At 62.9% G+C, this 55,781-nt stretch carries 53 protein-coding genes and 3 pseudogenes (2 of these 56 cut by a window edge); 28 read left to right on the forward strand and 28 right to left on the reverse strand.

Annotation, left to right across the window (positions count from 1 at the left end; translation table 11 throughout):
* The 7 genes and pseudogenes from FVF58_RS17950 to FVF58_RS17990 all read left to right on the forward strand — a co-directional run.
* Positions 1 to 82 carry the 3' end of an MFS transporter gene (locus FVF58_RS17950; protein WP_149671223.1) on the forward strand. The gene continues 1,565 nt to the left of window position 1, outside the view, so the window shows 82 of its 1,647 coding nt (coding positions 1,566–1,647); its start codon lies off the left edge, out of view; it ends in the stop codon at positions 80 to 82.
* A gap of 126 nt (positions 83 to 208) precedes the next feature.
* The gene (locus tag FVF58_RS17955) at positions 209 to 850 is read left to right on the forward strand and encodes a TetR/AcrR family transcriptional regulator (protein ID WP_149671224.1); all 642 of its coding nucleotides are present in this window, start codon (positions 209 to 211) and stop codon (positions 848 to 850) included.
* 88 nt (positions 851 to 938) lie between these two features.
* Complete coding sequence (locus tag FVF58_RS17960; RefSeq protein WP_149671225.1) at positions 939 to 2,171, forward strand: YbfB/YjiJ family MFS transporter; 1,233 nt, start codon at positions 939 to 941, stop codon at positions 2,169 to 2,171.
* 165 nt (positions 2,172 to 2,336) lie between these two features.
* On the forward strand, positions 2,337 to 2,492 hold the full coding sequence (locus tag FVF58_RS17965) for a DUF3309 family protein (RefSeq protein WP_149671226.1): 156 nt from the start codon (positions 2,337 to 2,339) through the stop codon (positions 2,490 to 2,492).
* A 129-nt stretch (positions 2,493 to 2,621) separates the two neighbouring features.
* Positions 2,622 to 3,306 (forward strand): annotated as a pseudogene (locus FVF58_RS17970) (SDR family NAD(P)-dependent oxidoreductase).
* A gap of 776 nt (positions 3,307 to 4,082) precedes the next feature.
* Positions 4,083 to 4,454: a hypothetical protein gene (locus tag FVF58_RS17980; protein ID WP_149671228.1), complete on the forward strand. Its 372-nt coding sequence runs from the start codon at positions 4,083 to 4,085 to the stop codon at positions 4,452 to 4,454.
* 601 nt (positions 4,455 to 5,055) lie between these two features.
* A pseudogene (locus tag FVF58_RS17990) lies at positions 5,056 to 5,527 on the forward strand (Lrp/AsnC family transcriptional regulator).
* A gap of 37 nt (positions 5,528 to 5,564) precedes the next feature.
* Here FVF58_RS17990 and FVF58_RS17995 read toward each other — a convergent pair.
* The 5 genes from FVF58_RS17995 to FVF58_RS18015 form a co-directional block, all read right to left on the reverse strand.
* Positions 5,565 to 6,344, reverse strand: a complete 780-nt coding sequence (locus tag FVF58_RS17995; protein WP_149671229.1) for an alpha/beta fold hydrolase — start codon at positions 6,342 to 6,344, stop codon at positions 5,565 to 5,567.
* 101 nt (positions 6,345 to 6,445) lie between these two features.
* Positions 6,446 to 6,781, reverse strand: a complete 336-nt coding sequence (locus FVF58_RS18000) for a DUF4148 domain-containing protein (RefSeq protein ID WP_149671230.1) — start codon at positions 6,779 to 6,781, stop codon at positions 6,446 to 6,448.
* Positions 6,782 to 7,057: 276 nt separating this feature from the next.
* Positions 7,058 to 8,101 carry an alpha/beta fold hydrolase gene (locus tag FVF58_RS18005; protein WP_149671231.1) on the reverse strand — a complete coding sequence of 348 codons (1,044 nt, stop codon included), beginning with the start codon at positions 8,099 to 8,101 and terminating at the stop codon, positions 7,058 to 7,060.
* 20 nt (positions 8,102 to 8,121) lie between these two features.
* Complete coding sequence (locus FVF58_RS18010) at positions 8,122 to 9,630, reverse strand: M81 family metallopeptidase (protein WP_149671232.1); 1,509 nt, start codon at positions 9,628 to 9,630, stop codon at positions 8,122 to 8,124.
* Between the two features lie 90 nt (positions 9,631 to 9,720).
* Positions 9,721 to 11,016 carry an MFS transporter gene (locus FVF58_RS18015; RefSeq protein ID WP_149671233.1) on the reverse strand — a complete coding sequence of 432 codons (1,296 nt, stop codon included), beginning with the start codon at positions 11,014 to 11,016 and terminating at the stop codon, positions 9,721 to 9,723.
* Positions 11,017 to 11,158: 142 nt separating this feature from the next.
* Here FVF58_RS18015 and FVF58_RS18020 point away from each other — a divergent pair, with 142 nt between their 5' ends.
* On the forward strand, positions 11,159 to 12,121 hold the full coding sequence (locus FVF58_RS18020; protein ID WP_149671234.1) for a LysR family transcriptional regulator: 963 nt from the start codon (positions 11,159 to 11,161) through the stop codon (positions 12,119 to 12,121).
* Between the two features lie 72 nt (positions 12,122 to 12,193).
* Here FVF58_RS18020 and FVF58_RS18025 read toward each other — a convergent pair whose 3' ends face one another.
* A complete protein-coding gene (locus FVF58_RS18025; RefSeq protein WP_149671235.1) occupies positions 12,194 to 13,516 on the reverse strand; it encodes an ATP-binding protein in 1,323 nt (440 codons plus the stop codon).
* On the reverse strand, positions 13,513 to 14,253 hold the full coding sequence (locus tag FVF58_RS18030; protein WP_149671236.1) for a response regulator: 741 nt from the start codon (positions 14,251 to 14,253) through the stop codon (positions 13,513 to 13,515). Before FVF58_RS18030 ends, FVF58_RS18025 begins: the two co-directional genes overlap by 4 nt.
* Before the next feature lie 242 nt (positions 14,254 to 14,495).
* Between FVF58_RS18030 and FVF58_RS18035 the strand changes: the two genes are divergently transcribed.
* The 5 genes from FVF58_RS18035 (at position 14,496) to FVF58_RS18055 (ending at position 17,193) form a co-directional block, all read left to right on the forward strand.
* Positions 14,496 to 15,212 (forward strand): cytochrome c biogenesis CcdA family protein, encoded by a 717-nt coding sequence (locus tag FVF58_RS18035; protein WP_149671237.1) that lies wholly within the window; start codon positions 14,496 to 14,498, stop codon positions 15,210 to 15,212.
* Between the two features lies 1 nt (position 15,213).
* On the forward strand, positions 15,214 to 15,747 hold the full coding sequence (locus FVF58_RS18040) for a thioredoxin family protein (protein WP_149671238.1): 534 nt from the start codon (positions 15,214 to 15,216) through the stop codon (positions 15,745 to 15,747).
* A gap of 363 nt (positions 15,748 to 16,110) precedes the next feature.
* Complete coding sequence (locus FVF58_RS18045; protein WP_149671239.1) at positions 16,111 to 16,347, forward strand: DUF4148 domain-containing protein; 237 nt, start codon at positions 16,111 to 16,113, stop codon at positions 16,345 to 16,347.
* Between the two features lie 111 nt (positions 16,348 to 16,458).
* The gene (locus tag FVF58_RS18050; RefSeq protein WP_149671240.1) at positions 16,459 to 16,752 is read left to right on the forward strand and encodes a hypothetical protein; all 294 of its coding nucleotides are present in this window, start codon (positions 16,459 to 16,461) and stop codon (positions 16,750 to 16,752) included.
* A 24-nt stretch (positions 16,753 to 16,776) separates the two neighbouring features.
* The gene (locus tag FVF58_RS18055; RefSeq protein ID WP_149671241.1) at positions 16,777 to 17,193 is read left to right on the forward strand and encodes an organic hydroperoxide resistance protein; all 417 of its coding nucleotides are present in this window, start codon (positions 16,777 to 16,779) and stop codon (positions 17,191 to 17,193) included.
* Between the two features lie 732 nt (positions 17,194 to 17,925).
* Here the strand turns inward: FVF58_RS18055 and FVF58_RS18060 are convergent.
* The 3 genes and pseudogenes from FVF58_RS18060 to FVF58_RS18070 form a co-directional block, all read right to left on the reverse strand.
* A pseudogene (locus FVF58_RS18060) lies at positions 17,926 to 18,362 on the reverse strand (cytochrome P460 family protein).
* A gap of 119 nt (positions 18,363 to 18,481) precedes the next feature.
* Positions 18,482 to 19,522 carry an alpha/beta fold hydrolase gene (locus FVF58_RS18065; protein ID WP_149671242.1) on the reverse strand — a complete coding sequence of 347 codons (1,041 nt, stop codon included), beginning with the start codon at positions 19,520 to 19,522 and terminating at the stop codon, positions 18,482 to 18,484.
* Positions 19,523 to 19,671: 149 nt separating this feature from the next.
* Complete coding sequence (locus FVF58_RS18070) at positions 19,672 to 19,986, reverse strand: DUF4148 domain-containing protein (RefSeq protein ID WP_149671243.1); 315 nt, start codon at positions 19,984 to 19,986, stop codon at positions 19,672 to 19,674.
* A 749-nt stretch (positions 19,987 to 20,735) separates the two neighbouring features.
* Here FVF58_RS18070 and FVF58_RS18075 point away from each other — a divergent pair.
* On the forward strand, positions 20,736 to 21,428 hold the full coding sequence (locus FVF58_RS18075) for a glutathione S-transferase C-terminal domain-containing protein (RefSeq protein ID WP_149671244.1): 693 nt from the start codon (positions 20,736 to 20,738) through the stop codon (positions 21,426 to 21,428).
* A 78-nt stretch (positions 21,429 to 21,506) separates the two neighbouring features.
* Here FVF58_RS18075 and FVF58_RS18080 read toward each other — a convergent pair whose 3' ends face one another.
* Positions 21,507 to 22,736: a YbfB/YjiJ family MFS transporter gene (locus tag FVF58_RS18080; protein WP_149671245.1), complete on the reverse strand. Its 1,230-nt coding sequence runs from the start codon at positions 22,734 to 22,736 to the stop codon at positions 21,507 to 21,509.
* Between the two features lie 325 nt (positions 22,737 to 23,061).
* On the opposite strand from FVF58_RS18080, the gene FVF58_RS18085 reads away from it, so the two are divergent.
* From FVF58_RS18085 to FVF58_RS18095, 3 genes are all read left to right on the forward strand, one after another.
* On the forward strand, positions 23,062 to 23,739 hold the full coding sequence (locus FVF58_RS18085) for a nitroreductase family protein (RefSeq protein ID WP_246217102.1): 678 nt from the start codon (positions 23,062 to 23,064) through the stop codon (positions 23,737 to 23,739).
* 244 nt (positions 23,740 to 23,983) lie between these two features.
* Positions 23,984 to 24,463, forward strand: coding sequence for a hypothetical protein (locus FVF58_RS18090; protein WP_149671246.1), 480 nt, complete (start codon positions 23,984 to 23,986; stop codon positions 24,461 to 24,463).
* Between the two features lie 12 nt (positions 24,464 to 24,475).
* A complete protein-coding gene (locus FVF58_RS18095; RefSeq protein WP_149671247.1) occupies positions 24,476 to 25,321 on the forward strand; it encodes a 4'-phosphopantetheinyl transferase family protein in 846 nt (281 codons plus the stop codon).
* Positions 25,322 to 25,461: 140 nt separating this feature from the next.
* Here the strand turns inward: FVF58_RS18095 and FVF58_RS18100 are convergent, their stop codons facing one another.
* The 4 genes from FVF58_RS18100 to FVF58_RS18115 form a co-directional block, all read right to left on the reverse strand.
* Entirely contained in the window at positions 25,462 to 26,796 is a 1,335-nt protein-coding gene (locus FVF58_RS18100) for an MFS transporter (RefSeq protein WP_149671248.1), read from the reverse strand.
* A gap of 186 nt (positions 26,797 to 26,982) precedes the next feature.
* Positions 26,983 to 27,219, reverse strand: a complete 237-nt coding sequence (locus FVF58_RS18105; protein WP_149671249.1) for a DUF2783 domain-containing protein — start codon at positions 27,217 to 27,219, stop codon at positions 26,983 to 26,985.
* Positions 27,220 to 27,292: 73 nt separating this feature from the next.
* Positions 27,293 to 29,002 (reverse strand): FAD-dependent oxidoreductase, encoded by a 1,710-nt coding sequence (locus FVF58_RS18110; RefSeq protein ID WP_149671250.1) that lies wholly within the window; start codon positions 29,000 to 29,002, stop codon positions 27,293 to 27,295.
* 51 nt (positions 29,003 to 29,053) lie between these two features.
* Positions 29,054 to 30,013, reverse strand: coding sequence for an MBL fold metallo-hydrolase (locus tag FVF58_RS18115; protein WP_149671251.1), 960 nt, complete (start codon positions 30,011 to 30,013; stop codon positions 29,054 to 29,056).
* Positions 30,014 to 30,291: 278 nt separating this feature from the next.
* Here FVF58_RS18115 and FVF58_RS18120 point away from each other — a divergent pair, with 278 nt between their 5' ends.
* Positions 30,292 to 31,149, forward strand: a complete 858-nt coding sequence (locus FVF58_RS18120) for an IclR family transcriptional regulator (RefSeq protein WP_149671252.1) — start codon at positions 30,292 to 30,294, stop codon at positions 31,147 to 31,149.
* Positions 31,146 to 32,054: an IclR family transcriptional regulator gene (locus FVF58_RS18125; RefSeq protein ID WP_149671253.1), complete on the forward strand. Its 909-nt coding sequence runs from the start codon at positions 31,146 to 31,148 to the stop codon at positions 32,052 to 32,054. The genes FVF58_RS18120 and FVF58_RS18125 overlap by 4 nt, the downstream gene beginning before the upstream one ends.
* A gap of 33 nt (positions 32,055 to 32,087) precedes the next feature.
* Here FVF58_RS18125 and FVF58_RS18130 read toward each other — a convergent pair whose 3' ends face one another.
* From FVF58_RS18130 to FVF58_RS18140, 3 genes are all read right to left on the reverse strand, one after another.
* Positions 32,088 to 32,951, reverse strand: a complete 864-nt coding sequence (locus tag FVF58_RS18130; RefSeq protein ID WP_149671254.1) for a MurR/RpiR family transcriptional regulator — start codon at positions 32,949 to 32,951, stop codon at positions 32,088 to 32,090.
* Between the two features lie 93 nt (positions 32,952 to 33,044).
* A complete protein-coding gene (locus FVF58_RS18135; RefSeq protein ID WP_149671255.1) occupies positions 33,045 to 34,127 on the reverse strand; it encodes an ABC transporter ATP-binding protein in 1,083 nt (360 codons plus the stop codon).
* 75 nt (positions 34,128 to 34,202) lie between these two features.
* A complete protein-coding gene (locus FVF58_RS18140) occupies positions 34,203 to 34,976 on the reverse strand; it encodes an SDR family oxidoreductase (protein ID WP_149671256.1) in 774 nt (257 codons plus the stop codon).
* A gap of 344 nt (positions 34,977 to 35,320) precedes the next feature.
* Here FVF58_RS18140 and FVF58_RS18145 point away from each other — a divergent pair, with 344 nt between their 5' ends.
* The 3 genes from FVF58_RS18145 (at position 35,321) to FVF58_RS18155 (ending at position 38,458) form a co-directional block, all read left to right on the forward strand.
* On the forward strand, positions 35,321 to 36,553 hold the full coding sequence (locus tag FVF58_RS18145) for an ABC transporter substrate-binding protein (RefSeq protein WP_149671257.1): 1,233 nt from the start codon (positions 35,321 to 35,323) through the stop codon (positions 36,551 to 36,553).
* A 166-nt stretch (positions 36,554 to 36,719) separates the two neighbouring features.
* Positions 36,720 to 37,610: a carbohydrate ABC transporter permease gene (locus FVF58_RS18150; protein WP_149671258.1), complete on the forward strand. Its 891-nt coding sequence runs from the start codon at positions 36,720 to 36,722 to the stop codon at positions 37,608 to 37,610.
* Positions 37,607 to 38,458 (forward strand): carbohydrate ABC transporter permease, encoded by an 852-nt coding sequence (locus FVF58_RS18155; protein ID WP_149671259.1) that lies wholly within the window; start codon positions 37,607 to 37,609, stop codon positions 38,456 to 38,458. The genes FVF58_RS18150 and FVF58_RS18155 overlap by 4 nt, the downstream gene beginning before the upstream one ends.
* Positions 38,459 to 38,587: 129 nt before the next feature.
* Here the strand turns inward: FVF58_RS18155 and FVF58_RS18160 are convergent, their stop codons facing one another.
* Positions 38,588 to 38,881, reverse strand: coding sequence for a DUF1330 domain-containing protein (locus FVF58_RS18160; protein WP_149671260.1), 294 nt, complete (start codon positions 38,879 to 38,881; stop codon positions 38,588 to 38,590).
* Positions 38,882 to 39,295: 414 nt separating this feature from the next.
* Between FVF58_RS18160 and FVF58_RS18165 the strand changes: the two genes are divergently transcribed.
* From FVF58_RS18165 to FVF58_RS18185, 5 genes are all read left to right on the forward strand, one after another.
* Positions 39,296 to 40,444, forward strand: coding sequence for a peptidyl-alpha-hydroxyglycine alpha-amidating lyase family protein (locus FVF58_RS18165; protein WP_149671261.1), 1,149 nt, complete (start codon positions 39,296 to 39,298; stop codon positions 40,442 to 40,444).
* A gap of 91 nt (positions 40,445 to 40,535) precedes the next feature.
* Positions 40,536 to 41,426 carry a LysR family transcriptional regulator gene (locus tag FVF58_RS18170; protein WP_149671262.1) on the forward strand — a complete coding sequence of 297 codons (891 nt, stop codon included), beginning with the start codon at positions 40,536 to 40,538 and terminating at the stop codon, positions 41,424 to 41,426.
* Positions 41,427 to 41,790: 364 nt separating this feature from the next.
* Positions 41,791 to 42,957: a CaiB/BaiF CoA transferase family protein gene (locus FVF58_RS18175; protein WP_149671263.1), complete on the forward strand. Its 1,167-nt coding sequence runs from the start codon at positions 41,791 to 41,793 to the stop codon at positions 42,955 to 42,957.
* Positions 42,954 to 43,715 (forward strand): enoyl-CoA hydratase, encoded by a 762-nt coding sequence (locus FVF58_RS18180; protein ID WP_149671264.1) that lies wholly within the window; start codon positions 42,954 to 42,956, stop codon positions 43,713 to 43,715. The genes FVF58_RS18175 and FVF58_RS18180 overlap by 4 nt, the downstream gene beginning before the upstream one ends.
* A gap of 27 nt (positions 43,716 to 43,742) precedes the next feature.
* Positions 43,743 to 45,065: an MFS transporter gene (locus FVF58_RS18185; RefSeq protein ID WP_149671265.1), complete on the forward strand. Its 1,323-nt coding sequence runs from the start codon at positions 43,743 to 43,745 to the stop codon at positions 45,063 to 45,065.
* Positions 45,066 to 45,121: 56 nt separating this feature from the next.
* Here FVF58_RS18185 and FVF58_RS18190 read toward each other — a convergent pair whose 3' ends face one another.
* From FVF58_RS18190 to FVF58_RS18230, 9 genes are all read right to left on the reverse strand, one after another.
* A complete protein-coding gene (locus FVF58_RS18190; protein WP_149671266.1) occupies positions 45,122 to 46,624 on the reverse strand; it encodes an argininosuccinate lyase in 1,503 nt (500 codons plus the stop codon).
* Positions 46,625 to 46,795: 171 nt separating this feature from the next.
* Positions 46,796 to 47,233 carry a hypothetical protein gene (locus FVF58_RS18195; protein WP_149671267.1) on the reverse strand — a complete coding sequence of 146 codons (438 nt, stop codon included), beginning with the start codon at positions 47,231 to 47,233 and terminating at the stop codon, positions 46,796 to 46,798.
* Positions 47,234 to 47,516: 283 nt separating this feature from the next.
* Complete coding sequence (locus FVF58_RS18200) at positions 47,517 to 49,214, reverse strand: purple acid phosphatase family protein (protein WP_149671268.1); 1,698 nt, start codon at positions 49,212 to 49,214, stop codon at positions 47,517 to 47,519.
* A gap of 220 nt (positions 49,215 to 49,434) precedes the next feature.
* Positions 49,435 to 49,854, reverse strand: a complete 420-nt coding sequence (locus FVF58_RS18205) for a penta-EF hand family protein (RefSeq protein WP_149671269.1) — start codon at positions 49,852 to 49,854, stop codon at positions 49,435 to 49,437.
* Between the two features lie 33 nt (positions 49,855 to 49,887).
* A complete protein-coding gene (locus FVF58_RS18210; protein WP_149671270.1) occupies positions 49,888 to 51,837 on the reverse strand; it encodes a putative bifunctional diguanylate cyclase/phosphodiesterase in 1,950 nt (649 codons plus the stop codon).
* Positions 51,838 to 52,374: 537 nt separating this feature from the next.
* Entirely contained in the window at positions 52,375 to 52,686 is a 312-nt protein-coding gene (locus FVF58_RS18215) for a hypothetical protein (RefSeq protein WP_149671271.1), read from the reverse strand.
* 136 nt (positions 52,687 to 52,822) lie between these two features.
* Complete coding sequence (locus tag FVF58_RS18220; protein ID WP_149671272.1) at positions 52,823 to 53,593, reverse strand: SDR family oxidoreductase; 771 nt, start codon at positions 53,591 to 53,593, stop codon at positions 52,823 to 52,825.
* A gap of 163 nt (positions 53,594 to 53,756) precedes the next feature.
* Positions 53,757 to 54,611 carry an alpha/beta fold hydrolase gene (locus FVF58_RS18225; protein ID WP_149671273.1) on the reverse strand — a complete coding sequence of 285 codons (855 nt, stop codon included), beginning with the start codon at positions 54,609 to 54,611 and terminating at the stop codon, positions 53,757 to 53,759.
* An 84-nt stretch (positions 54,612 to 54,695) separates the two neighbouring features.
* Positions 54,696 to 55,391, reverse strand: a complete 696-nt coding sequence (locus FVF58_RS18230; protein ID WP_149671274.1) for an alpha/beta hydrolase — start codon at positions 55,389 to 55,391, stop codon at positions 54,696 to 54,698.
* 175 nt (positions 55,392 to 55,566) lie between these two features.
* Between FVF58_RS18230 and FVF58_RS18235 the strand changes: the two genes are divergently transcribed.
* On the forward strand, positions 55,567 to 55,781 hold the 5' end (the start) of the coding sequence (locus FVF58_RS18235; RefSeq protein ID WP_149671275.1) for a CGNR zinc finger domain-containing protein. It continues 418 nt past the right edge of the window; the window shows 215 of its 633 coding nt (coding positions 1–215); it begins with the start codon at positions 55,567 to 55,569; the stop codon falls past the right edge of the window.

Genomic DNA, 55,781 nt, shown 5'->3' on the forward strand with positions numbered 1-55,781 from the left:
GGTCGGCTATCTGGAAGCCGACGCCGACGCGAACGCCCAGCCGCCGCCCAAGCCGCTCCCGCCGCACCGCAACGCGCTCTGAGCGGCCCGCCGCCACGGGCGCGAAGGTACTTCTTGCTTTCTGTATCGGTCGATATATAATGCGTTTCTATATCGATCGATATAGAATTTCGGTGAGCACGCACGAAGCGCATGAAGGACACTGAACATGGCACGACCCCGCGGATTCGATGAGCACGAAGTGCTGGAAGCGGCCAGCGCGGCCTTCTGGAGCAAGGGCTACGAGGCGACTTCCACGCGCGACCTGGTCAAGTCGACCGGTCTCACGCAGCCCAGCCTCTACAACGCGTTCGGCGACAAGCGCGGGCTGTATCTGCGCGCGCTCGAACATTATCTGGAGCACAGTCTGCGCGAGCGGATCCATCGGCTCGAAAAAGCCGCGTCGCCCGCGCAACGCATCACGCTGTTTTTCCACGAGGTCATCGAACGCGCCATTGCCGATCCCGACAGGCGCGGCTGCATGCTGGTCAACTCGGCGCTGGAAACTTCATCGGATGACGAAGCATTCCGCGAAACCGTCGCCGCCGAGATGGCGGAAATCCGCGCGTTTTTCCATCGGGGCCTCGTCGCCGCAGAGCAGAGCGGCGAAATCGCTCCAGTCGTTCCAACCAATGACGCCGCGTCTCATCTGCTTGCCACGCTGATCGGCATTCGCGTACTCGCGCGTGTCACGCCGCAGTACGAACTGCTTTACGGCGCGGTATCGCCGGCGTTGAAGCTGCTCGGCTTGCCTGCGCTACCGCCGCCCACGACGCCATCCGCTCTGGCCGCGCAAGACGGCCACGTCTGAGCCACGCGCCTGAACCGGCGCTTCCCTTTATGTTTCACCGGCATCCGGCAGCGCCGCCATTGGCGTGCGCACCGGTAAAGGAATCGTCATGTCCGCAACACCGTCTTCGTTAAGCACTGCCCAGCCCGCTTCACTCGACGCCCGCGCGATCTTCGCGACGTTCGCCGGCTTGTGCGGCAGTCTCGTCGCGATCGGCCTCGCGCGCTTCGCGTACACGCCGCTGATTCCGTCGCTGATCCAGGCGCACTGGTTCACGTCGTCGCAAGCGGTGACGCTCGGCGCGGCGAATTTCGCGGGCTATCTGATCGGCGCGTTGATCGGCCGGCCAATTGCGTCGGTGTTGTCGAACCGCAGCGCGTTGCGCCTGCTGATGGCGGTGGTGACCGCCGCCTTCTTCGCCTGTGCGTATCCTCTGTCGATTAGCTGGTTCTTCGCATGGCGCCTGCTGTCGGGTATTTCCGGCGGCGCGATCATGGTGCTGGTGGCGACCTCGATTCTTCCGCACATTCCCGCGCCGCGCCGCGGCTTTGTCAGCGGCATGATCTTTCTCGGGCTCGGTTTGGGCATCGCGGCATCCGGCACGCTGATTCCGAAGCTGCTGCACTTCGGTTTGCAAACCACGTGGATCGGCCTCGGCGTGGTGGCGCTGGTATTGACCGCGGCGAGCTGGTTCGGCTGGCCGTCGACCAATCCCCCAGCCCCGCTGGTCCCGGCCGGCAGTCATCATGCCGCGCGTCCTCACGGCCTCAAGCTGCATGTGCTGTACGCACAATACGCGGCCAACGCGCTCGGCCTCGTTCCGGCGATGGTGTTGCTGGTCGACTACGTGGCGCGCGGCCTCGGACGCGGCGCTGCGATCGGCGCCGACTTCTGGGTGCTGTACGGTCTCGCCGCGATTGCCGGTCCGGTGATTTGCGGCAACGTGGCCGATCGCATCGGCTTCGGCAACGCGTACCGGATCGCACTCTTTCTGCAAGCCGCGGCCGTGGCGATGCTCGCGCTGTCGGGCAGCACGCTCGCGCTGGCGACGGCGACCGTGATCCTCGGCATCTTCACGCCGGGCATCGTGCCGCTCGTGCTCGGCCGCATTCACGAACTCGTGCCGCACGATCACATCGAACAGCGGGCCTCATGGAGCCGCGCGACGACGGCCTTTGCGTTGTTCCAGGCGCTCGGCGGCTATGGGTACTCGTTTCTGTTCTCGCATACGCATAACGACTACGCGCTGATTTTCATCTGCGGCGCGGTGGCGCTTGCAGTGGCTTTCATCGCGGACCTCGTCGTATCGCGTTTCGGCGGCGCGCGCCGCGTATCGGCGTGATCGGTTGACGACGGGTTGAAGCGCTTGCGCCTTCGATGCTTCGTGTTGGGCACGCGGTTTGCTCGATAGGGTCAGCGGTACTGTTTTCAGCGCGCCGCCGCCAAAAGCGGCATCAAGCGATCCAACTGAAGACAGGTCCTTGTCAACCAGGCGGAGGTCATTGATATGTTGGGAACTATTCTTCTGATCGTGCTGATTCTTCTGCTCATCGGCGCATTTCCGTCGTGGCCGCATAGCCGTTCGTGGGGCTACGGTCCGACCGGTGGGCTCGGCGTTGTCCTGATCGTGGTGATCGTGCTGCTGATTGCCGGCGTGATATAGCCAACGCGAGCTGATCCCTAACGAGGCTCAATTCAGTCCAGCCGCCGGCCCCCATGCGATATGCGTCGCATGGGGGCCGGCGGCGTCACGTTCAGAGTCCAGACGCACCCTGCCACGCCGGAGCGTGCGATGGAAAAGTTACCCGCCAATCAGGTCGCGCTGATCACGGGCGCCAGTTCGGGCATCGGCTATGGCGTCGCAAAAGGCGCTGTCGGACGCAGGCGCGGCCGTGGTGCTGAACGATCATTCGCATCCCGAAGGAGCGGAGCAACTCGCCAGCGAGATCGAGAAAGCCGGCGGCGCAGCGTTCGCGCATCGAGCCGACGTGGCCGATCCCGCACAGGTCGGCGCCATGTTCGATGCATGCCGCGCGCGTTTCGACAGTGTCGATATCGTGGTGGCGAATGCCGGCTTGCAGAAAGACAGCGCGTTCGCCGAGATGACGCTGGGCCATTGGCAAACCGTGCTATCGACCAATCTGACCGGCCAATTCCTGACGAGCCAGGCAGCAGTCAAGGAATTCCGCCGACGCGGGCCCAAGCCCGTATCCAACGCTTTGGGCAAGATCATTTGTATGAGTTCGGTTCACGAAGTGATTGCGTGGGCCGGACACGTCAATTACGCGGCGTCAAAAGGCGGCATTCAGATGTTCATGAAATCGCTCGCGCAGGAAGTCGCGCCGGAGCGCATTCGCGTCAATTCCGGCAAGGCCGCCGTGTGGCTCGCTTCGGATGAAAGCGACTACGTGGTCGGCACGACCTTGTTCGTCGACGGCGGGATGACGTTGTATCCGTGCTTTGTCGATAACGATTAGCGGTTGCTGGCCTGATCGGCCCGCACGGCGAAGCCGCAGAGCGTGAGAAGCGTGACGCAATGAGCGATGTGAAGCCGGTGCAGTTCAGCATCGCGTTGCGTGAGAATCTGCCCTGAAATCCGCGCTGAATTCCGTCCTCTGCTGAAACTACTACGTGGACGCGCTGCGCGATTTACGCGCCATGCCGACTGCTAGTTACTTGATCAGACTCGCAACGATGCAGCACGGACCGCAGTCGCCCGCACGCTCGGGCGCCGTAATGCGCAAGGCCGCGAATCGCGCCGCGACGGCGATTCACGCTTGTATGACGTGTGCTTCGTGCGCGCGCTGCGCGCCTTACGCGCACTCGCAGGGCCACTCGAATCGGGTCGGGCACGGCGGATGCTGAATCACCATCGTATTCAAACCTCGATACGAAAGGAGATCACATCATGCCTTACCTACTCGGCTGGCTGCTTGGCGTTCCGTTGATCGTACTGGTCATCCTGTACCTGATCTTTCATTAACCCGTGCGCCATACGCAGGCGCATGCCGTCGATCCGACGGTCATCTACTGCGGCGCAGCTCGATCGACGGCTGCATGAGAGGCGACGCCCGAGTTTGCGGCGTCGCCTTTCGCATGTCTGCACCTCCTCCACATAGGCTTCGCGCTGCTCGTTCGGCGCTTGCGCCTTTTCCCTTGCACTGCGGAAAATAGCGCGTAAAACTAATCTGAGCAGTCCGCAAAATGCCATTTCTGCACACGTGCGCGAGCGCGCACGAGGAAGGAGGGACCGATGGCAAACAACGAGTACACACTATCGCATCAGGATGTGGTGAAGGCCATCATCATTGATCAGAATATTCACGAGGGTTTCTGGACGCTCAACGTCAATTTCAACGTCGCCGCGAGCCACGCTCCGCGTGTGCCCGATCCCAGCCTCACCGTGACGATCAAGGGCATCGGCATCATGCGCGCGCCGCCAACCGATCCGTTTGCGGTCGACGCCGCGCTCATCAATCCAACTCCGCCTCAACCTGTCGAAGGAACCGTGCACGTCACGTCGGCCGTCAACGGCACGCATGGCAACGGCATGCAATTTTGCCGCGACGTGTATCGCAATGTCGCAATACAGAGCCCGATTAAAGCGCCCTTTAAACGAGGCTGATCGGGCCGAAGCCGCCGCGTTCAGCGATTGGCGGCGTAACGGAACGCGGCGCGCCCGGCGGTATGCGATTGCACGAATCAGCGTACCGCCGCCATCAGCGCACGCCAACCGGCGCTGAGCGCTCGGCTCATCGTCAGTACGTTGACCGGACCGGGGGAGTAGACGAGAACGAGAGACGCAACAAGAAATGAAACGTACAGCTGGATCGACATTGGTGGGCAGGTGGTTGCTGCATGCCCATGCGCGCTGCCGAAACCCACGCGCTTCGAGCAGCGGGGAGCGCGGACGATCAGGACAAGCATCGGTCAGGAACATGCGTCCATGCCCGGCGAGCGCGCCTTCCGGCACTGATGGCGCCGGAATTCGCCCGCGTGCCGCCTTCCTGTGAAGGCGGCGAGACACCGGATGGCAGCTTGTGGCCGCGCAAGGCCGCGTAACCTGGAGCTCGCGGCCCGGACGGTTGTCCCGGGCATGAATGCACGCTGAAAATATACCCGAACGCAAGCTGGATAAGCTTCTTAAAGGCGTGGATGAACCGATCCACGGCGGAACGACATTCCTTTAAAATTGAATTTTCCAGAACAAACTTCCGACCTCATCCATGACCGCCCGAAACCGCCCGCTCGACAACCAGGATCGCAAGATCATGCGCGAGCTACAGAAGAACGCCCGGCTGAGTAACGCCGAGCTTGCCGAACTGGTCGGCATGTCGACCACCGCGTGCTGGAACCGCACGCGTCAGCTGGAGACCGAAGGGTATATCCGCGGCTATGTCGCGTTGCTCGATCAGCAGAAGCTCGGCTTCGCAGACGTAGCTGCTCGAAGTCACGCTCGACCGTCACGACGACGACGCGCTCGCCCGCTTCGGCGCCGAACTGGCGACGCTGTCCGAAGTGCTCGAAGCGTATCTGGTCTCGGGTGACTACGACTATCTGGTCAAAGTGGCGGTCGACGGCACGGCCGGCTACGAACGGTTCCTGCGCGAAAAGCTGTACAAGATCGCCGGCATTCGTCACAGCCGCTCGATGTTCGCGCTGCGCTGCATGAAGAGCATTCCGTCGATTGCGATCTGACGTGCCAATGCGCCGAAGCCCGCCACTCGTGCCGAGCTTATTGCGCGGCACGCGACGCCGCGATGATCGCATCGGCGACGGCCTTCGGCTGGCTCACCATCGCGACATGGCTCGCATTGACGCGCGTCACTTTCGCGTCGATGTTCGCGGCCATCTTCTGCTGCAGGTTCGGATCGATCATGCGGTCCTGACCGGAGATCACGAAGTACGACGGCTTGTCGTGCCACGCCGCTTTGGTCACCTTCTCGTCGAGGCAGCCAGCAGCCCACGGCGCCTGAGTCGCCGCGATCAAACGCTTTTCCGGCAACGGCAGATCCTGCGCGAAATCGTCGAGTACCGCTTTCGTCGAAAGCGTCAGGTAACCGGCTTCGTCCTTGCGCAGCTCGCTCGCCCAGGCCGGCGCCGGTGCGCCTTTCGTCATGTCGGCGATGGACTGCCCGCTGTCGGGCGCGAACGCCGCCACGTAGACGAGACTCTTGACCTTGTCGTCGTTGCCCGCCTCGCTGACCACGACACCGCCCCACGAATGGCCGACCAGGATGACCGGGCCCGTCTGCTGATCGATCACGCGTTTGGTCGCCGATACATCGTCGGCCAACGAACTCAGCGGATTCTGTACCGCCACCACGTGCAGCCCGCGCGCTTCGAGCAGCGGAATCACCTTGTCCCAACTGGAGCCGTCGGCGAATGCGCCGTGCACGAGCACGACGTTCTTGCCCTTCAGATCCTGAGGTGGGGCGGCGTGCGAAGCCTGCAACATGAACAGTCCACCAAGCAGCAATGCGGACCCGAGGCACTTCTTGAGAAACGTGGTCATTGTCTATGTCTCGACAGGATGGAAACGCTATTGAATCGGCCGTCCGGAGTGAGCACGCGGACGGCCGGCATAAGACAGAGCGTGACAGCGCGTGGTAGCGATCACGAATGCGCGTAGATGTCGCCGAGGCCGATCACTTCCGGCGCGCTCGCCTTTGCATGGCTCATCGGCGCACGCGACCCCGAGGCCGAATTGCCCTTCGCGACACCGCCATACGCCGCGGCGGCCGAACCGTCATCGGCATTGATGCGCGCCTGCGCGGCCTGGAGGTCGCTCGGGTAGTGCGCTTCGTCGCCCGCCGCGTTGTAGCCGGCCTTCTGCAACTGGACCAGTTCGGCGCGCACTTCGGAGCGGGTCAGCGGCTGTTGTGCCTGCGCGAACGAAACGACGGGGATGGAAACCAGCGCGGCGACGATAAGCGATTGAACGCGTTTCATGAGTTTTCTCCGGATATCAGGGTATGCAAAGTTCAAAGGTTGAGCAGAACGCGACACGGTTAAACCAGGCCTGCCGTTATGTCCCGCCTGATGCAAACGCACTGTTGCGAATCAACCTTGCGTGTACATATTTGAACCCGCCGACGTATCGGGAATGTTTTCGTGAGTGCCGTTAATGCAAGCTTGTTTGTCTGAGTGCGGGGCGGATACATTGCGATACAAAAAAGCCGCTCTGGAATTCGGAGCGGCTAGTCGGTAGTCCATGGCGCGCACACGTCATGCAAGGCGCGCGACATCGATGATCGCGTCGGCAAACGCCTTCGGCGCTTCCTGCGGCAGGTTGTGTCCAATGCCGCCACTGAGGTTGCGGTGCTGATACCTGCCCGTGAATTTCTTCGCGTACGCAGCCGGCTCGGGATGTGCCGCGCCGTTCGCATCGCCTTCCATCGTGATGGTCGGCACCCCGATCGTCGGCGCCATCGCCAGACGCTTTTCCAGTTCGTCGTATTGCGCCTCGCCCTGCACCAGCCCCAGGCGCCACCGGTAGTTGTGAATCACCACCGCCACATGATCCGGATTGTTGAACGACTGCGCCGAGCGCTCGAACGTCGCATCGTCGAAATCCCATTTCGGCGACGCCGTGTGCCAGATCAGCTTGTTGAAGTCGTGCCGGTTCGCTTCATAGCCCGCATAGCCGCGCTCCGTGGCGAAATAGAACTGGTACCACCACGTCAGTTCCGCCTTCGGCGGCAGCGGCGCACGGTTCGCCTCCTGACTGCCGATCAGGTAGCCGCTCACCGACACCATCGCCTTGCAGCGTTCCGGCCACAGCGCCGCGATGATGTTCACCGTGCGCGCGCCCCAGTCGAAGCCGCCCAGCACCGCCTTGTCGATTTTCAGTGCGTCCATCAGCGCGATGATGTCCACCGCAACCACCGCCTGCTGACCGTTGCGCGGCGTATCGGCGGACAGGAAGCGCGTCGACCCATAGCCGCGCAGATACGGCACGATCACCCGGTAGCCCGCGGCCACCAGCAGCGGCGTGACTTCCGCGAAGCTGTGGATGTCGTAGGGCCAGCCGTGCAGCAGAATGACGACCGGTCCGTTCTGCGGACCCGCTTCCGCATAGCCGATGCTCAGCGTGCCGGCATTGATCTGCCGAATGGGCCCGAATGACGCGGCGCCTGCCGCCTTCGTACTGCCCGCCGTTGCATTGGACTGCGCGTGAGCGAGTCCGCTCAGGCCCAACTCCAGCAGACTGATGCCGGCCAGGGTGGTCCCTAGCAGACGGCGACGCCGCATGTTGATCTGATCCGACATGGCTATTCTCCTTGTTGAAGTCAGAGAGTGACAGTGTGCAACGACTCGAACGACGGTCCCATCGGTCGCACGCGAATGTCGGGATGCAAACGCTGCCAGGGCAGGTCGGCCGGATCGGCGGCCATCGGGCCGGGCGCTTTCGCCACGAGAATCGCGTCGGCAATCGCTTCGAAGTCCGCACGAAAATGAACCGAGCTTTTGAGCACGAGAATTTTCATCTGTTCGGGCTCGATCCCCGCGACCCGAAACAGGTTGCGATCGAACACCTGCATCTTGATCGAGCTGACCGCGATCCTGACGCCTTCGACCCGCAAGCACGCAACTTGGCCGAGTTCGCCCTGCATACCGTTGAGCATCGGACCATCGAAACGGAAGCGGCCGTCCGACAGATGCTCGACCTCGAAGACAGCTTCGAGCGGCGCGTCGCCTGGCACCCTGGAACGGCCACCCAAAGGCAGCGAAATCCGCGCGCCGACCCCGGCCCGATGTGCGGCCGCGGCGGCGTCCGCATCCCAGATCACGCCCACCGCCGCATTCGTCGCGCCATTGCGCAACAGCGCGCGCACCATGCCCATCGTGTTCGAATCGCCGCCCACGCCGGGGTTGTCCTGCGTATCCGCGACGATGACCGGCTTCGCAGCGGTACGGCTCACTTCGATCGCCTCGCGCGCCGCCTGATCCGGCGTCAGGAACGGCACGTCCCAGCGCGCCTCCTCGCCGGCGAGTTTTGAAAACAAGGCGTCGGCCGCGCGATCGGCGTCGGCCTTGCTGAACGAATACGCCCACACCGTCGGGCCGCACTCGGGAAAATCGGCGGCCGGAAAACCCGGCGCGAACGACAGCGACACCACCGCATCATCTTCGAGCGCCGCCAGCAAGCCGTACATGTCGCGCGCCGGCTGCACCAACGTACACATCCCGTTCACGGGAATCAGGAACGGCGCGCGACGCAACGCGCAATGCAACGGCCGGCCTTCGGCCACGAGTCGCTCGAGAATGCGCGCAGCCCGTTCGCCGGTCTCGGCCATATCGACGTGAGGATAGGTGCGGTACGCCACCAGCGCGCTCGCATGTTTGACCATGCGCTCGGTGACGTTCGCATGAAGGTCCAGTGAAACGACCACCGGCATGTCGCCGCCGACGATCCGGCGCACCCGCTCCAGAATCTCGCCTTCGCCATCGTCGAACTGCTCGGTGACCATCGCGCCATGCAAGTCGAGATAGATCGCATCGAAGCCGCCCTGCGCCACCGCTTCGAGAATCTCGCCGCCGATCCGTTCGAACGCATCGGTCGTGACATGCGCGGACGCGCTGGCGCCCGCCCAGATCACCGGAAGCAGGTCGTGCCCGCATGCTTGCGCTGCCTTGATGAAGCCGCCGATCGGCACGTTGACGTCGCGCAGCGCCATCACATCGGCGCCGCGCGCGAGAGGCGGGAAGCCCTCGCCTTGAACGAAACTTGTATAAGAGGCTTTGGTCGGGGCGAACGTGTTGGTTTCATGCTGGAAACCGGCAATCAGGATCTTCATGTTCTTCACTCTCCATAAAAATTGTCAGGACAGTGCGCGGCTCTGGTCTGGACTCGGCGCGCACTGATGTGCATCCGGCGGCGGGATCTTTCAGACCGGCTTTTTCGCAAGCGTCAGCTTGCCGGTCAAAATCAGAATGGCCGACACCATCGCGGCGCAAGCCATGACGATGAGACCCATATGCATGTTCCCGGTCCACGTCTTGGTCCAGCCGAACACGGCGGGGCCCCAGAAACCACCGGACAAGCCGACCGTGTTGATCAACGCGATGCCGCCCGCAGCCGCCGTTCCTTCCACGAGTTGCGACGGAATCGCCCAAAAGACCGTGTAGGCCATCCAGAGACATGCGGTCGCGGCCGTCATCGCGACGAGCGTCAGAGTCAGGCTTCCATCGGAGAAGATCGCCGCGATCAGGCACGCCGCGGCGGCGAGCGCCGGAACCGCGCAGTGATAGCGGCGCTCGCCCACCCGGTCCGAGCTGCGCCCCGCGAGGTACATGCCGATCGCGGCCGCCAGATAAGGAATCGCGGCATACCAGCCAAGGCGGATCGTGTCATTGACACCTTGATCTTTCAGCAGCGTCGGCAGCCAGAAGCTGATCGCGTAGATCGGAAAGATCAGGCAGAAGTAAGCGATGGCGAGCACATAGACTCGCGGGCTGCGCAGCACGTCCTTGAATGAATGGGCGCGGTGATGGGCCGGCGCGGATTCGCGATCCAGCAGCAGCTTTTCGTCGTCGCTCAACCAGCTGGCGTCCGCGGGCCGATCCGACAGCACGCGCAGCGTGAGCAGGCCGAGTGCAACGCAGGGGATTCCCTCGACGAGGAACATCCATTGCCAGCCGGCCAGTCCCCATACGCCGGAGAGCGCCGTCATCAGCCATGCCGAGGTCGGACCGCCGATGATCCCGCCCAGCGGCCCGGCCACGAACACCAGCGCGATGGCCCGCGCCATGCGCGACGGTCCGTACCAGCACGACAGGTAGTAGATCATGCCCGGCGCAAAGCCCGCTTCGAAAACGCCGAGCAGGAAGCGCATCGCGTAGAACGTCGACACGTTCTGCACGAACAGCATGCAGGCCGACGTGATGCCCCACAGCACGAGGATCCGGCTGAAGGTCCGACGTGCGCCGATTCGCGGCAGCATGAGATTGCTGGGTATTTCAAAGAGGACGTAGCCGAGAAAGAAGATGCCCGCGCCGACGCCATAAGCCGCGTCGGAGAAGCCCAGGTCGCTCTGCATCTGGATCTTGGCAAAGCCGACGTTGACGCGGTCCAGATACGCAAACATGTAGCAGGCGACCAGAAACGGCAGCAGCCGCCAGTTGAGCTTGCTATAGAGCGCTGAGGCGGCGTCGCCGGCTGTCGATGGATGGATTGCTGACATTGCTTGTCTCCTGTTCCTGTCACTGGACCTGTTCGTCAGGTTTGAATTGATGGTGGCAGGGCAAAACACTGATAGCAAGAGCAACTAAGTTCACATATCGTTGCTTTGCGAGCAACGCATCAAGCGTGCGGGAGCGATGAAAATGCGAGAAATCAATCAGCAACGCCTTCGGTATTTCAACGAGGTACTGACTCACGGCACCATTCGTGGCGCCGCGGACAACATCAATACGTCGCCGTCCGTGATCACTCGGCAAATCAAGCTGCTCGAAGACGAATTGGGGACGACGCTATTCGAGCGTCAGGCGCGAGGCGTCAAGCCGACGGAAGCGGCAGCGCATTTGCTGGAGTTCTGGCAAGGCTACCGCTCGCAGCAGGAAAAGCTCGAAGACCAATTGCAGGCGCTAAAAGGCCTTCAGCAAGGGCATATTCAACTGGCCGTCAGCGAGGGCTATGTCGATACGCTGATCGACGATGTGCTGGCGCCGTTCTGTGCCAGGTATCCGAAACTGACCATCGGCATGGACATGCTGGCGGTCGACGCGATCCTGGACGAAGTCGCGCAAAGCCGCGCGCATATCGGGCTCGCGTACAACCCGCCGCCGCATGCGCGCATCGAGTATCGCGCGAGTTCGCTTCAACCCGTGGTGCTACTGCTGAGAAGCGATCATCCTCTCGCGCAAAGAAAAGGACCGGCTAGCATCGACGATCTGCGCGCGTACCCGCTCGCGCTGATGCCGCCGACCTTCGGCATCGGCCATGTCGTGAAGATGGCGGAGCTGGCCGAGAACATCGCGATCCGCCCGACCCTGACGACCAACTCGCTAGGCGCGTTGAAGCGGTTCGTGACTGCGGATAACTTCATGACGCTGATCGGCGAGTTCGCCGCGTACCGTGAACTCGCGAGCGGCGAACTGACCACGGTGCCGATCGCGCATCCGCTCTTTGAAAGCGCGCAGGCGCGAGTATTGGTCAAAGCGGATCGGCCGCTCGCGCCGGGTCCGCTGGAATTGCTCAAATGGATTCAGCAGCGCATGCCGATGTTCGCGACGCCGCAGGCGAATGAACCGCGCACGCGCAAGACGCGTCAACGAAGTCGGGGCTGAGGCCGGAGATCGCGGATTAGCCGCCATACGGTGGCAATGCTCGGCACCACCGCCAGCGAGCCAAGGTGCTCTTCAACTCAGATTCCTTAGCGTCAACCTCGCTTCAAGTCCGCCGCTCACACGGTTATGCAACGACAGCGTCGCGTCCATTGCAAGCGCGAGTTGCCGCGCGATAGCGAGACCGAGCCCCGTTCCGCCGGTCTGGCGATTACGCGATGTTTCCAGCCGCGCGAACGGCTCGAACACCGCTTCCAGCGACTCGTCCGGGATGCCGGGGCCGCGATCGAACACGCTGACCGTGGTCTGGCCGTCGTGCACCTCGGCGATGTTGATCTCCGCTGAGCCGCCGAACTTCAGCGCGTTGTCGACGAGATTGCCCACGATGCGGCGCAACGCCTGTGGACGCGTCGTCAGCGACTTGCCGAAGCGGCCTTGCAGAGACACTTGCTGGCCGGCGTCGACGTAGTCGCAAACGAGGCTGTCGAATAGCGCGTCGGGGTCGATCCGGCATGGCATCTCGGTGGTGCCGTGCATCGTCCGCGCGTAGGTGACGCCCTCTTTGACGAGCGCCTGCATCTCGTGCAGGTCTTGTCTGAGCTTCGCGGCCTGCGGGTCGTCGTCGTCCATCACGTCGACGCGCAAGCGCATGCGCGTAATCGGCGTTTGCAGGTCGTGCGAAATCGCCGCCAGGATCTGCATGCGCTCGGCCATATAGGTGGAGATGCGGTCCTGCATCGCATTGAAGGCACGCGCCGCCCGCGCGACTTCCGACGGTCCGCCTTCAGGCAGCCGGCTCGCTTTCAGGTCCGGACCCAACGCATCGGCCGCCACTGCGAGCTGATGCAGCGGACGCGTCGCGAGCCGCACCGCCAGCCAGCAGCAGCCGGCGAGCACGATCAATTGCAGCAGCAGCACCAGCGGCAGCCAGCGCGACAGCGGCGCGCCCGGCATCGGCCGCAGATCGATCGTGAGCGGCGTGCCGTCGCTCAATTTCAGATGAACCTGCAGGCGCTCGCGCTCGCCGGGGACCGCGTTGACCGTCAACGGATAGTGTGTGCCGATGCCGTCGCCAATGGATTGCGCAACGCGCGCCGACAGACTCGCATCGACCGGCGCGCCGGAAACGCCCGGCCCGAGCACGAACTCATAGCTGCGCCGCGCGAGACGCGGCAGCCACTGCGCGCGCTGGTCAGGCGGCAAATGATCGAGCAGCGCCACCGAACTCGCCACCTCGCGTTCGATGTAGCCCATCATTATGTTGGTCATGGTCTGGTCGCGTTCGGTCAGCGTGAACCAGAACGACAGCGTCTGCGCCAGCGCGAGGCCGACGAACAGAATCACCGCGAGCCGCGCGAACAAAGTGCGCGGCCAATGCAGCCACGAACGCATGTTCATTCCGGCTCCCCGATCGCGGTCACGGCGGCGGAGAACACATAGCCCTCGCTGCGCAGCGTCTTGATGTAGCGCGGTTCGCGCGCGACGTCGCGCAGGCGCTGGCGCAAGCGGCTCACCATCAGGTCGATCGAGCGGTCGAACTGATCGGCCTGGCGGCCCTGGGTCAGGTTGAGCAGCTGATCGCGCGTCAGCACCCGCTGCGGGTGATCGAGAAACACGCGCAGCAGACGGTACTCGGCGCCGCTCAACGCGACCATCGTGCCTTCGGCATCGAGCAGATGGCGCGCGGTGGTGTCGAGCCGCCAATCGCCGAATTCCAGCATTTGCGCCGACTCTGTCACCTGCATGCCGGGCGGCAGCATACGTGCGCGGCGCAGCACCGAGCGAATCCGCGCGAGCAGTTCGCGCGCGGCAAACGGTTTGGTCAGATAGTCGTCGGCGCCCATTTCCAGACCGAGAATCCGGTCCGCTTCCTCGTCGCGGGCCGTCAGCATCAGGATGGGCACCGTGCGGAATTTGCCGGCGCGCAATTCGCGGCACAGCACCAGTCCGTCTTCGTCCGGTAGCATCAGATCCAGCACGATCAGATCGGGCGCGCCCTGGTCCAGCGCGGCGCGCATCTGGCGGCCGTTGGCGGCGAGCGAAACCCGGATGCCGTTCTTCTCGAGGTAGCCGGCGAGCAATTCGCGAATGCCGCGGTCGTCGTCGACGATCAGTACGTGGTCGGTAGAGTCCATCTATGCGTCATCTCTCGTGGTGTTTCGTCCGCACCCGGCTCGTATGAAGCGGCGAATCACGCCCCGGATGCACCATTGTTATGGCATGCCTGCTTTATAGCCTGGCTTGCGCGGCGAATTGTGTCGCAGTGTATCCCGACCTCACGCAGACACAAAACATTGCAAGCGCACGGCATTGCCGACATAAGCCAGATACGCGCGGACGTTCCAATACGGCCATACCAGCCAACGGAACGTCCATCATGCACAGCACCTTTGAAACGCCGCTCGCCCTGCTGGCCGGGCTGCTCACCATTGCCTCTCCGTGCATTCTGCCAGTCATGCCGATCCTGCTCGGCACCTCGGTCGAGCAACCGAGCCGCGCGCGGCCGCTGTTCATCATCGCCGGATTCATCATCACTTTCGCTTCGTTTGCGATGCTGCTGGGCGCCGTGTCCAGCACGGTGCACGTCGCGCAGCAAGCGCTGCGCAATACCGGCATCGCGTTGCTCGCGCTGTCCGGACTGTTGCGCCTGTGGCCGCGCCCCTATGACTGGCTCGTTGCGCAATTGCAGGGACCGCTGGAGCGTATCGGCGCCGCGATCGCGCCTGGCGTGCAGCCCGGCAGCGGCAACGCGGGCGGCTTCGTGCTGGGCATGTCGCTGGGCGCGGTGTGGACACCGTGCGCCGGGCCCGTGCTCGCTTCGATCCTGGTGCTGGTGGTCAAGGCGCAGGACCTCGGATGGTCGGCGCTGCTGCTTACGTTGTATGCGATCGGCGCGGCCATTCCAATGCTCGCGATCATCTACGGCGGACATTACGTGACGCAACGGGTACGCGTGGTCTCGCGCCATGCGCAGCGCCTGCAACAGGTGTTCGGCGTGCTCGTGATGCTGACCGCCCTCGCGATCTATCTGCAATACGACGTTCTGATTTACGCGCGGATCGCCGCGCTCTTTCCCGCCCTCAAAGGACTTTGACATGCTCTCCCAACTCAAGACACTCGCTATCGCCGCCACCTTTGCCGCCACGGCGGCTACCAGCACCGCCGTTCTCGCCGCGCCGTTGAAGGACGGCCCGCCCGCACCGGAATTCACCGGCATTTCGAAATGGCTGAACAGCGATCCGATCACGCTTCAGCAATTGCGAGGCAAGGTGGTGCTGGTCGACTTCTGGACGTACACCTGTATTAATTGCATCAATACGCTGCCGTACGTGAAGACCTGGAACCAGAAATACAAGGATCAAGGCCTGGCGGTGATCGGCGTGCACACGCCCGAATATCCGTTCGAGCGCGATACCGACAACGTGAAGACCGCGATCAAGCGCTTCGGTATCAGTTATCCGGTGGCGCAGGACAACCAGTACGCAACGTGGAGCGCTTACAACAACCAGTACTGGCCGGCCTTTTATCTGCTCGACAAGAAAGGCAGGGTTGCCTATACGCACTTCGGTGAAGGCGACTACGCGCAAACGGAAGCCGCGATTCAGGCTCTGCTCGCGCAAAAGGATTGATGCCGGGTTTCTGCTGTGACGTCTGGACGGGCCGAGGCGATGTGTGACATTGCTTCGGCCCGTTTTTTGTATGGCAGCGTCTGCAAGCACGCTGCGCACGCGGAGCGCCATGAATCGACGTGCTCGGCGGACAGGAGCCGGTGCCGCAGATTTGTATCGCAACGTATCTGCCGATCGCACTGATACACAGCATTGCAATCGTCCGCCCTCGCGACACAAGCCAGATACCTCAGCCGGTTCTAATGCATCAACGACGGACGCTGAGAAACACCTTGCCGCGAACCTCAATCGAATGCGGCTCGCCTCTCAGCCAAACCGGCGCCTTTTTCCTATTTGCCTCTTGCTCAGTTTCTGGAGAACGACATGAAAGTTTCGATGATCGCTTTGGCTCTCGCCGCATTCGCCACGACCGCATCCGCTTACGCCACCACTTCGGTCGATGCAAACGCAGACAAATTGAACATTCAGCATATGCACCAATGGACGCCCGACCACAGCAGCGCGACGGGGAAAACCCGTCAGGAGGTTCGTCAGGAACTGGTGCGCGCCCAGAAAGACGGCCAGCTCGCCGCCCTCAAGCAACTCTACCAGGGAAGCTGAGCGCCGCTCGTTGCCAAGCGCTGCGCTCCGGATCACGCCATCTGATGCGACACATCCGGAGCCGCGCGAAGCGCACCGTCACGTTTCAACATACTGTTTCGAGGGCTCATCATGATCAAGCATCTTCTTATCGCGGCGTCGCTCGTTGCCAGTGCCGTTGCCGTCTCTCCCGCTTTCGCCAGCAGCGGCTATGGCCCCGCGCCGCACTACGATCCGCTCGCGGGCGCACCCTCATCGCAACGCGGCCAGAGCGCCGAGACGGTTCGCGCCGAACAACCGCAGGCAATGGCCAGCATCGATGCCGACGCGGCCGCGCAGTCCTATGGCGGCGTGCGCGATACGGTTTCCCAGTCGGGTGCGCGCATTGCGTTAAACGCGCCGCGCTCCGCTTACTCGCATCACTAAACCAATCAAGCAAGGATATTCATCATGACCCAACTCGATAAAGTGCTGTACACCGGCAAGACCCACACCACCGGCGGCCGCGACGGCGCGTCCCGCAGCTCTGATGGTCGGCTGGACGTGAAGCTCTCGGCGCCCGGCAGTGCGGCTGCCGGCACGAATCCGGAGCAGATGCTGGCCGCGGGCTGGTCGGCTTGCTTCATCGGCGCAATGGGGCTCGCTGCGAAGAAGATGAACGTCGCGCTGCCGCATGACACCGCCGTCGATGCAGAGATCGATCTGGGGATGAACGGCGACGCTTATTTCCTGCGGGCGCGTCTTAACGTCAGCCTGCCGGGTGTCGATCGCGAAGTCGCACGGGCTCTGGCAGATATGGCGCACCAAACGTGTCCATACTCGAAAGCGACGCGCGGCAATATCGACGTTGCCATTGCGGTTGTCTAAGGTCTGCTGAGCGCTATTGCCTGACGTCGACCGGATGGCTCGGCGTTCTGCGTAGTGGCCTTTCCTCTTCTTCGTGAGAGTTGGCGGCGCGCTCCAGTGAGCGCGCCGCATTGTTTTTAGTTATCCACGCTTTCATAGCAACGCCAGTTTCTGCATCAGAAGTGAGTGGCGAAACCCAATTCTTTCGATCACTTCCGGAATACCTGGAATCCGGCGTGATTCGCCATAGCGGCTCCCAGCGCGGTCCAGCCAAGCCTGCTTACGTATCTCCTCAGTGATATGCGTTACGAACCGGGCAAGCGTCGCAGATATTGAGGTGACACGTGCACAGCATCCGCAAATCTCGGCCTGGCGGGTTCCCTGACGTCGAGATGACTACCCACATACCGCTTTGCCTGAAAACGTCAAAGGCTTCCGAAGCCGATTTGCCACATCCCATTGGTCAACCGGGCACGTTCTGAAGCGAATCAGGCAACGCGCTGAGTTGCCGCCCTTATGCACTGTCTAGGCATGGCGTGATGCTGATGTGCCTGAAAGGTCGATGGATAGTCTCCGATCAAGGTTGCCGCAAAACATCGCAGCCGTGTCGCGCCGCTTCAGCGCGTCACGCAAAAAAAATCGCGATGAGCGATACCTCCACTCATCGCGACTCTGTTCGCACTAGTTTCCAACAACGCCAGCCACGCATCGCCAATGCCGACCAGCCCCGCAAACAACCAGGCAATCGCAAGGTTACGGTGCAATCCGCGTAAAGACATAGTCACGACTCTTGACATGCGACTCGTGACACGCGAAACACGTCTGATGCTGCGCCAGATCCACCGGCTGTCCGTTGACGAACCGGCCAAAGCCCCAGCCGCCGGCCGATGCATAGCGACGCGAGTCTTTCACCATCACCTGTACCGTCGTAGGCTGGCAGGAATCGTCGCCGTTTCGAATTCGCCGGACTGTTCGCGCTTATAAGCGAGTTTGACCAGAATGGCGCCATCCGGAAACGGCAGCGTCGAGTTCTCAATCGCCTTCACCGCCGCGGCGTTGCCGAGCACAACGCGAAGCTTGTCTAGCGGCGCAGCTTCCGCGGCGGGCGCGATCATTTCCCACTTACGATAGCCCTCGGGAATGGCCACGCCATAAATCGGCGACTTCGCCGGTTGAACGCCCTGCGCCATCACCTCGTCGCGCAATACAGAATGGTCATTCGAGCGAGTGCGCGCGCAGTCCGAATCGCTTGCATCCCGGTTTCCCCCTGCCGATTGAAACAGGTCGTGGTTGGCGTCGACGCGAAGCACTAGGGGCGCGCGACATCGATGATCGCGTCGGCAAACGCCTTCGGCGCTTCCTGCGGCACGTTGTGCCCAATGCCGCCACTGAGGTTGCGGTGCTGATACCTGCCCGTGAATTTCTTCGCGTACGCAGCCGGCTCGGGATGTGCCGCGCCGTTCGCATCGCCTTCCATCGTGATGGTCGGCACCCCGATCGTCGGCGCCATCGCCAGACGCTTTTCCAGTTCGTCGTATTGCGCCTCGCCCTGCACCAGCCCCAGGCGCCACCGGTAGTTGTGAATCACCACCGCCACATGATCCGGATTGTTGAACGACTGCGCCGAGCGCTCGAACGTCGCATCGTCGAAATCCCATTTCGGCGACGCCGTGTGCCAGATCAGCTTGTTGAAGTCGTGCCGGTTCGCTTCATAGCCCGCATAGCCGCGCTCCGTGGCGAAATAGAACTGGTACCACCACGTCAGTTCCGCCTTCGGCGGCAGCGGCGCACGGTTCGCCTCCTGACTGCCGATCAGGTAGCCGCTCACCGACACCATCGCCTTGCAGCGTTCCGGCCACAGCGCCGCGATGATATTCACCGTGCGCGCGCCCCAGTCGAAGCCGCCCAGCACCGCCTTGTCGATTTTCAGCGCGTCCATCAGCGCGATGATGTCCACCGCGACCACCGCCTGCTGACCGTTGCGCGGCGTATCGGCGGACAGGAAGCGCGTCGACCCATAGCCGCGCAGATACGGCACGATCACCCGGTAGCCCGCGGCCACCAGCAGCGGCGTGACTTCCGCGAAGCTGTGGATGTCGTAGGGCCAGCCGTGCAGCAGAATGACGACCGGTCCGTTCTGCGGACCCGCTTCCGCATAGCCGATGCTCAGCGTGCCGGCATTGATCTGCCGAATGGGCCCGAATGACGCGCCGCCTGCCGCCTTCGTACTGCCCGCCGTCGCATTGGACTGCGCGTGAGCCAGTCCGCTCAGGCTCAACTCCAGCAGACTGATGCCGGCAACGGTGGTGCCTAGCAGACGGCGGCGCCGCATGTTGATCTGGTCCGACATGGCTATTCTCCTGATGATGTAGTTCGCACTAGAGGAAGCGGGCTTTTCATCGTGAAGCCCGGCGTGACGTACCGCGGCGACTGCCGCGGCACGGATTGAATTGGTCGACTGGCGCGTCGAAAGGCGCGGCCGGTCAAGCGCATGGCTGCTTACGGCTTTGCGTAAACCGGGCCGAGGCCGATAACATCCGGCTGCGCGTCACGCGAACCCGATGCCGAAGTGCCGGCCGTCGAACCACCGTACGACGACGCCGACAAGCTCTGTTGCGCATTCAGGCGCGCCTGCGCTGCTTCAATGTTCTTCGGATATTGAGCCTGATCGCTGGCAGGGTTGTAACCGGCGCGCTGCAACTCGACCAGTTGTGCGCGAACATCGGCACGAGTAAGCGGCTGGTTCGACTGCGCGAACGACAAAGCGGGAATAGCGACGACAGCGGCGACGATAAGCGACTGAACGAGCTTCATGATTTGCACCTCGAGAGAATTGATTGCCGCAAACACCTGTTTGCGTTCTGTTCTGCAAAGCCAGTTCGTCTGGCCTGGAGGTATTAGACCCCGCTGACGTATCGGGCTTGTGTCTGCAAATGTGAGCAATGCAAAGTTATGTACCGGCTAACGGCGTAGATACATTGCGATACAAAAAGGCGGTGCGGCTTGTATCGAGGCGGGCGGTGGCTTCGGCATCGCACTCGTGCGAGCCATGCTCGGCAAGCAAGCGCGACAGGTAGAAAACAGACAGGGGATTGGATCGCGTCTGCTGGACGATCTGCTCGGCCAACGGACCCGGCGCGGCCCGTGCAGAAAGAACGGCAATGCGACGGACAGCCCCGACGGCACGCCTTCTTTGGCCTGGGTACGTGATAATCGTAACGCCTCGGCGCGCGGCTCAGTAAAGCTTCGAATTGAAATTTCAATCATGCGAAGACGGTACGGATGCGACGCAGGGTCGTGAGGATTGCGACGCAGCCACGAATCGTGGACGGCACGGCGAGGTCATTATAGCCACGTGTTGACGTGTGCTGAATGCGCATTGGGTGATGTTCTTGCACAGAACATTCATTCCGGCCTGATACCGACAGCGCGCCATGAAAATCATGCCGTTATATTGCGCAAGCTTGAGAGTATCGTGACGATTGCCGTGCTCGCCATCTGCCGCGCCGTCTTCGCATTAAGCGATTTCGCTGTGAATTGCCACTTCTCGCGGGGAGAATCTGATGCTCACTCTCTACTCGTATCCGGACCTGTTCGGCGTAGCCGATAACAATCCGTTCGGCCTGAAGGTATTCGCGTTCATGAAGTTGTGCGAAATGAACTTCGAGCACCGGCATATCCTCGATACAAGCCTCGCTCCGCGCGGTCAACTGCCGTATCTGGTCGATGGCGACGATACGATCGGCGACAGCGACCGCATCATCGCGCATTTGAAAGCCCGGTACGATCTACAGATCGACCGCGCGCTTTCGGCCGGACAATTGAATCTGGACTTCATGGTGCGGCGAACGCTCGACGATCTGTACTGGTCGATGAGCTTTTCACGTTGGCGCGACGATCGCTTCTGGCCGTCGTTCCGCGACGCCATTCTCGCCGCGCACGCCGAGGTGCACGCGAGCGATCTCGAAGCGGCGCGTGAGTACAACCGCTTGCGTTATCACTATCAGGGCATCGGCCGCTACGAGCCGGAACAGGTATATGCGCGAGGTATCGACGATCTACGCGTCGTCGCCGATCTGCTCGGCGACAGCGGGTTTGTCTTTGGCCCCGCTCCCGCCACTGTCGACGCGGCGATCTATGGCTTCATCGCCAACATCTATTTCTACGAGATCGACATGCCGTTAAAGCGCTACGTGTTATCGCGCCGCGCGCTGGTTCGTCATTGCGAGGCGATTCATCAGCGGATCAGCGGTTAAAGCAATGCCGTACATCAGCCAGGACGCCGCGTGCTCGCTGAATAGCGAAGTTGTTGTAGCCGGAAGACCGGCTCACGCTTAACGCAACGGCTTCTGGCAAGCGGCCAGCACGGCGCCGGCCGCCAGCAGCAACGCGGAATAAACCAGGCCGCGCGCAAGACCGGCGCCGTCCGACACCCAGCCGATCACCATCGGCCCGACGATCTGCCCGAACGCGAACACGATCGTGAAAGCGCTGATGCCTTTGGCCCAGTGACTCACGGGCAGATTGTGGCGCACGAACGCCGTGGTCGAAGCGACCGCCGACAGAAACGTGGCGCCGAACAGCAGCCCCGACACGAACGCCAGCCAAGGCTGCGCGAACAACGCGGGCAGCAGCGTCGCGACGGCGAGCAACGCGTTGAGCACCGCGAGTGCCTGACCGCCGCGCATCCGGTCGAGCAGCCCGGACCACACGCGCGCCGACACCACCGTCGCCACGCCGAGCAGCAGATAGAAGCCCGTCACGACCGCCGCGCTCATCCCCGCGTTGCGCAGCAGCGCGACGATGAACGTCATGTAGCCGATATAGCCGACGCCGAACAAACCGTAGCCCGCCAGCGCCATGCTGAAGCGCGGCCAATGCAGCCCCGCGACCGGGCCAGGCCCGCGCGCCGCCGCTGCGGCGCTCACATGCGCGCTGTCGACTTTGCGCGCCGCGCCGATCGCCACCGCCGCAAACACTGCGCACGCGGCCGCCAGCGCGAACCACGCGAATTGCCAGCCGTGCGCGACGTTGAGGATCGTCAGCGGCACCAGCACCGACGACGCCACGATGCCCCATCCCGTGCCGCCGTAGTACAAGCCGAGGACGAGCCCCGCGTCGTGCGGCCGCGCCGACGCGAGCCGCGCGGCCAGTACGCCGCCGCCGATGAAGATCGCCGCGCTGCTCGCGCCGGTGATGACGCGCAACGCGAGCAGCGAGTCGGTGTCGGCGAGCAGGCCGCTGCCGGCCATCAGCAGCGCGGTGGCCACGCAACCGCCGCCGAACAACGCGCCGGCCGACCAGCGGCGCGCGAGATGCGGAAACGCCAGCGCGCCGAGCAGATAGCCGAGCGCATTGGCCGTGTTCATTGCGCCGGCTTGAGCGAAGCTCCAGCCGAGGTCGAGCTTCATCGACGGCAGCAGCAGCGCGTAGGCGAAGCGCGCGAGTCCCAGCGCGATCGCGCTGCCTAGCGATAGCGCGGCGGCGAGCGTCAGGGTCGGCAGGCGCTGGGCCGCTTCGGTGGACATGGAGTTCGGTGCGGTGTCGAGTGAGGTGGGCGGCATGGGTTAGCGGGAATGACCTGGTCTTCTGCGAAACGGTTGGAACGGGGGATTAAATGCGGCACGTCGCCATCATATCTGGGGGCGTTTGGTGGGACTGACCGTTAGTTGCCTTTATACCAGCAATCGCGCGCCGGTGTGCGTGGCCGCCGTCGGGTCTCAAGAGTGGCCCGAAATGTCGCCTGTCGACGCGGCCTGCGACGGCGCCCACCCTCGCCTTGGCCCGACGCGAAGCGCGAGCCGGAACTGCCTACTAAATGCGAATCATTTGCATTTAGTAGTGATTTGGCCCATGATTCACCCCATGCCATCAGCCGAACCAGAAATCATGACGACGCTCGACCTCAGCCGCGCCGAAACCGGGAGCCCGCGCTCGACCACTGCTCCGCCTGCCGTCGCAACGAAGGCGAACACCAACGCCAATTCCAATGCGCCGGCTGCGCTCGACGTGCTGCTGTCGCGCCAATCCCAATGGCCGCTCACCGAACCCGGCCCGGCCGACACCGAGCTGGACCTGATCATCGACGCAGCCTTGCGCGCGCCCGATCACGGCAATCTGCGGCCATGGCGCTTCGTCACGATTCGCGGCGACGCGCGCGGTCCGCTCGGCGACCTGCTGGTCGACCTCGCCTGCGCGCGCTCGCCCGGCGAGCCGCGCTCCGCGCATGCGCATCGTCGGCAGAAGGCGTTCGCGGCGCCGCTCGTGATCGCGCTCGGCGCGGCGCTGAAGGCTCACCCGAAGGTGCCCGAGATCGAGCAGTTGCTCGCCGCGGGCGCGGCGGCGATGAACATGCTGAACGCAATCCATGCGCTCGGTTACGGCGGCTTCTGGGCCACCGGCCCGGACTGCTACGAAGCGCGTCTGCACGACGCGCTGGGTTTCGCGCCGAGCGAGCGCCTGCTCGGCTTCCTGTTCGTCGGCACGCCCAAAACGCCTGGCCATGCGCCCACACGTCCATCACGCAGCGAGCACGTGCGCGACTGGCTGCCGCCGCAGCCCGCTTAACTAAAAACGTACGTTCGCCCGCGGTGAAAATGCACATCCGCCCGTCGTGAAATGCGCATTCGCTTGCGGCAAAACGCACATTCGCCCCGCATCGGTTCACGCTGATCCGGGCAACCGCTCAGGCCTCTGACGCACGCGCTGCGTCGGCGGCGATCCGTCGCACGCGACCTGCGCTGGCCTGCGACGCGGCATCGTTCAATCCGGCCGGCGCGACTCATTGGACCGTGTCCATTCAGGAGCAACCATGCACTTTCGCTCTCATCACAGCAGCCGCCCCGAACTGATCGACGACCATCAGGCCGATACCAGCGATGCGCCCGAGCGCACGGTTCTCAGCGCCGTTCGCACGTGGCTGCGGCCGGCCTGCGAAACGGCGCGCGGCAGCGTGCACTGGCGCGACATTTTGAGCAACGTCGGTTTGCGGCCGGACGGGATCGAACACTTCGATCTGCTGATGCGCTCGCTGATGCACGTGTCCTATCGTCCGCTGGATATGCGCTGCCGTTGCGCCAGCGAGCTCGGCAAGGACGAAGCGGTGATCCTGCAAACCATCGCGTTGCTGCAAAAGACGCATAGCGGGGCCGCGTTGCGCATGTTGAGCGAATGGCTGCCCGCGCCCGCCGTGAGCGGCGTGCTGAAACTGCTTCGCTGGTTCGCGATCGATCTGCTCGACGCCGGCGTGGAACTCGACGTGCAGGCACGCCGCGTCACGTATATGCATTGAGGACACAATCCCATGTCATTCGACCTGGAACTGGCTGCGCCGGCGTCTGTGTCAGAGCCGGTGCGGGACGGCGGCGATTCGCGCGTGACTAAATGCCCGATTGACCGGGCGCTCGTCGAACGGCCGAGCCAACCGGTTCGAGCCGCTCACGCCAGCGTCGCGGTGGCCGCGCCCGCGTTCCAGTCGCATCCGCTGACGCGCCACTATCCGCGCAACCTAGCCGCGCCGCGCGCCGGCGAACTGCACTTGTGGCGTTTTCGCTGCGAATGGCTGCCGGTGCCGGTGCAGGAAGGCGATAGCTGGCTGTCGAAGACCGAGCGTGAGCGCGCACGTCTGCATCCGAACGCGGCGCTGCGCAAACGCTTTATCAGCGCGCGAGTCGTGGTGCGCTGGATCGTCGGCCATCTGTTCGATTGCGAGCCACGCGCCGTCGATCTGCAGGACGACGGCAACGAGAAACTGCGCGCCCGCCATCCTCGCGATGGCCGCGGCATCATCATCGATATCGCGTACGGCGGCATCTGGATCGTGATCGGCATTGCGTCGGCGACGCTTGGCTTGAGTGTCGTGGTGCCTTCGCCCGGCGCGGCGCTCGACGAGACGCTGGAGAAAATGCGCCGGCATGCTCGCTACAACAGCCTGTGCAATGCGTTGCGTTATGCACCCGCGGATATAGACGGCAATCTGCTGTCGAGCGATACCACGAGCAGCGCATTCGATCTCGCGCAGCACGGCTCCTGGCATCTGCTCGATCTGCCGATGGGCGGCAAGATTCGCGCGGCGGTCGCGCTCGCGCAACCGATCACGCAGGTGCACACGTTTGGGTGGCCGAAGGGTCTGGCGTTTGATCAGCTTTGAAAGCGGTCTGACTACGTGAGCCGACTCGCTCATCGCCGCGCGCTGACTGCGCGAACATCGTCGCGGATCGCGCCGGACGCCCGGCGCAATCGAGTGATCGCGACTCTGCCCGAGATCACGTCCGCGACGCGCCACGATTCTCAGCCAGGTTTCCGCTCTTTCGGCACGCCGAGCAGCAATGCCACGCCGCTCACGACGAGCAACGCGGTCAACAGATACAGCGCATTGTCCATGCTGCCGGTGTGCGTCTTGATCTGACCGATCACCCACGGACTAATGATGCCGCTCGTAATGCCGATGCTGCTGATCAACGCGATGCCGGCGGCAGCCGCCGTGCCGGACAGATAGCTGGACGGCACCGTCCAGAAGATCGGCAGCGCTGCGAAGATCAGCACCGCGGCAAGCGAGAGAATCGCAAGCATCGCAGGAAAGCTGCTCAGATGCAGCGTCAACAGGGAGAGCGCCACGCCGCCGCCGATCGTGCAAGCGGCAAAATGACGGCGACGCTCGCCGCGACGATCCGAATGACGCGCAATCAGAATCAGCCCCACCGCGCCAACCGCATTCGGGATCACCGTGTACAGGCTGATCGCCAGCACGTCGTGCACGCCGAAGTCGCGAATCATCAGCGGCATCCAGAAGCTCAGCGTCAACGACGCGCAGGTCAGCGCAAAGTAGATGAACGCGAACAGATAGACGCGCGGATTGCGCAAGGCCTGCATCAACGAGCGCGACGAATGCGCGTTCGTGTGCGAGCCGTGACGGCGGTCCTCGTCGCGTTGTGCGATCAGCCGCGCCTTCTCCGCCGCACTGAGCCAGCTCGCGTGTTGCGGGCCATCCACCAGATAGAACGCGGCGAGCAGACCGAGCACGATCGCGGGCGCGCCTTCGATCACGAACATCCACTGCCAGCCGAACAGTCCCAATACGCCGGCCATGTCGCGCATGATCCAGCCGGACACCAGGCCGCCGAGCACGCCCGCCACCGCGACGCCCGCGAAGAAGATCGACAGCACGGCCGCGCGCCGCCGCGCCGGATACCAATAGGTCAGATACAACACGATGCCGGGAAAGAAGCCCGCTTCGAACACGCCGAGCATGAAGCGCATCACGTAGAAATGCGTCGGCGTGGACACCATCATCATGCCGACCGAAGCGATACCCCACAGCAGCATGATCCGCGTGAAAGTCCGGCGCGCGCCGAAACGCGCGAGCAGAAGGTTGCTCGGCACTTCACACAGCACGTAGCCGATGTAGAAGACCGCCGCGCCGAGACCATACATCGCGTCGCTGAAACCGAGGTCGTGCTTCATCTGCAATTGCGCGAAGCCGATATTGATGCGATCGAGAAACGACACCACGTAGCACAGAAACAGAAACGGAATGATCCGCAGCGAAACCTTGCGATACAGCAGGTCGTCATGGGCGGTGCCGGACGCATCCGGCTCCAGCGCAGGGGCGAAAGATTGGCTCATCGGTTTTCTCCAAACGTGAGGGTCCAACGGACCCGGTAGGTCCGGCGTCTTGATGCGCCGCTTGGATGGGTTCTGCTGAAACGGCACGCGCACGCGCCGATGCGCCGCGTTGCCGGTTTGAGTAGCGCGCGGCGCCGTGGCCGCGCGTGTTCTGCCCGCTGCTCGCCGCTCGCCTTTTACGCGGCCTCAGGCCGCCAGCGGATGCTCGTCCGTGTGTTGGACCGACGCATCGGTTACGCCTTCGCGTGCGTGCTGCATGGCTTCGATCAGCGTCGCGTAATCGCCGATATGGTTGGCGAGTAGCAGGATCAGTTGCGCATTCGCCGATTGGCTCTGCGCGTCGTCCAGATCGCGATGCATGTCGATCAGCGCCTCGTAGAAATCGTCGGGACGGTCGAGGTTCGGTTGCGTGTTCAATGCCATGTCTGTCTCCTGCTATTTTTTACTCGTACGCTCATGCGCTCATGCCCTGCGTGTGCGACGCGGGCTTGCGCGTTCAGGACGTGCCTTCGACGCACAGCGCGCGCTTTAACGCATGCTCGACAGCGCTCGTGTCGACTTGCCGCCAACGCGCGCACACATGCTGATCCGGCCGAATCAGGTAGAACGTGCCATGTGCAGCGTCGTAGCGTGCGCTCGCCAAACCCTCGGCGTCGTGAACCACACGCAGGCCCGGCAACGACGCGGCCTGCGCGTCGCCGCGCGTCACCATGACCAGTTGCAACGGAATCGGCCCCGCGCGCAGCGCGTCCAACGCGGCCCGCGTCGCCAGATCGATACCTTGCTCGCCGCAGAACAGCACGCCGGTGAATTGTTGGCCGAGCTGCGGCAACAGCCATCCCGCTTGCCCGTCCACTTGCACCGGCGCATCGACGCACGACGCGCCCGGCACCATCGCGCCGTCGAAGCGGTCATGGTCCGCTGTATTCAGCGGGGAATCGCGCAACACGGCCGGCACTGAGAGCCGTCCGCTATTGGTCAATTGACGCGCGAACGGATGATGCCGCGACAGCTTCAGCACGGCATCGCGGAAGACCCGGCTCTCGGGACTCTTCGGCGTAATGAAATCGGTGGAGCGGGTGGAGTTGCGGATGTTCTCGTCGGCGGCGAATTCGCGTTCGCTTGCATACGTGTCGAGCAATGCATCCGACGCCTTGCCGTCGAGCACCATCGCCAGCTTCCATGCGAGGTTTTCGGCGTCCTGCACGCCGCTATTCGCGCCGCGCGCGCCGAACGGCGACACGCCATGCGCGGAGTCGCCCGCGAACAGCACGTTGCCGTGCCGGAAGCGCTCCATCCGCAAACACGAGAACGTATAGACGCTGACCCATTCCAGTTCGAACTTCGCGTCCGCGCCGAGCAATGCGCGCACACGCGGAATCACTCGCTCAGGGGTTTTCTCCAGGACGGGATCGGCGTCCCATCCCAACTGGAAGTCGATCCGCCACACGTTGTCCGGTTGACGATGCAGCAATACCGATTGGTTCGGATGAAACGGCGGATCGAACCAGAACCAGCGCTCGGTCGGAAAGTCCGCTTCCATTTTCACATCGGCGATCAGGAAGCGGTCCTTGAAGGTCACGCCCTTGCTGTCGAGTCCCATCAGCCTGCGCATCGGACTGCGCGAGCCGTCGGCGGCAACCACATAGCGGCCGCGCAACGGATACTGCCCATTGGGCGTTTCGACCGTCAGCGTCACGCCGGCTTCGCGGCTACCCGGCGCGCCGTTCTGCTGCACACCGACCACTTTGCTTTTCCAGCGGATCTCGAGATTGGGCATCTCCTGCGCGCGTTCGAGCAGAAAGCCTTCGACGTAGTACTGCTGCAGATTGATGAACGCGGGCCGGTGATGCCCGGCTTCCGGCTGCAGATTGAACGTGTACACCAGTTCGTCTTTCAGGAACACCTTGCCGACATTCCAGCTGATGCCCTTGTCCACCATCTTCTGACCGCAGCCCAGGCGGTCGAAGATATCGAGCGAGCGCTTCGAAAAGCAGATCGCCCGCGATCCGGTGGACAACGAACAATCGTCGTCGACCAGCACGACCGGCACGCCCTGCTGCGCGACATCGATCGCGGTGGCAAGACCCACCGGGCCCGCGCCGACCACGATCACCGGATGGACAGCTTGCTCCGCGCCCGGTTGTGCGCTCTGTTCGCGGCACGGCTGGTATTCGAACGACAACGTCTGGTAGTTGATGCTCATCTTGTGTCTCCGTCCATCTCTCTGCTCTGCGTCGCTGTGTTTCTATTCTCGTCAGGCTTGCAGCGCGTCCCACATGTCCTTGTCGCGTTGCGCGGTCCAGATGCGCGGATGCGTGATGCCGCTCGCTTCGTCGAACGCGCGCGAGACATCGAACGGCAGGCAATGCTCGTAGATGAACACGTGGCCGAACTTCGGGTCCATCGCCTTGCGCGTGAGCGCCATCGCGGCCTTCAGATCGAGCTTCTGCGCGACAGCCTCACGACCTTGTTCCAGCAGCGTGGTGACGAAGTCTTTCGTGTAGTCGAGACCCTTGTTGACCTCTTCCGGCGTGGTCAATGCGGGGCCGCGGCCCGGCACCAGCTTGTCGGCGTTCAGCGCGCGCAGTGCTTCGAGCGTGGCCGGCCATTGTTCGAGCTGCGCGTCGCCGCAATAGCAGGCCGCGTCGTACTCGACCAGGTCGCCGGAGAACAGCACCTTCTGCGACGGCAGCCATACCACCGTGTCGCCCTTCGTGTGACCCGCGCCCAGATGCGCGATGCGCACTTCGAGCTTGCCGAGGAACAGCGTGATTTCCTTCTCGAACACGAGCGTCGGCCACGTCAGGCCCGGCACCGTTTCGACGCCGGCAAAGAGACGCGGAAAGCGCTCGATCTCCGACTTCATGTCCGCTTCGCCGCGCTCGACGATCATCTCGTACGTGCCGCGGCTCGCGATCACCTGCTGCGCACCCTCTTCGAAATACGCCGACGCGCCGAGCACGCGCACCGCGTGATAGTGCGACAGCACGACGTATTTGATCGGCTTGTCGGTGACGCTGCGAATCTTCGCGATGAGGTCTTGCGCCATGGCCGGGGTGGCGGTGGTGTCGACGATCAGCACGCCGTCGTCGCCGATGATCACGCCCGAGTTCGGATCGCCTTCGGCGGTGTACGCGTAGGCGTTGTCGGACAGCTTGGTCCACGTGACTTTCTTGACTTCCAGATCGGCCTGGGATGCGAATGCCTTTGCCATGCTTGTCTCCCTCAAAAGTTGGACGTGAGGCGAGACGGCCGGCTGCGCGAATGCCACGCGGGCTGACGCTATTGGAGGATTGTCTCGCCCCGTTTTTGACTCTGTGACTGCGCCGGTATGTCGGGGTGAATGCATCTTAGGACGGCTCGAGTTTATTTGTCAATAGCGAAATGTATCGCTATACGCAAATTTACGGGCGCATAAGATGGAAGCAGGATGGAGCGGCCATTCGCGGGCCATTCGGCTAACATGGACCCTTTTTACAGACGAGCGCGGGTGTGAGCAAAGCAGCGAAACCAGCCACGAGCAAAGGCGTGCGCGGCGACGACACGGCGGACGGCGGCAAGACGCAGCGTGGCATTCAAAGCGTCGAAGTGGGCGGCCGCGTGTTGTTGGCGCTCGCCCAGGCGCGCGCGCCGCTCGCGCTGTCCGATCTCGCCAGCGCCGCGCAGATCGCGCCGGGCCAGGCGCACGCCTATCTGGTGAGCTTGAGCCGCCTGGGTCTCATCAAGCGCGACGAACTCTCCGGCCGTTATGAGCCGGGGCCGCTGTCGTTGCGGCTCGGTTTGCTGCGCCTCGAAAACCAGCCGGCGTTTCGCGCCGCCGTGCCGCGCGTCGCCGCGCTGGCCGAGGCGATCGGCTTCAGCGTCGCGATCTGCATTGCGGGGCCGCAGGGGCCGACCATCGTCCGCTACGAGCACGGCGGATTTCCGCTGCACGTCAACTTGCATGTGGGCACGGTGATGTCGCTGCCGGCGACATCGACGGGACGTGTGTTTTGCGCCTTTTTGCCCGCCGATGTTCTTGCCGCGATGTGGGCGAATCAGTCGGGCGCCGCACATAGCGCGATGACGCCGCCCGGCGAGCGCGACGCCTTCGAGGCGGCATTGAACGAGATTCGCACGCGTGGCCTCGAATCCAGCGTGGATGCGCCGAGCCCCGGCATCAGCAGTTTGAGCGCGCCGGTGCGGGATGGCGACGGCCGCTTGTCGCTCGCGTTGACGGTGATCGGCTCGACCGGCGCGATCGACGTCGCCGCCGACGGCCCGGTTGCTCGCGCGCTGCTCGCCGCGACCCGCGACATCGGCGCGCAACTCGCGGCCGCGCCTTCCATGACAGCTTCTTCCCCATCGTGACCGACTCTCCCGACCACTCCCATTCCTCCGCCGATGCGAAACCGCAGCGCGGCATCCAGTCGCTCGACAGCACGGGCGAGTTGCTGAGCGCGCTGGTCGCGGCAGCGCGCCCGTTGAGCTTGCGCGATCTGGCGGCGCTGGCCGGCATGCCGCCGGCCAAGGCGTTTCCGCATCTGGTGAGTCTGCTGAAAATCGGCTTGCTCGATCGCGATGGGTCCGGCTGTTTCGAAGCCGGGCCGCTCGCGCTCGAACTGGGTTTGATCGGTCTGCAGCGCTTGTCGCCGACGCGGGAGGCGGAGCCCGAAGTGGTCGAGCTGGCGGCGTCGACGGGGATGAGCGTCGCGATGGCGGTGCTCGGGCCGCTCGGGCCGACCGTCGTGCGCCTGGAGGAATCGGCGCGGCCGCTGCATGTAAGCTTGCGGGTCGGCTCGGTGATGTCGCTGGTGAATACGGCGATTGGCCGCGTGTTCGCGGCGCATGTCGCGGACGATGTGCGAGCGGGTCTGCTGGCGCAGGATCATCTGCGGCTGGCGGGGGATGCGTTGACTGGGGAGGCGGCGTTGGTGCGGTCTGCTGCGCAAGACAAAGCGGCGGCCCTGGCAAGCGGTGCGGACACAGCGCCCGAGTTCACGCCCGCCAGCAAGGCTTACGCGCAACGACTCGCGCAAGTCCGCACGGACGGCATCGATACGGCATTGAGCCGGCCGGTGCCCGGCATCAGCACGTTGGCCGCGCCGGTGTTCGACCATACCGGCAGCATCTGCCTCGTGCTCGCGCTGATGGGGCCGAGCGGCAGCTTCGATAGCGAACCCACGGGCAAACCGGCGCAGACCTTGCGCGCGGCGACGCTGAGGTTATCGCGCAGATTTGGCTGGATCGCGGCAACGGGCGGCAACATCGCGTAAGCGCACCCGGCAACCCGGCAGAACGCGGGCGAATCAGTCCCCCGCCCCCTCCGGCTCGTGCGACGCCAACCTTGCCTTCGCATGCCGCATCTTTTCGAGCGTCTTCGGACCGGCTTTCAGCGCCACGCCGATCGCGAGCGCATCCATGATGCACAACTGCACGAGCCGCGACACGCCCGGCGTATTCGGATCGATCGGACTCGGCACGCGCAGCAGCAGCGGAATATCGACGAGCCACGCGAGCCGCGAGCCGACATTGGTCAGCGCGATCGTGGTCGCGCCGCGCTCCTTGGCGATCTGAATGCTTTCGTTCACTTCGACGCTGCGCCCCGAATGCGAAATCGCAAAGGCCACGTCGCCCGGTTCCATCAGGCCCGCGTAAAGCCGCTGCAAATGACCATCCGTAAAAGCGCTCGACGCGATGTCGATCCGCAGGAACCGCAACGCCGCGTCTTGCGCGACGAGCCCCGAGCCGGACCCCACGCCGAAGAAAAACACCCGCCCCGCGCTCGACAACGCCGCGATCGCGCTTTCGACCACCGCCGGGTCCAGCGCGCCGCGCGCATGCGTGATGCCCTCGATCGCCGCCTCGCCGACCTTGTCCATCAAGGTCTGCACGTCGTCATCACGCGCCACCGCCGTGGACGCATACGGCACGCCACCCGCCACGCTTTGCGCCAGTTGCATCTTGAAGTCACGCAGCCCGTGCGCGCCGATCGCGCGGCAAAAGCGCGTGACGGAAGGCTCGGACACCTCCGCGCGCTGCGCGAGTTCGGTAATGCTCGCACGCATCGCGAAGTCGACATCGCTCAGCACCATCTCGGCGACCTTGCGCTCGGCGGGCCGCAAACTGGCAAGCGCGCTGCGGATGTGGGGAATCAAGTTCGGTGCGGACACCCGGTGTTCCTTGAGGGTTAAATGAATCCGCGTCGCTCGCAGCTTCGATCAGCATCAACCGGCTTGAATCGGCTTCAAGCGGCAACACGCGGTTCAGGCCAGCCTGCGTCCACTCTCCGTATCGAACAGATGAATATGTTCGGCCGGCAAACGCAGCGTGACACGCTGACCGGGCTCCACCTTCGAGCGCTGCCGAGTCGTCACGCACCACGTGTTGCCGCCTATTTTCCCGTACAGGTGCGTCTCCGCGCCAGTTGGCTCGACCACTTCGACGTCCATCGCGGCGTCCGGCATCTGTGCCATGGTCTCGATGTGCTCCGGCCGCACGCCGAGCGTGACCTTCGCGCCGACTTTGGCCGTCGCCGGCACGCTTTCCAGCACGATCTCGGCGCCGTCCGCGAGCTTCAGCGCGAGGCCCGTTCCTTGCGTGCGATTCACGATCACCCCTTCGGCAAAATTCATCGACGGCGAGCCGAGGAAGCTCGCGACGAACAGATTCGCCGGATGATCGTAAAGCTCCAGCGGCCGGCCAATCTGCTCGATACGCCCCGCGTTCATCACCACGATGCGGTCGGCCATCGTCATCGCTTCGATCTGATCGTGGGTGACGTAGATCACCGTGTTCTTCAGCCGCTGATGCAGCGCCTTGATTTCCGTGCGCATCTGCACGCGCAGCTTGGCGTCGAGATTCGACAGCGGCTCGTCGAACAGGAACAGCGACGGCTCGCGCACCACCGCGCGGCCCATCGCCACGCGTTGCCGCTGACCGCCCGACAGCGCGCGCGGCAAGCGGTCCAGATAGCCGCCGAGGTTCAGCATCTTCGCGGCGGCTTCGATGCGCGGCTTGAAACTCGCCGAGGATTCCTTACGAATTCGCGGCCCAAACGCGATGTTTTCATAAACCGACAGATGCGGGTAAAGCGCATAGCTCTGGAACACCATCGAGATATTGCGCTGCTGCGGCGTCAGACTGTTCGCCCGCGTGCCGCCGATCATCAGATCGCCGCCGCTGATCTCTGCGAGTCCCGCCACCATCCGCATCAGCGTGCTCTTGCCGCAGCCCGACGGTCCGACCAGCACGACGAACTCGCCGTCGTCGATGTCGAGATCGATGCCGTGCACCACCTGGGTGTCGCCATAGCGTTTGAAGATGCCGCTCAGTTGCACTGCTGCCATGCTGTCCTCATTGTCTTGCTGCGTTGACCCGGCCGCCTTTTGCCTGCGGTGCGCCCGAACGTGGCGTGAAGCGGCTCAGAGCGATTCGAGCGTCAGTTCTTCCGCCATCAACCGATTACCGGCCATCAACCCGCCGTCTACCGGCAGCGCGACGCCGGTGATCACGCGCGCCATCGGCGACGCGAGAAACAGCACCGCGTCGGCGATGTCGTCGGGCGTCGCGAAGTCGCGCAACGGATACCACTTCTTCAGGTCCTCGAAGACCTGTGGGTTCTTTTCGACGCGCGCCTGCCACGCCTGCGTCTTCACCGTGCCCGGACAGACGATGTTGGCGCGAATGCCATACCGCCCCAGCTCGATCGCGAGCGCCTTCGTGTAGCTGATCAACCCGGCCTTCGCCGCGCTATACGCCGGATGGCCGAGCGCCGCCAGACCATTCACCGAGCCGATCAGCACCAGCACGCCGCGCTGGCGTTCGATCATCGACGCCCGCACCGCTTCCACCGTGTGGTACGTGCCGTTCAGATTCAGGTGGACGTCGCGCTGCCAGCTCGCGGCGTCGGTCGTGGCGAGCGTTGTACCCAACGCCGCACCCGCGTTCGCGACCATCACGTCCACCGGACCGCGCTTGCTGACCGCCTCGGCCACCGCTTGCTGGACCGCAGCGGCATCGCCGAGATCGGCGGCGACCGGCGTGACATGTGCGTCGCCTAGTTGCTCGGTCAGTGCCTGCAGCGCGGCCGTGTCGAGGTCGAGCGCCAGCACCGTGTCGCCCTGCTCCACGAAGCGCCTGCACAACACGCTGCCGATTCCGCCGCACGCGCCCGTCACCAACACCACACGATTCATATCCGCCTCGCTCCCGAGTCTCGCCGCCGACGCCAGATCCAGCCTGGACCGCCCTGTAAATTTCCTACAAATCCGACAGTGCCAAGGTATCAGGCAATCCCGAAGATTGGGTATCCGTGATATCGCATTATGCAAAATACCCCTGCTTTACAGCATCTTATGCACAAAACCGGCCGAGAAAAAATATCGCAGACCCTACGTGACAAGCTATTTTGCGTCATGTAGGATTTTTTCAAACAATTTAACCCAAAGCAGCCGGCGACGGCAGCAGACCACCCCACCATCGTTAGATGGGACCGGAGTAAGCGCTAAAGCGCTCACTCCGTTCGACACAGGAGAGAGAAATGTCGTTGCATGCCCGTGCTTCCCTCGCGCTCGGCAAAGTTGCCGTGGCGCTCGCGTTTGCAGGTATCGCCGTCGCGGCTCACGCCGACACGGTCCGCGTCACTGTCGCCCATTACAGCGACGCGACCGCGCCGTACTTCGAAAAAATGGCCCGCAGCTTCGAGAAGGCCAACCCCGGCACGACCATCAAGATCGAAGACGTGAACTGGGACACGCTGCAACAGAAGCTGCAAACGGACATCTCCGGCAACGCCAACGCCGACCTCGCGATCGTCGGCACGCGCTGGCTGCTCGACTTCGTGAAGGACGACGTGGCCGAGCCGCTCGACGGCTACATGGACGCCAATTTCAAGAGCCGCTTCATCGGTCCGTTCCTGGCTCCGGGTCAAATCAACGGCAAGACCTATGGCCTGCCGATCGCCGCTTCCGCACGCGCCCTCTACTACAACAAGGACCTGCTCGCGAAGGTCGGCTATCCCGACGGCCCGAAGACCTGGAACGACGTGATCGACGCGTCGAAGAAACTTAAAGCGCAGGGCATTGCCGGCTTCGGTCTGCAAGGCAAGGAAATCGAAACCGACGTCTACTATTACTACGCGCTGTGGACCAATGGCGGCGACGTGGTCGGCAAGGACGGCAAGGCGGCGTTCAATTCGCCGGCGGGCATCAAGGCGGCCACGCTGTACAAGACGATGATCGACCAGGGTCTGACGCAACCGGGCGTGACCGGCTACAGCCGCGAAGACGTGCAGAACCTGTTCAAGCAGGGTCGCGTCGCGATGATGATTTCGGCGCCGTTCCTCGCCAAGCAGATCAAGAAGGAAGCGCCGAACCTGAAGTACGGCATCGACCCGATTCCGATGGGCACGACGCACGCCACGTATGCGGTCACGGATTCGATCGTGATGTTCAAGAACTCGAAGGTGAAGAAGTCGGCGTGGAAGTTCCTCGACTATCTGTTCACGAAGGAACCGCGCGTCGAGTTCACCACGACCGAAGGCTTCCTGCCGACCACCAAGGCTGAGGCAACCGACCCGGCGTTCAACGATCCGGACACCAAGGCGTTCGTCGCGCTGCTGCCGACGGCTCACTTCGCGCCGACCGTGACCGGCTGGGAAGACACCGCGAAGGCCGTGACCGACTCGATGCAATCGGTCTACCTCGGCAAGGCGCAGCCGGCTGACGCGTTGAACGCGGCGGCCGCGCAAGCGAACAAGTCGCTCGGTCATTGATCCGCAGTGATTCAGCCGTGACACCGAAGTGATGTGCTGAACCCGGAACGCGCGCGGCCATTGCCAAGGGCGGCGCGCGTTTCGGCCGTGATGCACCTGCTGCACTATCCGGCCCATCCCGACGCGCCCGCGCTTTAGTGTGGACGCGTCTTACGATCGAGTACGCATGAGCCGTTCCGCTTCTTCGCGCTTGCAAGCACCCTGGTTGCTGATTGCGCCGAGCCTGGTACTCGCGCTGTTCATCATCAGCTATCCGATTTTCAACATCGTGTGGCAATCGCTGCACGAGGTGTCGCGTTTCGGCGCGATTCGCGACTTCACCGGTCTGCAGAACTTCTACTCGGTCTTCAACGACCCCGTGTTTCTCGCGTCCACGCGGCGCACGCTCATCTGGACCGTGTGCGTGGTCGGCGGCACGGTGCTGATCTCGGTGCCGGTCGCGCTGGTGCTCAATCAGGATTTCCATGGACGCGGCGTGGCGCGCACGATCGTGATGCTGCCGTGGTCCGTTTCCCTGACGATGACCGCCGTGGTCTGGCGCTGGGCCTTCAACGACGACTACGGGATGGTCAACGTCACGTTGCAAAGGCTCGGCCTGATCGGCGGTCCGATCCATTGGCTCGCCACGCCGGAACTGGCGTTTCCGGTGGAAATCGGCGTCGGCATTCTGGTGTCGATTCCGTTCACGGTGACGATATTGCTGGGCGGCCTGTCGTCAGTGCCGGGCGACATCTACGAGGCGGCGCGTATCGACGGCGCGAGTGCCTGGCAGCAGTTTCGCAAGCTGACCATGCCGCTCTTGCGCCCGTTCATCAACATGACGATCCTGTTGAACGTGATCTACGTGTTCAACTCGTTCCCGATCATCTGGGTGATGACGCAAGGCGGCCCCGACAACAGCACGCACATTCTCGTCACGTACCTCTACGAGCTGGGCTTCCGGCTCGGGCGTCCCGGCGAAGCTGCGGCGGTGTCGCTGATCATGCTCGTCATGCTGTTCGTTTTCTCGATCGCCTATCTGCGCCTGCAGCCCGCGAAAGAAGGAGATCCGTCATGAGGCTCGACTCCAAGATGAAGCGCTCGCTGTGGTGCTGGCTCGCGCTGTCGCCACTGGTGGTGGTCGTGCTGTTTCCGTTCGCGGTCATGCTGTTCACCGCGTTGAAGCCGGCTTCGGAAATTTTCGTCTATCCGGCGCGCTGGCTGCCCGTGCACTGGCAATGGCGCAATTTCGTCGACATGTGGGAAGCGGCGAACTTCGGCGTGGCGTTGCGCAACAGCACGGTGATCAGTCTGCTGTCGACCATGCTCGCGCTCGCGGTGAGCTTGCCGGCCGCGTATGCGCTCGCCCGCTTTCCGTTTCGCGGACGCGGCTTGTACCGGCAGTTTCTGCTCGTCACGCAGATGCTCTCGCCTATCCTGCTCGTGGTCGGTTTGTTTCGGCTAGCCGCGATGATCCCGTTCGGCGACGGCAACCTGGTCGACAAGAAGATCGGCGTGATCGTTTCGTATGCGGCCTTCAATATCGCGTTCGCGGTGTGGATGCTGTCGTCGTACTTTCAGACGGTGCCGCGGGATCTGGAAGAGTCGGCGTGGCTGGAAGGATGCGGGCGCACCAAGGCCGTGTTCAAGGTGTTTCTGCCGCTGGCCGTGCCGGCGATCGTCGTGACCGCGATCTTCACGTTCATCAACGCGTGGAACGAGTTTGCGGTGGTCTATACGCTGATCCGCTCGCCCGAGAACAAGACGCTCACCGTGCAGGTGACGGACATGGTCGCGGGCAAGTACGTCGTCCAGTGGCATCTGGTGATGGCTGCTACGCTGTGCGCGACGTTGCCGGTTTCGATCGTGTTCGCCTGGTTGCAGAGGTATCTGGTGAAGGGGCTGGCGTTGGGGGCGGTGAAGTAACGCTCGTGCTGCTCTGATAACAACTTCAATTCGCCTGTGCGGCGGCCCGTTACTGCAACTCGTCATTGACGGCGCCGCACAGTCGTCACTGGGATGCGGCCAGGCACTTTGCCGACCGCATCCGGCGCATCACTCGGTGCCGCGCACAATGCGCAGATCGCGCTCGACGCCGTCGCCCAAAGCTTCGAGCGCTTTCTTGTAGGCATCGCTCGAATATGCAGCAACCGCCGCTTCGTAGGTCGCAAACTCGATGACCACGGTGCGCTCGCTCAAGCCCTGCTCGCGAACCTCGTCCGCCACGCCACGCACAATGAACTTGCCGCCCGCAGCCGCCAAGGCAGGCGCGGCGAGTTGCGCATACGCGGCCAGTTTTGCCGGGTCGTTCGTCTTGCGATAGGAAGTCACCCAATAGCCCTTGCTCATTCGAATCTCCTTTGTTCAACGGTTCAAAAGCGGTCGCGGTCTTACATAGTAGCAAAGAGGATCGCTTTGCTTGCGGGCATTCGTGTTTGCAAGCGCGCGTGCCGCGCTCACTTAGCTATTAAGCGCTTTGTGCACTACGAGTGGCTTTGCATGTTTCGAGCTTGAGTACGTGAGCAGCTGACGGACCACCTTGCATGGGACCAGAGGAGTTGCTAAAGCGCTAACTCTGGTCAACCGCAACTGGCTTGCATGGGACCAGAGTAAGCACTGAAGCGCTAACTCTGGTCGACCGCAACTGGGTTGCATGGGACCAGAGTAAGCACTAAAGCGCTAACTCTGGTCGACCGCCACTGGGTTGCATGGGACCAGAGTAAGCGCTAAAGCGCTAACTCTGGTCGACACAGGAGACATCGAATGAACGAGCAATATGGGTCGTTTTGTCCATGCTGCGGCAGCGCGGAGCATCGGGCAATGAGTCGCAGGACTTTCATGAGCCTGATCGCCGGCACCGCCGCGGGGCTCGCAATGCCGGCGGCGTTCGCGGACACGCAAGCGGCACCGGCGATTCCTTACGACTCGATTGCCGAACCCGTTCATTTACCTAAAGACACGTACTTCGGCGAATGCTCCGGCGTCGCACTCAACTCGCACGGGCATATCTTCGTGCTGTCGCGCGGCAACAGCACCGGGCCAGCATATGGTGCTGCCGCCGCGCAGCTTCTCGAGTTCGCGCCCGACGGACGCTTCGTTCGCGAGATCGGCCACAACCTGTATGCGTGGTCGTTCGCACACTCGGTCAAGGTGGACCGGCAAGACAACATCTGGGTGACGGACAAAGGCTCCGACATGGTGATCAAGTTCACGCCGGACGGACGCGTCGCGATGGTGTTCGGCCGCAAGCAGGACGCCACCGACGAGGAAACCGCTCCGCTCAAGCATCCCAACCCGCCTCTGCCTTCCGAGCCCGGGCGCTTCCGTCAGGTGACGGATGTCGCGTGGGACGCCGCGGGCAATACGTACATCAGCGACGGCTATATCAATTCGCGCGTCGCGAAGGTCGATCGCGACGGCAACTGGGTCAAGTCATGGGGCGACCGCGGCACGGGTCCGGGCCAGTTTCATACGCCGCACAGCATCGCGGTCGATGCGCACGACCAGGTCTACGTCGCGGACCGCAGCAACCGGCGCATCCAGGTGTTCGACACCGAAGGCACGTTCCTGCGGCAATTCACCATCGACGTGCCGGTGCCACCCGATGCACGACCGGCGATCGGCAACATGCCGGACGAAGCGGCGATCGCGGGCGGCACGCTCGCCCCCGGCTCGCCGTGGGCGATCTGCATCTCGCCGGGACCGAACCAGGTGCTCTATAGTGCGGACGCGTTTCCTGGTCGCATCTACAAGATGACGCTCGACGGCAAGGTGCTCGGTGTGCTCGGCAAATCGGGCAAGCAGCCGAAGCAGTTCGGCTGGATTCATCAGATGGCGTGCCCGGCGGAGAACACGTTGTTCGTCGCCGAATTGCTGAACTGGCGTGTGCAGAAGCTGATTCTGCATGCTTGAGCCGCGATCGCATTGAATGGCTGGTACACGCCGTCACCGCAAAAAGAAACAGCAGCAATCGCGATCCATCCGATAAGGTCCTGGAGCTCCATTGAAATTCGATACGACAACCGTCCGGCTGGTCCTCGCGATCGTCGAGGAAGGCAGCATCTCGCGCGCCGCCGACAAGCTCAACCTGGCCGTGGCCGCCGCGTCGCGGCGCGTATCGGACCTGGAGGAGCAACTCGGCGCCCGGCTGTTCAGGCGCGTGCCGCACGGCGTCGAGATCACCGAATCGGGCGGCAAGCTGCTGCAATACGTGCGGCAGATCGACAACCTGATCGACCGGCTCGAAGGCGACGCGCAAGCGCTCAACCATGGCCTCGACGGCCGCATCATCATCGGCGCACCGAAGGCGGTCGTCATCCAGTTTCTCGCGCGTGAGATCTCCGACATCCAGCGCAAGTATCCCGGCATCACGCTGAAGATCGTCGAGGAGAACAGCAAGATCGTGCAGCAACTGCTGCGCGACAAAGTGATCGACGTGGGAATCTACGAGAAGAAGAGCGGCTTTCTGGACCTCGCCCAGGTGCCGTACAGGAACGACCGCCTCGTGCTGGTCTACAGCCGCCCGCATTTCCAGTTTCACGAAGAACCGATCGGGATCGACGATATTCTCGACCTGCCCATCGTGAGTCTCGGCAAGGGGTCCGCAGTGTTGTCGGCCGTGCAGCGCGCCTATCGCAGCCGTGGACGGTTATTTGCCAACAACTTCACCGTCAGCGGGTTCGACACCATGCTCGCGATGGTGCGCCATGGGCTCGGCGTCGGCCTGATGCCGCCCGATGTGCTGCGCAGTTTTCATCCCGAGCCAGCGCTCGCGTCCGCCGAGCTGCAGGGCGACTGGCATCAGCGCGGCTATGTGCTCTCGTGTGTCGAAGGACATGCGCAGGAGCAGACGCTGCGCAACGTGGTGAACGGCTTGCTCGGCAATACAGCTTAGTCGACACCTTCGACACGCGCGCTCCGGTTTCGCGATGCGCGAAACCAGACATGACCGGACCATTCTTGCGCCAGCGTTTTCAGTCGGCGAAAGTGGGGCATAACGATCATGCAGGAGACGAGATGATGCCCCCTAGCCTCGGCGCAACTGCCGACGCGCCGTCGTGCACGTCCCGCGCGCCGATTCCCACGCGCTGCGCCGTCAACTATCCCGACTTCCTCATCCGCGCTTGCGAGACCTAGGCAGCGCTCGCGTGCTGACCACAGGTCCCGCAACCACGCCCCTCCCGACATCGTCGAACCGTTCGTCACGTGACCACGTGAGCGCACGGTCAGCCCCACCACTTCAACCAGAGAACCTCGATATGACCGAATCGAAACATCTGCCGCTGCAAGGCATCCGCGTGCTCGACGTGAGCCAGGTGATGGCGGGCCCGTTCGCCTGCATGCTGCTCGCCGACATGGGGGCGGACGTGATCAAGGTCGAGCCGCCGGAAGGCGATCAGACCCGCGGCGCGATGGGCTTCAAGATGAAGGGCCCCGACAGCATGGGCTTTCTGAACATGAACCGCAACAAGCGCTCGCTGACGCTCGACCTGAAGAGCGAAGAAGGACGCGAGTTCTTCTACGAGCTAGCCAAAACGGCTGATGTAATCGTCGAAAACTACCGGCCCGGCGTGGTGCAGCGCCTGGGCATCGACTATGAATCGATCAGGCAGATCAATCCGAAGATCGTCTACGTCAGCATTTCCGGCTTCGGGCAAAGCGGACCGTGGGCCTCGCGGCCGGGCTTCGACTTGATGGCGCAGGCCATGTCCGGCGTGATGAGCGTGACCGGCTACAAGGGCGGCAAGCCCGTCAAGGCGGGCGTGCCGGTGGCCGACATCGGCTGCGCGCTGTTCGCGGTGTACGGCTTGCTGTCGGCGTACATCGGCGCGCAGAAAACCGGCGAGGGTCAGCACATCGATGCGTCGCTGTTCGACTCGGTGATGGCCTTCTCGATCTGGGACATGTCGGAGTACTGGGGCACGGGCGTGCCGCCGACGCCGCTCGGCACCAGCAACAAGATGAGCGCGCCGTATCAGGCGGTGAAGGCGCGCGACGGCTACTTCGTGATGGGCGCGACGAACCAGAAACTGTGGACAAAGCTGTGCGAACTGCTGCAACGCCCGGACCTCGTGCAACACGCTGACTATGCAACCGTATCGCTGCGCCTGAAGAACCGTGAGGCGATGATCGAAGTACTGGAGCAGGAATTCGCGAAGCGCGACAGCGCCGACTGGGTCGACGCGATGCTCGCGACCGGCATTCCCGCGGGCCCGATCCTCTCCTATCCCGAAGCGTTCGAAAGCGAGCATGCCGCGCACCGCCGCATGTGCATGGAGATCGACCATCCGAACGAAGGCAAGGTCAAGAACATCGGCTTCCCGGTCAAGATGCTCGGCACGCCGCAAACGGTGCGCCGTCATCCGCCGCTGCTCGGCGAGCACAACGACGAGATCTTTGCCGAGATCAACGGGACCGCATCATGAGCGAACCCGTCACACTCATCATTCATTCCTCGGGCGCGGCGGAGATCGTGATCGACCGCCCCGAGCGGCACAACGCCATGACGCTCGACATGTACGAGTCCTTGCTGACGTTGATCGCACAGTGTGAACAGAACAGCGGCGTGCGCTGCATCCTGTTTCGCGGCGCGGGCGGCAAGTCGTTCATTGCCGGCACCGATATCACGTACTTCAAGGACTTCCGCGACGGCCGCGATGGCATCGTCTACGAGGCCTTCGTCGAACGCGTGATCGACACGGTGGAGCGCATTGCGAAGCCCACCATCGCCGTGATCGACGGTTGGGCGGTGGGCGGCGGCCTCGCGCTCGCGACGGCTTGCGACTTCAGGCTGTGCAGCGACACGTCACGCTTCGGCGCGCCGATCGCGAAGACGCTGTCCAACACGCTGTCGTCGCGCAACCTCGCGCGGCTTCAGGCGGCGCTCGGCGTGCCGCGCGTCAAGAAGATGCTGCTGCTCGCCGAGTACCTCGGCGCTCCTGAAGTGCTGGAATGCGGGTACATGTATGGCGTTTTCGCGCAGGATGCGTTGCAGGATGCCGCGCATGCGCTCGCGCAACGGCTCATCGCGCTGTCGCCGGTCACGCAGAAAGCGGTGAAGGAGAGCCTGCGCCGCATCGTCGTCGAACAGCGTCTGGACGACGACGATTTGATCGAAGAGGTGTACGGCAGCGCCCGTTTCAGGGATGCCGTGCTCGCGTTCACCTCGGGTTCGTCGAAATAACAATAAATGAACAACGTGGAGTGAGACATGAAACGATTGCAACCGAAGGCAACGGCCACCGTGCTGCTGATGCTGTGCCTGATGTACTTCATCACCTACGTCGATCGCGTCAACATCAGCACCGCAGCCGGGCAATTCAAATCCGAGCTTGGACTGAGCAACACGCAACTCGGCTTCATCTTCTCGGCGTTCGCGTATCCGTATGTGGTGTTCCAGTTCATCGGCGGCTGGGTGAGCGACCGTTTTGGTGCGAAGCGCACGCTGATCGCCTGCGCGTTCATCTGGGCGGTGGCGACCACTTTGACCGGTTTCGCGGGCGGCTTCACGACGCTGGTCGCAGCGCGCCTCCTGCTCGGTCTAGGCGAAGGCGCAACATTCCCCGCTTCCACCAGCGCGATGGCGTCATGGGTGAGAAAGGACCGGCGTGGCATGGCGCAAGGCATCACGCACTCGTCGGCGCGGCTCGGCAACGCGGTTGCGCCGATGCTGGTGCTGGCGCTGATGACCGCGTTCGACTGGCGCTTTGCGTTCTATCTGCTCGGCGCGCTGAGTTTCGGCTGGCTGGTGCTGTGGTGCGTGACGTACACCGAAAAACCCGCGGATCATCCGCGCATCACCGCCGCGGAAATCGACAGCCTGCCCCCGCCGCGGGTTCGTCCGGTGGAAGCGCCGGGCACGTGGGCGCGGCTTTACCGCCGGCTGTTGCCGGTGTCCGCCGTGTACTTCTGCTACAACTGGATTCTCTGGCTGATGCTCGACTGGATGCCGCTCTACTTCATGCACAGCTTCCATCTGAACATCAAGAAGGCGGTCATCTTCACCTCAGGCGTATTCATTGCCGGCGTGTTCGGCGATCTGGTCGGCGGGCTGATTAGCGATCGGCTGCTGCGGCGCACGGGCAATCTGAAACTCGCGCGCAGCTACCTCGTCGCGTTCTGCATGACGATGACCGGTCTCTCGCTGATCCCCGTCGTGCTGATTCACGATCCGATGTACTCGCTGGTTTTTCTCGCCGCCGCGATGTTCTTCAACGAAATGAATATCGGCCCGATGTGGGCGGTGCCTATGGACATCGCTTATGACCGCTCGGGCACGGCGAGCGGCATCATGAGCGGGACGGGTTTCACTGCGGCGATCGTCAGTCCGGTGGTGGCGGGTTATCTGATCGACCGCCTCGGCAACTGGAATGTGACCTTCCTGTTGTCCATTGGCGTGATGGCTTGCGGCGTGCTGCTGACCTTCATGATGAAGCCGGATGCGCCGTTCGCCGACAAGCTGAAGCCCGCTGCTGCGCCTTCGGTGCGTGCGGGGCGCGACGCTGCTGCGTTTCCGCTCGTGGACAAGCACTGAGCACGCGTGGCAGCGCGATCCGGCATTCACTGCAACGCGAGGCGCCGCCTCGCGATTCATTTGCTAGCGCCGAGCACCTTGTCGAAATCGGCGTCCAGCTTCGCCAGCGAACCGGCGATATGCGCGCGGTTCTCCTTGATCCACCGATCCTGCTGCGTGACGCGCGCATTCGCCTCTTTCAGCATGCGCGCCATTTCGGCAGGTTGCGGGCCGCCCGTCGTCGCGCGATTGTTCACGATGGCGACCGGATTCAGCGTAGAGCGGAATTCGGCTTCGCTCATCGGCAGATCGCCTGCATAGGGTGTGCCGGCCACCGTTTCCCTGTAGATGCGCTGCGCGTCCGCATACGGGAAGTCGAGCGGCTTGATGTCCTTCTGCCGCGCATACTCGACGACGTTCGACGCGAAGTGATGGCCGACCCGGAACGGCAGTTTGTATTTGCGCATCAGGTCATCGGCAATTTCCTGTGACGCGGTCCAGTCGCTATTCAGTTCTTCGAGCGCGCGCTCGGGGTTGATCACGAGTGCGTTCATCACCGTTTGCCAACCCTTGAGCGCGGCGATGCCGCTTTCGATCATCTCGCTGCTCGCCTTCACGTCTTTCGGATCGCTCATGCCAGGCGGCAGGTTGTGCGCCTCCCAAACCACGCCCTCGGCCTGCGATATCGCGGCGGAGGCGTCCGTGCGCGTGCGGATCAATAGTCCGGGATTGCGCTTTTGCGGCATCGCGCTCGACACGTAGGTGTTGGTGCCGCCCTCCTGCAACAGAATCCAGGGCCGCGATTCGGCGTATTGCGTCATCACGTCCTGAATGAAGCTTCCTGTGTGCAGCGCCACGCTGGTGACGATTGCACTGGCTTCCACGGGTTCGTCGACGGATGAGATTTGCGACGCGTCATACGCGTTGTCGACGATCGCATTGAAGCCGAGATAGTGCGCCATGCGTTCGCGATCCAATGGCCAGCTCGTGCCGTTGAGCACCGTCGTACCCATCGACGACCGATCGACACGCTTATACGCTTCACGAATGCGCTGCGCGTCGCGATCCAGTCCGGCGGCGAATCCGAGCAGATAGTGGCCGTAGCTGTTCGGCTGCGCCGCCACGCCATTCGTGTAGTTCGGCACGACAGTCGCCGAGTATTGGCCGGCGAGACGAACCAGCGTCGCGGTGGTTGTGTTCAGTTGCTCGGCGAGGTTCAGCAGATCGTCGCGAAGAATCGCCGAGCGATACGTCGCGTGCATGTCCTGGCTGGAGCGCCCGGCGTGCAGCAGCGTGACGTCCTCGCCCGCCGCCTTGATCAGCAGCGGTTCGAACGTGATTACCGTAGGCGGACGTTTCGCGCCAGGCTGATTGCCATCGGCGATGACCTTGGCCACGCCCGCAGCGAGGCGCGGCGCCATCGCTTTGTCGAGCAGCCCCTCGTCGGTGTTGATGACGACCGTGGCCTTGTTGATTTCGCCGAGCCAGAAGAATTCGTCGTGAGGCGGCGATTGCTGGGCGAAGGCGGGGAATGCACAGAGAAGAGCGACAGCGGGCAAGGTCCGGACGGATGGTCTCATGTGGGGCGCGGATGGATTCATGGGGCAATTGAAGTACGCCCGATTATAGAATCTCCGCGGCCCGACATTCATCGACCAGCCCGCTTGCGACGGATGCGCTCGATGCAACGCTCGCGCTTCCTTGTAACCCGAGCGCGAGCATTGCCGAGGTCATGCGCCGCTTGCGCTTTTTTAGTCGTAGTGGCGATGCTTGTGGTGCTTGCCCGAACGGTAGCCGTGCGAGTAGTCGTTCGCATAGGAGTTGGAACGCGAGATGTTTCCGCCGAGTGCCGAACCCGCGCCGCCGCCCAACGCCGCGCCGACCAGGCCGCCGCCACGGCCGCCCATCGCATTGCCGGCCGCCGTGCCCGCACCGCCGCCCAGCGCGCCACCGATGATCGCGCCCGTGCGCTCGCGGCGATTCGACGTCACCGCGCCGCCGGCTCCGCCGCCGACCGCGCCGCCGATCACGGCGCCCGTGCTGCCGCCCACCGCGCCACCAAGCGCCGCGCCGGCCACGCCGCCGAGTGCGCCGCCAAGCGCGTTGTTCATATCGCCAGCAACTGCCGACAACGATGCAGCAGCAGTCAATGCAGCAACGGCCACCATCTGGATGATCTTCTTCGACATAAGAGGCTCTTTTGTTTTCTTGAGACGGCGCCGAGTATAACCGGCCTTTCGAAAGGCTTTTGTAACTGCCAGAGGTCGACTCGGTAAGACGTGTAACAAAATGATCGCGCCGGTTTTGAGGGATCGCGTCGGGTCGCAGTGAGGTCTGGCGGTTGGCCGATAAGGCAAAGGTTTGTCGCTTTATTTCATTTGGATCACTAAATAACCTGCATTTCAAATGCGTACGGCGAATTCGCGAACCACCGCATCACGATGGCTCGCGAACCCGCCGCTCATTCCGCTCTTATCCGCGCCGCTTCTTCTTCAACTCGATCGTCTCGAACAACTCATAGTCCGGCGTCGGCGTTTGGTCCGCGCCCGGCGCGTGATAGTAGTTCATCGTAATGGTCGTCTCGCCGCCAGGCTGCCCCGGATCGTGATCGAACACCGCAATGCCGTAGCCCGTGCCGGTGTCGCGCTGCGCCGACCAGATCGCGTCTTCGACCGCATCCGCACTGGCCCGCGTGAAGGTCCCCGCTGTCGCGGCGGGAACCGGACGATTGGTCCGGGTGAAAATGCGCGCCTGCGGCAGCCCCGTGCCGATGTCCACGCCATACACGTCCAGCGGCGCGCTCGTGCCGCCACCGCCGAGAATCAGGTGAATCGTGCCGTGGCTCGTATCGAACGTCGACGCACCCGACGATACCGCCGACATGATCGGCTTCGGCTGCAACGTATCGACCGGCCGGCCCGTCGCGATGTCGGTGCCCTTGTTGTGATTGCAGCCGCGCACGGGATAGCTGCGCTCGTAGTCGTGATCGTGGCCGCACAGCACCAGGTCGACGCCGTATCGGTCGAATAGCGGCAGCCACGCTTCGCGGATCCCCTTGTCCGAACCGTTGCCGGTCTGCGACGAACTCAGCGCGTCCTGATGCATCTGCACGATGATCCAGTCCACGTCGTCGTCCTGCGCGGCGTGATGAAGGACTTTCTCGAGCCAGCGCGTCTGTTCGCCGACGCTATATCCGCGCACGTATAGCGAGGTGCCCGGTCGAATCGGCGGATTGCCGGTGCTGGCGACCGGCACCAGCGAAGCCGGTCCGGCAACGAACGCAGCCGCGTCCTGATAGACGACATCGTCCGCATCGAGCGAGATGAACAGCACGGAACTCACGCGGAAGCTGTACCAACGCCCCTGGAAACGCGAGTGATTGTCGGGCAGCGCATAGCGCGAGAGATACGACGCGAGGCCCTGCTCGCCATTGTGAAATTCGAGTTCGTGGTTGCCGGGACACGGCATCCACGGGCGGTTCGACGCCGACGTCTGCGCGTTGTTGCCGAAGTCGCGCCACACCTCCGGCTGTTGCATCGGGTTCAGATTGGCGTAGCAGAGGTCGCCGTTGAGCAGATGGAACAGCGGCTGGAAACGCTCGACCGCCTGCACCGCGAAGCGGCTTTGCGGCGACGACAACACCCAGCCGGTATTGGGCGTCGCGAGATCGCCATAGCTCGTCCAGCGAAACGGCGCGCGGCCGCGCGGCGCGGTGCGAAAGCTCGCGGTGAAAGGCTGCGCCACATTGCTGTCATTCTCCGCCGTCACCTCGTACTGATAGTTGGTATCGGCTTTCAGATCACGCAGACGCGCGTGATAGGTAAACACGACTTCGCCGTTGATGCCATCCGTATACGTGCTTTGGACCGCGTGCACAGTATGCCGCTTCGAGTCCGCGCCGCCGATACGCACCTGCGGATTCACCGCCGGCGCAACCGAGGCCCACGACACCGTGACCTCGCTCGTCGGGTCGTTGCCCCAGGTCAGATGGATCTGCTCGGGCGTGCCATCGGGTGCATTGCCGCTGGCGCCGCGCGCCGCCGATGCCAGCGTGCTGGCCGCCGTGGCGAGGCCGGATGCGCCGGCAAACTTCAGGAACCCACGACGCGAGACGATGGAAGCGCCCTGATCATCGGGCGGCGAAGCCTTGACGATTTTTCTGTTCGACATGTCCGGTGGTGTTGTATGGGGATGGAAGAACGCCAACGCTTACGCGTGCGCATCGCGCTGCCCGCGCTCAAGCGTGCGCTGCCGGGGGTGTGCTTGACGCACGCGAGCACCGATCCTAGCCGCGAAGCTGTGACAACCGGATGAAACAGCGTTGCTGAGCAAAAGCGCGGCAACGCATCGATTGCAGCGCCGCGGCAACAGACATCTGTCCGCCCAACCGCTAATGCGAGGGCGGCTGCGGATTATTCGCCGGATTGGTATCGAATCTGAAAACGCGGAAGATGCCGTTTGCGTGGACCAGTTTCAACAGTTCGGTCTCGATGGCATCCGCGATTTCTTTGCCATAGACTTCATCACCATTTACATAGACTGTAAACGACTGCAAGTACTTCGCTTTCTTCTCCGGATTTTCGATCGTGTCCCGGGTCCACTGATAGAGCGGATAGTTTTCCGTCCCCAGTCTTTCCGCCTCGCTGACATAATCGGCGAACGCATCGAACTGGCATTTCAACGATGCGCTGTATCTGCGCAGAACATCGCGCAGTGCGGCATGCGCCGCATTTGATGAGTCGGCGCGCAAAGCGTGCGCCAGTTCAGGCGAGACGGTGATCCTCAACTGAAATTGCAATGGGGCGGTCATGTCCACCTCGATGATCTATCTCGACGCCGGACCTCAAGGCCGCGCGCTCGCGATCTTGACCACGGAATGCTCGGCCGGGTTGGCTGCGATCTGCTCGATCTCGCTGCCACGCAGCGGCCTGCCCAACAGAAAGCCTTGCGCGTGCGTGCATCCGCACACGCGCACGAAATCCAGTTGCTCCTGCGTTTCGATCCCTTCCGCCGTGGTCGGCATGCCGATTTCGCGCGCCAGCGCCACGATCCCGCGCACCACGGCCGCGGATTCGCGACCATGCACGGACTCCTTGACGAACGAGCTGTCGATCTTCAACTTGTCGAACGGAAAGCGCACGAGCGTCGACATGGTCGAAAAGCCGGTGCCGAAATCGTCGAGCGCGAGGCCGATGCCCAACGCGCGCAACCTCGCGACGTTGCGCCGTGTCACGGTGTCGTCGTTCAGCAGCACGGTCTCCGTCACCTCGATGTTCAGGCGCTCCGGCGGAAGCCTCGTCCTGCGCAGAATCGCCGCGACTGTCGAAGCAAACGATTCCTCGCGCAACTGCACCGGCGACACGTTCACGGCCACCGCGACCTTGTCCTGCCAAGTCGCCGCTTCCGAGCACGACTGCAGCAACGCCCATTCCCCCAATGCGAGGATCAGGCCGGTGCGTTCGGCAGTTGGAATGAACGCGGCCGGGGAAAGCTCGCCGCGGGTCGGATGGGTCCAGCGCAACAGCGCTTCTCGGCCGGAAACCGCGCCGTCACTGAGATCGACAATCGGCTGATACTCCATGCGCAAACCATTGAACGACTTCAACGCGCCTTCAAGGTCGCTGCGCAGCAGGCTCAGGCTTTCATCCGACACGTGCTTGTCGGCATCGAAAACGGCGAACGCGCTTTTGCCGCTGCGTTTGACCGCATATAACGCACGGTCGGCGCAGATCAGTAATTGCGGTCCCGTCTTTGCGTGCTCCGGATAGAGCGAAACACCGACGCTCGCGCCGATATGCACGAGCGCTTCGCTCAACGCAAACGGGCGCGCGAGTGTCTTGACGATGCGATCGGCCAGCACACGCACCTCGCGCACCTGGCTCATCCCATCGGCAATGGCGACGAATTCGTCGCCGGCAAGGCGTCCGACCAGATCACCGCTCGGTAGAATTTCACGCAAGCGGCTCGCCGCCTCCTGCAGAATCTGATCGCCCGCTGCATGGCCCAGGCTGTCGTTGATCGCCTTGAAGCCGTCCAGATCGATCAGTAGAACAGCGAACGGCTGGTCCTCACGCAAGACGCCCATTTCCGTGCGCTCCAGCAGCAGTTCGCTGATACGCGCGCGATTGGGCAAGCCGGTGAGGCTGTCCTGACGAGCCAGGCGGTGGCTGTTTTCACGCGCCAACAACAATGCGACGGTATCGCGATTGCTGCGCAGCGCCACGGTGAAGAAACCCGCGGCGCAGAACGGCGCCTGAAACAGCAGCACGAGCTTGCCATTGCCGGGCGACAGCGCCGCACCGAGACCCAACAAGCTGAGAATGAAGGAAATCTGCAACAGCACGAGCCGGGGTGTCCCCGCATTGCGTCCGGCCAATCCGCCGATCACACCCACCGCGCAAACGTTGCCGAGCAGAAAAAGCGTCTGGTTTCCGCTGATATTGCACAGCAGTGTGCCGAAGCCGAATAGCACGCTCCATAGCAGGCTCGCCAACAGAAACGCTGAGGTCGGCGTCGGCCGGTCTTGCGCGCTACGCGTACGGCATAACCAGATCAACGCGAGGCGCGTGATCAGCAACGCGACGACGGCGATGCCCCACGCGGCGTAAAGCGGAATCGGATACAGATAGAATGCGGTTGCGCAGACGCTGATTTCGCAAATCGACGCGAATATGATCGACGCGGTTCGCGTGAATAAATGCGCGAGCAGAATCTGGCGGTTGTCTGGGCTCAGATTCTGAGCGGAGGACACTACCCATTTGAAAAATGGAGACCTGGGTTCGCTGAAAGCCATGACCTGCGCATTTGACGGTTAGTGGAATCAAACGAGGTATGCGCAGCAATTATTACGTAAACTTAAAGTATCAGGTTAATTCAAGACTGTGATTGTGTGCGGCATAGAGCGTACGGGGCAAAGAAAAAGGGAGGATATCAATTGGAATACCCGATCACGCTTGGGACAGCAGCGAATCGGGCGATGTTTTTTCGGACCGATGGGAGTTCAACTGTGGCGCGACCACATAACTGAAGTGTTGTTTTTCGACGTAGAAGCGGAATGCGGCGGCAATGGCTCTGATGCAATGCGGCAATGGCTAGCTTTCGATATTAATTGCCCGATTGCCACATCAGGGAGCCCGATTATTCGAATCGTGCTGTGGGCCCCGTATTCGCAATAGCCACAGCATTTACCGCGAGGTCGATTGGCGACGGCTGCGGTGATGGCTGTCGCAAAGCATCCACGCCTGCCTGCGCAACCTGAGCGTGCTGCCCGGACTGCATTAACGCGGCGCAGGCGCTATACCCGTTACAGAAAACCTGGCCGCTGAAAGCGCTACGGATTGCCTTTGAGCGTGAATGGCGCCAGCAACGCCTGCACATCGACTTGCTGCCCCTGCAGAAGCAGCAGCCTCGCGTGAAGCACCATGTTCTCGAGAACAAGCTTGGCGGTGCTCAGCAGATACAACGCGTGGATGTCGGACACCGGCATGTTGCACGCCTCGACGGTGTGGTGGCGTTCGACGAGTGAAGTCATGACGAGCCGCCGCAGTTCCTGCTCGCCAAACGGCAGATCCGCATAGTCGATCGGGTCATCCGCTTCGACTTCCCGCAGCATGTCCACCAGCGTTTCGGTGCTTACTTGCATATGTCCGCTCCATGTCGTCGTCAAGGACCAGCATCGCCAAGCTTCGTCATCCAGCGCTTCCAGACTACCGCGTCAATTCATCCGAGTCCAGCTTGAATGGTGGGACGTGCAACGCGGCAGCATCGCGAGGCACGGCTCAAATCGACTTGACTTCACCACCGTCCATTCTCAGCGTCGAGCCCGTCATCCAGTGCGCGGCGGGCGAAACGATGAAAGCCATCAACTCGGCAATTTCGTCGGGCGTGCCATAGCGGGCAATGCCCGCTTCGGCGGGAAACTTCTGCGTCGCCTCTTCGACGCTCATGTCATGCAGTGGCGCCCAATGCTCCAGGTAGGAGCGCCGCCGGCCGGTCATCACCGGTCCGGGCAATACGCTGTTGACCTGTACATCATCAGTGACGCCGCGGTCCGAGAAGGCTTTCGCGAGCGCGACGATTGCCGCGTTGATCGTGCCCACCGCCGCGTACGGCGCCTTCGGGAACAGCGCCGAATTGCCCGACATCAGCACGACCGACCCATGCGTCGCTTTCAGCGATGGCCATGCCGCCATCGTCAGACGCCGTGCGCCATGCAGCTTCAGCGCGAAGCCGTTGTCCCATTGCTCGTCGCTCATGTCGAACACGTCGATTTGCGGCACAGCCCCCGCGATGTTCAGCAATGTATCGATCTGTCCGAACGCGCCGAGCGTCTGGTCGACGACCTGCTGCGCGGCGTCAGGCTTAGCGAGGTCGAGCCCGATGACGAGAGGCTCGGCACCGGCCTTCTTTACTTCGGCGGCAACCTGTTCGAGGTTCTCGCGATTGCGGGCGACGAGCACGATCGACGAGAAATCCCGCGCCAGCCTGATGGCAGTCGAACGGCCGATCCCCTGGCTCGCGCCCGTGACGATTGCGACTCTTTTAGACATTCCTACGCTCCTTGTTTCAAGAACAAATGAATAGCCCGTTGGAATACGGCGAACGCCTTTTTCGTCAAGTGACCGCGCTATCGCTCGGCATCGGCCAACGGGCACCAATCCAGCACATATCAGTGCAGCTCGACGCGCCGATGCCGCCCAATGCACACGCGACTCATCGAATGAGGAAATCCGAAATAGCAGCGGCAATCTCCGCTGCGTGCGTCTCCAGCGCGAAATGACCGGTATCGAAGAAGCGCACTTCCGCGTCCGGTATATCGCGCCTGAATGCCTCGGCGCCCGGTGGCAAAAAGAACGGATCGTTCTTTCCCCACACCGCAAGAAGCGGTGGCCGATGCGTGCGGAAATACTGCTGAAACGCGGGATACAGTGCGACGTTGCTGCGGTAGTCGCCGAACAGATCGAGCTGAATCTCGTCCGCGCCCGGCCGGCTCAGATAGAAGTCATCAAGGGAATATCCGTCCGGCGATACGAGTGCCGTGTCACGCACGCCGTGCGTGTATTGAAAGACGGTCGTCTCGTGCGTGAGCAGCGCGCGCAGCGCTTCACGGTTGGCGCGAGAGGGCTCTTGCCAATACGCTCGAATCGGATTCCAGCCGTCGCTCAAGCCCTCTTCGTAAGCATTGCCGTTCTGCGAAATCAGCGCCGCAATCCGCTCGGGATGCTTGAGTGCGAGCCGGAAGCCTGTTGGCGCACCGTAGTCGAATACGTACAGCGCAAAACGATCGAAGCCGATCACTTCCGTAAAGCGATCAATGACGCTCGCCACGTTGTCGAACGTATAGGCGAATTGGTCACGCGCAGGCATATCCGACTGTCCGAAGCCGGGCAGATCCGGCGCGACGATATGAAACCGGTCGGCGAGCTTCGGAATCAGATCGCGAAACATGTGGCTCGAACTTGGAAAGCCGTGCAGAAGCAGCAGCTTCGGTGCGCCTTGACGACCCGCTTCGCGATAGAACACCTTGAAGCCGTCGACGTCGGCATGGCGATAGGAGATGGACGACATGACTTTCCTCCACATATGAACAAGATTGAGTGAGCCATGAAAGGCTCAGGGTGACGCACTGCATGACGGCGCTTGCCGGCTTCTTCAACGATCCAACACCGCTTGAGCCGCTTTGACGATGAGGTCGGTCACGGTCTGCGCGGCCGTGACGATCGGCGCATGATCGGCCTCGCACGAATGCACTTCGGCGCCCATCCGCCGCGCCATGAAATGTTGCGTGGCGGGGCTGATCATTCGGTCCTCTTCAGCGACGAGGAACCAGCTCGGCCGGTCTTTCCACAGCGGCCGCGCGACCTTTTCGCCGATGCACGCCGCCGCAATCGGACGCTGAACCGCCGCAAGCAATTGCACCTCTTGCGCTGTCGCGTGTTGCGCAAACGCGGCGGCGAACGCGTCTTCCGGCAGCCATATCAAGCCATGCGAATCAGGCGCCAGCTTCGGCGCCTGCGGATGCGTTTCGCCGCGATAGAACACATCGGCGACGGTTTCCCCTTCGTCGGGTGCGAGCGCGGCCACATAGACCAACGCCGCGACGTTTTCCGCGCGGACCGATCCGATCACTGCTCCCGCATACGCGTGGCCAGCCAGCACGACAGGACCGTCGATCCGTTCGAGCGTTCGATTGAGCGCGGCCACGTCGTCGCCTAACGAAGTCAGCGGCAACGCCGCCGCAATCGCGTTCATGCCACGCGCTTTCAGACCGTGGATCACCTTGCCCCAGCTCGATCCATCTGCCCATGCGCCGTGCACGAGCACCACATTCACTTCACCAACGGACATGCTTCTCTCCTCTGAAGAAAGCAGGCTCCCGCTGCGGCCCACGTGTATCCGTCGGGACTTGCATCCTGTAACCTGCTATATGTGTTTAGTCAGGTTACTCATTTTGAACGTAACTTGTCAACTGCATTTTTAGCGGTTACACTTTCCTCATTGCATTTTGCTTTCAAGCCGACCGATGGACTACCGTCAAATCCCCCCCATATTCGTCGCCGCCGCGCCGGGCCTGGACTTTCTGAACTCAGTTGCAACGCCGGTCGACGAGGAGGTCGACTGGATCAGCGACGGCGCGGGGCTGCTGGCCTGGCTGGAACAGGCCGGGATCGTGTCTCGCAGCGCAATCGCGGCAGTGCGTGCACGGTCCACCGCCGCCGAACTCGACACGGTCGCGGC

This window comes from Paraburkholderia panacisoli (genome assembly GCF_008369935.1).
GTDB classification, from domain to species: domain Bacteria; phylum Pseudomonadota; class Gammaproteobacteria; order Burkholderiales; family Burkholderiaceae; genus Paraburkholderia; species Paraburkholderia panacisoli.

What these genes read in the sequence shown, in the direction of transcription:
- FVF58_RS18180 (WP_149671264.1), top strand. Translation starts at nt 42,954, where the DNA reads ATGAGCGAACCCGTCACACTCATCATTCATTCCTCGGGCGCGGCGGAG.
- FVF58_RS18065 (WP_149671242.1), bottom strand. Translation starts at nt 19,522, where the DNA reads ATGTCGGACCAGATCAACATGCGGCGCCGCCGTCTGCTAGGCACCACC.
- FVF58_RS18005 (WP_149671231.1), bottom strand. Translation starts at nt 8,101, where the DNA reads ATGTCGGATCAGATCAACATGCGGCGTCGCCGTCTGCTAGGGACCACC.
- FVF58_RS18070 (WP_149671243.1), bottom strand. Translation starts at nt 19,986, where the DNA reads ATGAAGCTCGTTCAGTCGCTTATCGTCGCCGCTGTCGTCGCTATTCCC.
- FVF58_RS18035 (WP_149671237.1), top strand. Translation starts at nt 14,496, where the DNA reads ATGCACAGCACCTTTGAAACGCCGCTCGCCCTGCTGGCCGGGCTGCTC.
- FVF58_RS17980 (WP_149671228.1), top strand. Translation starts at nt 4,083, where the DNA reads ATGGCAAACAACGAGTACACACTATCGCATCAGGATGTGGTGAAGGCC.
- FVF58_RS18080 (WP_149671245.1), bottom strand. Translation starts at nt 22,736, where the DNA reads ATGCCGCCCACCTCACTCGACACCGCACCGAACTCCATGTCCACCGAA.
- FVF58_RS18220 (WP_149671272.1), bottom strand. Translation starts at nt 53,593, where the DNA reads ATGTCTAAAAGAGTCGCAATCGTCACGGGCGCGAGCCAGGGGATCGGC.
- FVF58_RS18230 (WP_149671274.1), bottom strand. Translation starts at nt 55,391, where the DNA reads ATGTCCGTTGGTGAAGTGAATGTGGTGCTCGTGCACGGCGCATGGGCA.
- FVF58_RS18160 (WP_149671260.1), bottom strand. Translation starts at nt 38,881, where the DNA reads ATGAGCAAGGGCTATTGGGTGACTTCCTATCGCAAGACGAACGACCCG.
- FVF58_RS18025 (WP_149671235.1), bottom strand. Translation starts at nt 13,516, where the DNA reads ATGAACATGCGTTCGTGGCTGCATTGGCCGCGCACTTTGTTCGCGCGG.
- FVF58_RS18215 (WP_149671271.1), bottom strand. Translation starts at nt 52,686, where the DNA reads ATGCAAGTAAGCACCGAAACGCTGGTGGACATGCTGCGGGAAGTCGAA.
- FVF58_RS18150 (WP_149671258.1), top strand. Translation starts at nt 36,720, where the DNA reads ATGAGCCGTTCCGCTTCTTCGCGCTTGCAAGCACCCTGGTTGCTGATT.
- FVF58_RS18185 (WP_149671265.1), top strand. Translation starts at nt 43,743, where the DNA reads ATGAAACGATTGCAACCGAAGGCAACGGCCACCGTGCTGCTGATGCTG.
- FVF58_RS18110 (WP_149671250.1), bottom strand. Translation starts at nt 29,002, where the DNA reads ATGAGCATCAACTACCAGACGTTGTCGTTCGAATACCAGCCGTGCCGC.
- FVF58_RS17960 (WP_149671225.1), top strand. Translation starts at nt 939, where the DNA reads ATGTCCGCAACACCGTCTTCGTTAAGCACTGCCCAGCCCGCTTCACTC.
- FVF58_RS17955 (WP_149671224.1), top strand. Translation starts at nt 209, where the DNA reads ATGGCACGACCCCGCGGATTCGATGAGCACGAAGTGCTGGAAGCGGCC.
- FVF58_RS18190 (WP_149671266.1), bottom strand. Translation starts at nt 46,624, where the DNA reads ATGAGACCATCCGTCCGGACCTTGCCCGCTGTCGCTCTTCTCTGTGCA.
- FVF58_RS17995 (WP_149671229.1), bottom strand. Translation starts at nt 6,344, where the DNA reads ATGACCACGTTTCTCAAGAAGTGCCTCGGGTCCGCATTGCTGCTTGGT.
- FVF58_RS18055 (WP_149671241.1), top strand. Translation starts at nt 16,777, where the DNA reads ATGACCCAACTCGATAAAGTGCTGTACACCGGCAAGACCCACACCACC.
- FVF58_RS18085 (WP_246217102.1), top strand. Translation starts at nt 23,062, where the DNA reads ATGACGACGCTCGACCTCAGCCGCGCCGAAACCGGGAGCCCGCGCTCG.
- FVF58_RS18115 (WP_149671251.1), bottom strand. Translation starts at nt 30,013, where the DNA reads ATGGCAAAGGCATTCGCATCCCAGGCCGATCTGGAAGTCAAGAAAGTC.
- FVF58_RS18015 (WP_149671233.1), bottom strand. Translation starts at nt 11,016, where the DNA reads ATGTCAGCAATCCATCCATCGACAGCCGGCGACGCCGCCTCAGCGCTC.
- FVF58_RS17965 (WP_149671226.1), top strand. Translation starts at nt 2,337, where the DNA reads ATGTTGGGAACTATTCTTCTGATCGTGCTGATTCTTCTGCTCATCGGC.
- FVF58_RS18045 (WP_149671239.1), top strand. Translation starts at nt 16,111, where the DNA reads ATGAAAGTTTCGATGATCGCTTTGGCTCTCGCCGCATTCGCCACGACC.
- FVF58_RS18010 (WP_149671232.1), bottom strand. Translation starts at nt 9,630, where the DNA reads ATGAAGATCCTGATTGCCGGTTTCCAGCATGAAACCAACACGTTCGCC.
- FVF58_RS18225 (WP_149671273.1), bottom strand. Translation starts at nt 54,611, where the DNA reads ATGTCGTCCATCTCCTATCGCCATGCCGACGTCGACGGCTTCAAGGTG.
- FVF58_RS18020 (WP_149671234.1), top strand. Translation starts at nt 11,159, where the DNA reads ATGCGAGAAATCAATCAGCAACGCCTTCGGTATTTCAACGAGGTACTG.
- FVF58_RS18205 (WP_149671269.1), bottom strand. Translation starts at nt 49,854, where the DNA reads ATGACCGCCCCATTGCAATTTCAGTTGAGGATCACCGTCTCGCCTGAA.
- FVF58_RS18105 (WP_149671249.1), bottom strand. Translation starts at nt 27,219, where the DNA reads ATGGCATTGAACACGCAACCGAACCTCGACCGTCCCGACGATTTCTAC.
- FVF58_RS18040 (WP_149671238.1), top strand. Translation starts at nt 15,214, where the DNA reads ATGCTCTCCCAACTCAAGACACTCGCTATCGCCGCCACCTTTGCCGCC.
- FVF58_RS18090 (WP_149671246.1), top strand. Translation starts at nt 23,984, where the DNA reads ATGCACTTTCGCTCTCATCACAGCAGCCGCCCCGAACTGATCGACGAC.
- FVF58_RS18140 (WP_149671256.1), bottom strand. Translation starts at nt 34,976, where the DNA reads ATGAATCGTGTGGTGTTGGTGACGGGCGCGTGCGGCGGAATCGGCAGC.
- FVF58_RS18195 (WP_149671267.1), bottom strand. Translation starts at nt 47,233, where the DNA reads ATGTCGAAGAAGATCATCCAGATGGTGGCCGTTGCTGCATTGACTGCT.
- FVF58_RS18165 (WP_149671261.1), top strand. Translation starts at nt 39,296, where the DNA reads ATGAACGAGCAATATGGGTCGTTTTGTCCATGCTGCGGCAGCGCGGAG.
- FVF58_RS18200 (WP_149671268.1), bottom strand. Translation starts at nt 49,214, where the DNA reads ATGTCGAACAGAAAAATCGTCAAGGCTTCGCCGCCCGATGATCAGGGC.
- FVF58_RS18050 (WP_149671240.1), top strand. Translation starts at nt 16,459, where the DNA reads ATGATCAAGCATCTTCTTATCGCGGCGTCGCTCGTTGCCAGTGCCGTT.
- FVF58_RS18175 (WP_149671263.1), top strand. Translation starts at nt 41,791, where the DNA reads ATGACCGAATCGAAACATCTGCCGCTGCAAGGCATCCGCGTGCTCGAC.
- FVF58_RS18075 (WP_149671244.1), top strand. Translation starts at nt 20,736, where the DNA reads ATGCTCACTCTCTACTCGTATCCGGACCTGTTCGGCGTAGCCGATAAC.
- FVF58_RS18095 (WP_149671247.1), top strand. Translation starts at nt 24,476, where the DNA reads ATGTCATTCGACCTGGAACTGGCTGCGCCGGCGTCTGTGTCAGAGCCG.
- FVF58_RS18210 (WP_149671270.1), bottom strand. Translation starts at nt 51,837, where the DNA reads ATGGCTTTCAGCGAACCCAGGTCTCCATTTTTCAAATGGGTAGTGTCC.
- FVF58_RS18000 (WP_149671230.1), bottom strand. Translation starts at nt 6,781, where the DNA reads ATGAAACGCGTTCAATCGCTTATCGTCGCCGCGCTGGTTTCCATCCCC.
- FVF58_RS18030 (WP_149671236.1), bottom strand. Translation starts at nt 14,253, where the DNA reads ATGGACTCTACCGACCACGTACTGATCGTCGACGACGACCGCGGCATT.
- FVF58_RS18145 (WP_149671257.1), top strand. Translation starts at nt 35,321, where the DNA reads ATGTCGTTGCATGCCCGTGCTTCCCTCGCGCTCGGCAAAGTTGCCGTG.
- FVF58_RS18100 (WP_149671248.1), bottom strand. Translation starts at nt 26,796, where the DNA reads ATGAGCCAATCTTTCGCCCCTGCGCTGGAGCCGGATGCGTCCGGCACC.
- FVF58_RS18155 (WP_149671259.1), top strand. Translation starts at nt 37,607, where the DNA reads ATGAGGCTCGACTCCAAGATGAAGCGCTCGCTGTGGTGCTGGCTCGCG.
- FVF58_RS18135 (WP_149671255.1), bottom strand. Translation starts at nt 34,127, where the DNA reads ATGGCAGCAGTGCAACTGAGCGGCATCTTCAAACGCTATGGCGACACC.